At 69.9% G+C, this 56455-nt stretch carries 53 protein-coding genes and 2 riboswitches (1 of these 55 only partly in view); of the genes, 26 read left to right on the plus strand and 27 right to left on the minus strand.

What is annotated here, in order from left to right; genetic code table 11:
• Both QRN27_RS02430 and QRN27_RS02435 read left to right on the plus strand, forming a co-directional pair.
• Nucleotides 1–524: the final stretch of an ABC transporter ATP-binding protein gene (locus QRN27_RS02430; RefSeq protein ID WP_285040586.1), read on the plus strand. It extends 1612 nt beyond the left edge of the window; 524 of the gene's 2136 nt are visible here — the last part of the coding sequence; its start codon lies beyond the left edge, outside the window; the stop codon is at nt 522–524.
• Between the two features lie 48 nt (nt 525–572).
• A complete protein-coding gene (locus tag QRN27_RS02435; RefSeq protein WP_285040587.1) occupies nt 573–1187 on the plus strand; it encodes a hypothetical protein in 615 nt (204 codons plus the stop codon).
• 79 nt (nt 1188–1266) lie between these two features.
• On the opposite strand, the gene QRN27_RS02440 is transcribed toward QRN27_RS02435, so the two are convergent.
• The 4 genes from QRN27_RS02440 to QRN27_RS02455 all read right to left on the minus strand — a co-directional run bounded on the left by QRN27_RS02440 (nt 1267) and on the right by QRN27_RS02455 (nt 6597).
• Complete coding sequence (locus QRN27_RS02440; RefSeq protein WP_056778319.1) at nt 1267–3018, minus strand: dipeptide ABC transporter ATP-binding protein; 1752 nt, start codon at nt 3016–3018, stop codon at nt 1267–1269.
• On the minus strand, nt 3015–3953 hold the full coding sequence (locus QRN27_RS02445) for an ABC transporter permease (protein WP_082455862.1): 939 nt from the start codon (nt 3951–3953) through the stop codon (nt 3015–3017). The genes QRN27_RS02440 and QRN27_RS02445 overlap by 4 nt, the downstream gene beginning before the upstream one ends.
• Before the next feature lie 13 nt (nt 3954–3966).
• Entirely contained in the window at nt 3967–4899 is a 933-nt protein-coding gene (locus tag QRN27_RS02450; RefSeq protein WP_056007318.1) for an ABC transporter permease, read from the minus strand.
• A gap of 75 nt (nt 4900–4974) precedes the next feature.
• Complete coding sequence (locus QRN27_RS02455) at nt 4975–6597, minus strand: peptide ABC transporter substrate-binding protein (protein WP_056007321.1); 1623 nt, start codon at nt 6595–6597, stop codon at nt 4975–4977.
• Between the two features lie 336 nt (nt 6598–6933).
• Between QRN27_RS02455 and QRN27_RS02460 the strand changes: the two genes are divergently transcribed.
• A complete protein-coding gene (locus QRN27_RS02460; RefSeq protein WP_285040588.1) occupies nt 6934–7743 on the plus strand; it encodes a CPBP family intramembrane glutamic endopeptidase in 810 nt (269 codons plus the stop codon).
• An 85-nt stretch (nt 7744–7828) separates the two neighbouring features.
• Here the strand turns inward: QRN27_RS02460 and gcvP are convergent, their stop codons facing one another.
• The 3 genes from gcvP to gcvT are packed head-to-tail and all read right to left on the minus strand — an operon-like array spanning nt 7829 to nt 12252.
• Nucleotides 7829–10750, minus strand: a complete 2922-nt coding sequence (gcvP, locus tag QRN27_RS02465) for an aminomethyl-transferring glycine dehydrogenase (protein WP_285040589.1) — start codon at nt 10748–10750, stop codon at nt 7829–7831.
• Nucleotides 10750–11124, minus strand: a complete 375-nt coding sequence (gene gcvH, locus QRN27_RS02470) for a glycine cleavage system protein GcvH (protein WP_056778330.1) — start codon at nt 11122–11124, stop codon at nt 10750–10752. The genes gcvP and gcvH overlap by 1 nt, the downstream gene beginning before the upstream one ends.
• Before the next feature lie 3 nt (nt 11125–11127).
• Entirely contained in the window at nt 11128–12252 is a 1125-nt protein-coding gene (gene gcvT, locus QRN27_RS02475) for a glycine cleavage system aminomethyltransferase GcvT (RefSeq protein WP_285040590.1), read from the minus strand.
• 56 nt (nt 12253–12308) lie between these two features.
• A riboswitch (glycine riboswitch) is annotated at nt 12309–12411 on the minus strand.
• Between the two features lies 1 nt (nt 12412).
• Nucleotides 12413–12498, minus strand: a riboswitch (glycine riboswitch).
• A gap of 146 nt (nt 12499–12644) precedes the next feature.
• Between gcvT and QRN27_RS02480 the strand changes: the two genes are divergently transcribed.
• The 7 genes from QRN27_RS02480 (at nt 12645) to QRN27_RS02510 (ending at nt 19473) form a co-directional block, all read left to right on the plus strand.
• Nucleotides 12645–13427 (plus strand): NUDIX hydrolase, encoded by a 783-nt coding sequence (locus tag QRN27_RS02480; RefSeq protein WP_285040591.1) that lies wholly within the window; start codon nt 12645–12647, stop codon nt 13425–13427.
• Nucleotides 13424–14731: a quinolinate synthase NadA gene (gene nadA, locus QRN27_RS02485; RefSeq protein ID WP_285040592.1), complete on the plus strand. Its 1308-nt coding sequence runs from the start codon at nt 13424–13426 to the stop codon at nt 14729–14731. Before QRN27_RS02480 ends, nadA begins: the two co-directional genes overlap by 4 nt.
• A 1-nt stretch (nt 14732) precedes the next feature.
• On the plus strand, nt 14733–16364 hold the full coding sequence (gene nadB, locus QRN27_RS02490) for an L-aspartate oxidase (protein ID WP_285040593.1): 1632 nt from the start codon (nt 14733–14735) through the stop codon (nt 16362–16364).
• On the plus strand, nt 16358–17209 hold the full coding sequence (nadC, locus tag QRN27_RS02495) for a carboxylating nicotinate-nucleotide diphosphorylase (protein WP_285040594.1): 852 nt from the start codon (nt 16358–16360) through the stop codon (nt 17207–17209). Before nadB ends, nadC begins: the two co-directional genes overlap by 7 nt.
• Before the next feature lies 1 nt (nt 17210).
• The gene (locus QRN27_RS02500; RefSeq protein ID WP_285040595.1) at nt 17211–18353 is read left to right on the plus strand and encodes a cysteine desulfurase family protein; all 1143 of its coding nucleotides are present in this window, start codon (nt 17211–17213) and stop codon (nt 18351–18353) included.
• Between the two features lie 107 nt (nt 18354–18460).
• A complete protein-coding gene (locus QRN27_RS02505) occupies nt 18461–18676 on the plus strand; it encodes a hypothetical protein (protein ID WP_285040596.1) in 216 nt (71 codons plus the stop codon).
• A gap of 227 nt (nt 18677–18903) precedes the next feature.
• Nucleotides 18904–19473 carry a carboxymuconolactone decarboxylase family protein gene (locus tag QRN27_RS02510; RefSeq protein ID WP_285040597.1) on the plus strand — a complete coding sequence of 190 codons (570 nt, stop codon included), beginning with the start codon at nt 18904–18906 and terminating at the stop codon, nt 19471–19473.
• Between the two features lie 13 nt (nt 19474–19486).
• Here the strand turns inward: QRN27_RS02510 and QRN27_RS02515 are convergent, their stop codons facing one another.
• Nucleotides 19487–21142 (minus strand): ABC-F family ATP-binding cassette domain-containing protein, encoded by a 1656-nt coding sequence (locus QRN27_RS02515; RefSeq protein WP_285040598.1) that lies wholly within the window; start codon nt 21140–21142, stop codon nt 19487–19489.
• 209 nt (nt 21143–21351) lie between these two features.
• Here QRN27_RS02515 and QRN27_RS02520 point away from each other — a divergent pair, with 209 nt between their 5' ends.
• Together QRN27_RS02520 and QRN27_RS02525 are read left to right on the plus strand one after the other, a co-directional pair.
• Nucleotides 21352–22635 carry an ice-binding family protein gene (locus tag QRN27_RS02520; RefSeq protein ID WP_285040599.1) on the plus strand — a complete coding sequence of 428 codons (1284 nt, stop codon included), beginning with the start codon at nt 21352–21354 and terminating at the stop codon, nt 22633–22635.
• A 45-nt stretch (nt 22636–22680) separates the two neighbouring features.
• The gene (locus tag QRN27_RS02525; RefSeq protein ID WP_285040600.1) at nt 22681–23028 is read left to right on the plus strand and encodes a LysR family transcriptional regulator; all 348 of its coding nucleotides are present in this window, start codon (nt 22681–22683) and stop codon (nt 23026–23028) included.
• 42 nt (nt 23029–23070) lie between these two features.
• On the opposite strand, the gene QRN27_RS02530 is transcribed toward QRN27_RS02525, so the two are convergent.
• Nucleotides 23071–24240 carry a hypothetical protein gene (locus tag QRN27_RS02530; RefSeq protein ID WP_285040601.1) on the minus strand — a complete coding sequence of 390 codons (1170 nt, stop codon included), beginning with the start codon at nt 24238–24240 and terminating at the stop codon, nt 23071–23073.
• Nucleotides 24241–24362: 122 nt separating this feature from the next.
• Between QRN27_RS02530 and QRN27_RS02535 the strand changes: the two genes are divergently transcribed.
• Nucleotides 24363–24881 (plus strand): hypothetical protein, encoded by a 519-nt coding sequence (locus QRN27_RS02535; protein ID WP_285040602.1) that lies wholly within the window; start codon nt 24363–24365, stop codon nt 24879–24881.
• A gap of 22 nt (nt 24882–24903) precedes the next feature.
• Here QRN27_RS02535 and ychF read toward each other — a convergent pair whose 3' ends face one another.
• Entirely contained in the window at nt 24904–25977 is a 1074-nt protein-coding gene (gene ychF, locus QRN27_RS02540) for a redox-regulated ATPase YchF (protein ID WP_056778371.1), read from the minus strand.
• Between the two features lie 120 nt (nt 25978–26097).
• On the opposite strand from ychF, the gene QRN27_RS02545 reads away from it, so the two are divergent.
• Together QRN27_RS02545 and QRN27_RS02550 are read left to right on the plus strand one after the other, a co-directional pair.
• A complete protein-coding gene (locus QRN27_RS02545) occupies nt 26098–26679 on the plus strand; it encodes an exonuclease domain-containing protein (protein WP_285040603.1) in 582 nt (193 codons plus the stop codon).
• A 58-nt stretch (nt 26680–26737) separates the two neighbouring features.
• A complete protein-coding gene (locus tag QRN27_RS02550) occupies nt 26738–28117 on the plus strand; it encodes a DNA recombination protein RmuC (RefSeq protein ID WP_285040604.1) in 1380 nt (459 codons plus the stop codon).
• Between the two features lie 78 nt (nt 28118–28195).
• Here the strand turns inward: QRN27_RS02550 and glpX are convergent, their stop codons facing one another.
• Both glpX and QRN27_RS02560 read right to left on the minus strand, forming a co-directional pair.
• Nucleotides 28196–29194 (minus strand): class II fructose-bisphosphatase, encoded by a 999-nt coding sequence (gene glpX, locus QRN27_RS02555; RefSeq protein WP_194669535.1) that lies wholly within the window; start codon nt 29192–29194, stop codon nt 28196–28198.
• 50 nt (nt 29195–29244) lie between these two features.
• Complete coding sequence (locus QRN27_RS02560; RefSeq protein WP_285040605.1) at nt 29245–30240, minus strand: fructose-bisphosphatase class II; 996 nt, start codon at nt 30238–30240, stop codon at nt 29245–29247.
• A 76-nt stretch (nt 30241–30316) separates the two neighbouring features.
• Between QRN27_RS02560 and fbaA the strand changes: the two genes are divergently transcribed.
• Nucleotides 30317–31342, plus strand: a complete 1026-nt coding sequence (gene fbaA / locus QRN27_RS02565) for a class II fructose-bisphosphate aldolase (RefSeq protein WP_056007380.1) — start codon at nt 30317–30319, stop codon at nt 31340–31342.
• Nucleotides 31343–31405: 63 nt separating this feature from the next.
• Here the strand turns inward: fbaA and QRN27_RS02570 are convergent, their stop codons facing one another.
• Nucleotides 31406–32008 (minus strand): DUF6264 family protein, encoded by a 603-nt coding sequence (locus QRN27_RS02570; protein WP_285040606.1) that lies wholly within the window; start codon nt 32006–32008, stop codon nt 31406–31408.
• The gene (locus QRN27_RS02575) at nt 32005–33036 is read right to left on the minus strand and encodes a 4-hydroxy-3-methylbut-2-enyl diphosphate reductase (protein ID WP_056011366.1); all 1032 of its coding nucleotides are present in this window, start codon (nt 33034–33036) and stop codon (nt 32005–32007) included. Before QRN27_RS02575 ends, QRN27_RS02570 begins: the two co-directional genes overlap by 4 nt.
• 134 nt (nt 33037–33170) lie before the next feature.
• Here QRN27_RS02575 and xseA point away from each other — a divergent pair, with 134 nt between their 5' ends.
• From xseA to QRN27_RS02600, 5 genes are all read left to right on the plus strand, one after another.
• Nucleotides 33171–34430, plus strand: coding sequence for an exodeoxyribonuclease VII large subunit (gene xseA, locus QRN27_RS02580; RefSeq protein ID WP_285040607.1), 1260 nt, complete (start codon nt 33171–33173; stop codon nt 34428–34430).
• A gap of 9 nt (nt 34431–34439) precedes the next feature.
• Nucleotides 34440–34676: an exodeoxyribonuclease VII small subunit gene (locus tag QRN27_RS02585; protein WP_056007389.1), complete on the plus strand. Its 237-nt coding sequence runs from the start codon at nt 34440–34442 to the stop codon at nt 34674–34676.
• Entirely contained in the window at nt 34673–35368 is a 696-nt protein-coding gene (locus QRN27_RS02590; RefSeq protein ID WP_056778388.1) for a DUF4245 domain-containing protein, read from the plus strand. Before QRN27_RS02585 ends, QRN27_RS02590 begins: the two co-directional genes overlap by 4 nt.
• A complete protein-coding gene (locus tag QRN27_RS02595) occupies nt 35365–36006 on the plus strand; it encodes a carbonic anhydrase (RefSeq protein ID WP_194669529.1) in 642 nt (213 codons plus the stop codon). The genes QRN27_RS02590 and QRN27_RS02595 overlap by 4 nt, the downstream gene beginning before the upstream one ends.
• A gap of 67 nt (nt 36007–36073) precedes the next feature.
• Entirely contained in the window at nt 36074–37477 is a 1404-nt protein-coding gene (locus tag QRN27_RS02600; protein ID WP_285040608.1) for a class II fumarate hydratase, read from the plus strand.
• A 70-nt stretch (nt 37478–37547) separates the two neighbouring features.
• Here QRN27_RS02600 and QRN27_RS02605 read toward each other — a convergent pair whose 3' ends face one another.
• The 4 genes from QRN27_RS02605 to QRN27_RS02620 form a co-directional block, all read right to left on the minus strand.
• Entirely contained in the window at nt 37548–38138 is a 591-nt protein-coding gene (locus QRN27_RS02605) for a prepilin peptidase (protein WP_285040609.1), read from the minus strand.
• 98 nt (nt 38139–38236) lie between these two features.
• Entirely contained in the window at nt 38237–39592 is a 1356-nt protein-coding gene (phoH2, locus tag QRN27_RS02610) for an RNA 5'-3' helicase PhoH2 (RefSeq protein ID WP_502929464.1), read from the minus strand.
• A gap of 269 nt (nt 39593–39861) precedes the next feature.
• A complete protein-coding gene (locus QRN27_RS02615) occupies nt 39862–41028 on the minus strand; it encodes an aminotransferase class V-fold PLP-dependent enzyme (protein ID WP_285040610.1) in 1167 nt (388 codons plus the stop codon).
• On the minus strand, nt 41025–41807 hold the full coding sequence (locus QRN27_RS02620; RefSeq protein WP_056007401.1) for an isoprenyl transferase: 783 nt from the start codon (nt 41805–41807) through the stop codon (nt 41025–41027). The genes QRN27_RS02615 and QRN27_RS02620 overlap by 4 nt, the downstream gene beginning before the upstream one ends.
• Nucleotides 41808–41880: 73 nt before the next feature.
• On the opposite strand from QRN27_RS02620, the gene trhA reads away from it, so the two are divergent.
• Nucleotides 41881–42597, plus strand: coding sequence for a PAQR family membrane homeostasis protein TrhA (gene trhA, locus QRN27_RS02625; protein WP_285040611.1), 717 nt, complete (start codon nt 41881–41883; stop codon nt 42595–42597).
• A gap of 45 nt (nt 42598–42642) precedes the next feature.
• Here trhA and QRN27_RS02630 read toward each other — a convergent pair whose 3' ends face one another.
• On the minus strand, nt 42643–42963 hold the full coding sequence (locus QRN27_RS02630; protein ID WP_285040612.1) for a hypothetical protein: 321 nt from the start codon (nt 42961–42963) through the stop codon (nt 42643–42645).
• A complete protein-coding gene (mca, locus tag QRN27_RS02635; RefSeq protein ID WP_285040613.1) occupies nt 42960–43835 on the minus strand; it encodes a mycothiol conjugate amidase Mca in 876 nt (291 codons plus the stop codon). Before mca ends, QRN27_RS02630 begins: the two co-directional genes overlap by 4 nt.
• A gap of 167 nt (nt 43836–44002) precedes the next feature.
• Between mca and QRN27_RS02640 the strand changes: the two genes are divergently transcribed.
• A complete protein-coding gene (locus QRN27_RS02640) occupies nt 44003–44482 on the plus strand; it encodes a DUF4307 domain-containing protein (protein ID WP_285040614.1) in 480 nt (159 codons plus the stop codon).
• Between the two features lie 152 nt (nt 44483–44634).
• Nucleotides 44635–45126: a transcription elongation factor GreA gene (greA, locus tag QRN27_RS02645; protein ID WP_285040615.1), complete on the plus strand. Its 492-nt coding sequence runs from the start codon at nt 44635–44637 to the stop codon at nt 45124–45126.
• 92 nt (nt 45127–45218) lie between these two features.
• On the opposite strand, the gene ilvA is transcribed toward greA, so the two are convergent.
• Complete coding sequence (ilvA, locus tag QRN27_RS02650; protein ID WP_285040616.1) at nt 45219–46475, minus strand: threonine ammonia-lyase; 1257 nt, start codon at nt 46473–46475, stop codon at nt 45219–45221.
• Nucleotides 46472–47794, minus strand: a complete 1323-nt coding sequence (locus tag QRN27_RS02655) for an AI-2E family transporter (protein ID WP_285040617.1) — start codon at nt 47792–47794, stop codon at nt 46472–46474. Before QRN27_RS02655 ends, ilvA begins: the two co-directional genes overlap by 4 nt.
• 107 nt (nt 47795–47901) lie before the next feature.
• Between QRN27_RS02655 and QRN27_RS02660 the strand changes: the two genes are divergently transcribed.
• Nucleotides 47902–49176, plus strand: a complete 1275-nt coding sequence (locus tag QRN27_RS02660) for a winged helix-turn-helix domain-containing protein (protein ID WP_285040618.1) — start codon at nt 47902–47904, stop codon at nt 49174–49176.
• 109 nt (nt 49177–49285) lie between these two features.
• Nucleotides 49286–50827, plus strand: coding sequence for a zinc ribbon domain-containing protein (locus QRN27_RS02665; RefSeq protein WP_285040619.1), 1542 nt, complete (start codon nt 49286–49288; stop codon nt 50825–50827).
• A gap of 135 nt (nt 50828–50962) precedes the next feature.
• Here the strand turns inward: QRN27_RS02665 and QRN27_RS02670 are convergent, their stop codons facing one another.
• The 5 genes from QRN27_RS02670 to QRN27_RS02690 form a co-directional block, all read right to left on the minus strand.
• Complete coding sequence (locus QRN27_RS02670; RefSeq protein ID WP_285040620.1) at nt 50963–51847, minus strand: M48 family metalloprotease; 885 nt, start codon at nt 51845–51847, stop codon at nt 50963–50965.
• Nucleotides 51848–51865: 18 nt separating this feature from the next.
• Nucleotides 51866–52432, minus strand: a complete 567-nt coding sequence (locus tag QRN27_RS02675; protein WP_056007430.1) for a LemA family protein — start codon at nt 52430–52432, stop codon at nt 51866–51868.
• A 134-nt stretch (nt 52433–52566) separates the two neighbouring features.
• The gene (locus tag QRN27_RS02680) at nt 52567–53880 is read right to left on the minus strand and encodes a D-arabinono-1,4-lactone oxidase (RefSeq protein WP_502929465.1); all 1314 of its coding nucleotides are present in this window, start codon (nt 53878–53880) and stop codon (nt 52567–52569) included.
• A complete protein-coding gene (locus QRN27_RS02685) occupies nt 53877–55121 on the minus strand; it encodes an alanine racemase (RefSeq protein WP_285040622.1) in 1245 nt (414 codons plus the stop codon). The genes QRN27_RS02680 and QRN27_RS02685 overlap by 4 nt, the downstream gene beginning before the upstream one ends.
• A complete protein-coding gene (locus QRN27_RS02690) occupies nt 55121–56365 on the minus strand; it encodes an MFS transporter (protein WP_285040623.1) in 1245 nt (414 codons plus the stop codon). The genes QRN27_RS02685 and QRN27_RS02690 overlap by 1 nt, the downstream gene beginning before the upstream one ends.
• Nucleotides 56366–56455 lie beyond the last annotated feature (90 nt).

Here is a 56455-nt window from a genome sequence, read left to right on the forward strand (position 1 = left end):
TCGGCATCGCCCGGGCGCTCGTCGTGGAGCCGAAGATCCTCGTCCTCGACGAGCCGGTGTCCGCGCTCGACGTCTCCGTCCAGGCCGGGGTCATCAACCTCCTCGAGGACCTCAAGCAGCGACTCGGGCTGTCCTACCTCTTCGTCGCCCACGACCTGGCCGTCGTCCGCCACATCGCCGACGACGTCGCCGTCATGTACCTCGGACGCATCGTCGAGTACGGGCCGAGCGCGACGATCTTCGCCGACCCCAAACACCCGTACACCCAGGCACTCCTCTCGGCCGTGCCGGTGCCCGACCCGGAGCTCGAACGCAGCCGGCAGCGGATCCTGCTGAACGGCGACCTCCCCTCCCCCAGCGACGACCGCGTGGGCTGCAGCTTCCGGAGCCGCTGCCCGCTGTACCAGCTCCTGCCGGCGGACAAGCAGGCGGTCTGCGAGCGGGACGACCCGCGTGAGCGTCCTGTCGACGGCCGCCTCGTCGCGTGCCACCACGCTGAGAGCGACCGACTCGTCACCGCCTGACCGACGCTGCTGACGACCATGGGTCGGCGGCCTGGAAGGATGGACGACGTGAACGACGCGACGAACGCCCGCAACCGGACCACCCTGAGGAGCACCAGCGGCTACTGGATCCTCGGAGTCACCGCCCTCCTGATGGTCTTCTTCATCATCGACGCCGTCGGCCGCGGCGCCTGGGGGTTCGCCCTCCTGGCGCTGCCCTGGGAGCTCCTCGTCGTCTGGCTGGTGTACCTCGTCCTCGTCCGCCCCTGCATCGTCATCGAACCCGAGCAGCTGACGATCGTGAACGTCGGTCGACTCCACGAGATCCCCTGGTCTCGCCTGGAGGAGGCGACGAGCCGCTACCAGCTCACCGTGCTCCTGCGCGACGGTCGGAAGATCACCAGCTGGGGCGCGCCGAGCGCCGGTCTCGACCGGCCCTCCCTGACCGGCGGTCGCGGACGACGGGACGTCGACCACCAGGAACGCGCCTCGGGCGTCCGCCGACCAGGACGGGCGGGGAACGAGGGGCCCTCGGCCGTCGACCTCATCGACCGGGCGCACGAGCGCTGGGGGAAGATCGACCCGGCCGACACGCGGCTCGCCGCCTCGCGCTGGGACGTCGTCGCCCTCGGGGTCACCGCCGCGCTGGTGGTCTGGGGCGCCGCCTCGGCGCTCCTCGGCTGACCCTCCGGCCCATCCCGGGAACGACGAAGGGCGGTGCAGCGGATCGCTCCGCGGCACCGCCCTTCGGCGTGACGGCTCGTTACAGCGCGAGCTCGATCCCGGCGCCGGGGATGGCGTCGAGGAGTTCGCGCGTGTACTGCTGCTTCGGGTTCTCGAAGACGTCGTCCGTGGTCGACGCCTCGACGATCTTCCCCTTCTGCATGACCGCCACGTTGTCGGCGATCACCCGCACGACCGCGAGGTCGTGGGTGATGAAGAGGTACGTCAGCTGCAGTTCCGACTGGAGGTCGGCGAGCAACTGCAGGATCTGCGCCTGCACGAGCACGTCGAGCGCGGACACGGCCTCGTCGAGGACCACGATCTCCGGCTTCAACGCGAGCGCCCGGGCGATCGCGATGCGCTGACGCTGCCCACCTGAGAGCTCGTTCGGGTAGCGCGTCGCCACCGACTGCGGCAGCGACACCTGGTCGAGGAGCTCCAGGACGCGTGCGCGCCTCGAGGCCTTGTCGCCGACCTTGTGGGTCTGCAGCGGCTCCGAGATCGTGTTCCCGATGTTGCGCAGCGGGTCGAGCGAACCGTAGGGGTCCTGGAAGACCGGCTGCATCGTCCGGCGCAGCGCGAGGAGCCCCTTGCGGTCGAGTCCCTCCATGGCCTTCCCGCCGATGCGGATGCTGCCCGAGGTGGGTGTCTCCAGCTGCAGGAGCAGCTTCGCGACGGTGGACTTCCCCGAACCGGACTCCCCGACGAGCGCCATGGTGGTGCCCTTCGGGATCTGGAACGAGACGCCGTCCACGGCCTTCAGCTCACTCGCCTGGCCCTTCTGTCCGCGGATCTTGTAGACCTTCTCGAGGTCGTCCACGACGATCGCTGGCTCCACCTTCGCGAGGTCGAGCTGCGCCGCCGCACGATGCTCGGCGGCGACGATCAGGTCGATCCCCTCCGAGCCGGCCGGAGCCTCGTGCTCGAGCGTCTCGAGAGGCCCGGTCGCGGACTGGATCCGCCGGGAGGCGAGGCTCGGTGCCGCGGCCACGAGGCGCTGCGTGTACGGGTGCACCGGGTTCTGCAGGATCTCGACCGACGGACCGGCCTCGACGATCTGCCCCTTGTACATGACGATGAGCTTCTCGGCGCGTTCGGCCGCGAGGCCGAGGTCGTGCGTGATGAAGAGCAACGCCGTGCCGCTGTCGCGCGTCAGGCTCTCGAGGTGGTCGAGGATCTTCCGCTGCACGGTCACGTCGAGCGCCGAGGTGGGCTCGTCCGCGATCAGCAGCTTCGGGCTCGAGGAGAGACCGATGCCGATGAGCACGCGCTGCCGCATGCCGCCGGAGAACTGGTGCGGGAACTGCTTCAGGCGACGGTCGGCGTCGGAGAGACCGGCCTGCTGGAGGACCTCGATCGCCTTCGCACGCACGGCCTGCTTGCCCTCGGCGATGCCGTTGGCGCGGATGGCCTCCTCGACCTGGAACCCGATGTTCCAGACCGGGTTGAGGTTCGACATCGGGTCCTGCGGCACGAAGCCGATCAGGCGACCGCGGACGTCCTCGATCTCCTTGCGCGGGAGCTTCGAGAGGTCGCGACCCTCGAAGAGGATCTCACCGCCCGTGATCTTGCCGGTCCCGGGGAGGAGGTTGATGATGGCGTGCGCCGTCGTCGACTTCCCGGATCCCGATTCGCCGACGATCGCGACCGTCTCACCGGGCATCATCGTGAAGCTGGTCTTGCGGATGGCCTGCACGGTGCCGCTCTGCGTGCGGAACCCGACCTCGAGGTCCTTGACCTCGAGGAGCGGCTGCCCGGTGCGTGCACCGGCCTGGGGTGTGGGGGTGCTCAACGGAGTGCCCTCGCCTTCGGGTCGAGTGCATCACGCAGGACCTCGCCGAGCATGATGAAGCTGAGCACGGTGAGCGAGAGCGCGATGGACGGGTAGATGAGCACCTGCGGAGCGGTCCGCAGGTCGCGCTGCGCCTGGGAGATGTCCGCGCCCCACGAGATCGACTCGGATCCGAGTCCGACGCCGAGGAACGAAAGGGTCGCCTCCGCGACGATCGCCGAAGCGAGCGACAGCGTGATGACGACGATCACCGGGGCGATCGAGTTCGGCAGGACGTGGCGCACGAGGATGCGGAACCGCGAGACGCCGAGGGCGATCGAGGCCTGCACGTAGTCGGCGTTCTTGACCCGCAGGATCTCGGCACGCAGGACTCTCGCGACGCTCGGCCAGACGAACAGACCGACCGCGAGCGAGATGGTCCAGACGCTCCGGTAGGCGGCGAGGGCCGACATGACGACGACGGCGGCGAGGATGTACGGGATCGAGAAGAAGATGTCGCCGATGCGGGAGAGCACCGAGTCGACCCAACCGCCGTAGAAGCCCGACAGCGCGCCGAAGCTGATACCGAGCACGCAGACGATCGCCGTGACGATGAGGCCGACCGCGAGCGACGTGTTCGCGCCGAAGATGACCCGCGAGTAGATGTCGCAGCCCTGCTTCGTGAACCCGAGCGGGTGCGCGAGCGACGGGTCACCGAGGCTGTTGTCGAGGTTGCAGCTGCGCGGGTCGACCTGCGAGAACAGGCCGGGCAGGAGCGACACCACGACGACGAGGACGATGAGCACCGCCGAGATCCAGAACATCGGCTGACGGCGCATGTACGCCCAGGCGTCGGTCCAGAGGTTGCTCGGCTTCTCGTCGACCTTGACGGCGTCGATCACCGCGAGCGGCGTCTCCTCCAGCGGGGCGACGAAGTGCGTGGATGAACGCTTCATCTGTGGTTCCTGATCATGACTTGACATAGCGGATCCTCGGGTCGAGCACGGCGTACAGCAGGTCGACCAGCAGGTTGACGAGCAGGTAGACGAGCACCATCACGGTCACGAAGGACACGACGGTGGGTCCTTCGCCACGGATGATCGCCTGGTAGAGCGTCCGGCCGACGCCGGGCACGTTGAAGATGCCCTCCGTGACCGTCGCTCCGACGATGAGCACACCGAAGTCGACCGCCAGGTAGGTGACGACCGGGATGAGCGAGTTGCGGAGGATGTGCACCGGGATGATCCGGCGGCGGCTGAGGCCCTTCGAGGCCGCGGTGCGCACGAAGTCGAGCGACTGGGTCTCGATCACGGCACCGCGGGTCAGGCGGGTGATCTGCGCGAAGCTGATCGTCGCCAACACGAGTGCCGGGAGTAACAGGTCTTGTATCGGCGCACCGGCACCGACCGTGACCCGGAACCAGCCGAGCTGGATGCCGAAGACGAACTGGGCGATGAACGCGACCACGAAGACCGGCAGGGAGATGAGGATGAGGCTCACGACGAGGAACGACGCGTCGAAGATGCCGCCCTTGCGGAGGCCGGAGACGAGGCCGATCGTGATGCCGGCGACCATCTCGAAGAAGACGGCGAGGACGGCGAGACGCAGCGTGACCGGGAAGGTCTGCGCGAGGATCTCGGCGACCGGCTGACCGGAGAACGAGGTACCGAGGTCGCCCGTGAGGATGCCGCCGAGGTACAGCAGATACTGCACGATGAACGGCTTGTCGAGGTTGTACTCCGCGCGGAGCTGCTCGAGGACGGCCGGGCTCGGCGTCCGGTCGCCGAAGAGCGCGAGGATGGGGTCGCCCGGGAGCGCGAACACCATGAAATAGATGAGGAACGTCGTACCGAGCAGGACCGGGATGGCCTGCAGGATGCGGCGGAGGATGTAATTGCCCAAAGCGGGACTCCTGAACTCGTGAAAACTGGGTGGGCCCGGAAGAACCGGACCCACCCAGTTGTGCCGTCTACAAGATTACTTGGTGATCTCGTAGTAGAGAGGCACGGAGTTCCAACCGAACTGGACGTTCTGGACGCCCTCGCCGAATCCACCGCTCACGTTCTGGTACCAGAGCGGGATGGCGGGCAGGTCCTTGAACAGGACCTCCTGAGCTTCCTGGAACTTCTTGTTCGCGGCGTCGAGGTCGGACTCGGCAGCACCTTCGGAGAGGAGCTTGTCGAACTCGGGGCTCGAGTAGTCGCCGTCGTTCGAGGAGGCGCCGGTCGCGTACAGCGGGCCGAGGAAGTTGTACAGACCCGGGTAGTCGGCCTGCCAACCGCTGCGGAACGCGGTCTGGATCTGACGGCTCGTGATGCTCTCACGGAAGTCGCCGAAGACCGCGACCGGAACACCGGAGGACTCGATGCCGAGGGTGTTCTTGATGTTGTTCGTCACGGCGTCGACCCAAGCCTGGTGCGGGCCGTCGGCGTTGTAGGCGATCTGGAAGGAGCCGTCCCACGGGGAGATGGCGTCAGCCTTGGCCCAGAGTTCCTTGGCCTTCTTGTCGTCGTTGGTCAGCACCTCGTTGCCGGGGATGTCCTTCGAGTAGCCGTCGATGACGGGCGAGGTGAAGTCGGTCGCCGGGGTGCGGGTGCCCTCGAAGATGACGTCGGTGATCTGCTTGCGGTTGATCGCGTAGGAGATCGCCTGACGACGCAGCTCGCCTTCCTCGCCGCTGAAGTGCGGGAGGCGGGACGGGATGGTGAAGGACTGGAACACGGCGGCGGGCTGGTTCACAGCGCGGTCGCCCAGGTCGTCCTGGAAGGTGGAGATCGCGGAGTCCGGGATCTGGTCCAGGACGTCGAGGTTGCCACCGAGGAGGTCGGCGTACGCCGCGTCGAAGCTGGCGTAGAAGTTGATCGTCACGCCACCGTTCTGCGGCTTACGACCACCGTTGTACTCGTCGTTGGTGACGAGGGCGATGGACTCGTTGTGCTTCCACGCCTTCTCACCGTCGAGCTTGTACGGGCCGTTGCCGACCGGGTTCTGACCGAAGTCGGCCGTGACCTTGCCGGCCTCGTCGAACGCCGACTTGGGCAGCGGGTAGAACGAGGAGTAGCCGAGGCGCAGCGGGAAGTCCGAGCGAGCCTCGTTGAGCTCGACCGTGAAGGTCGTGTCGTCGACGACGTTGAGGCCGGTGAGGGGCTGGTCGGCGTCGTAGCTGAAGCCCTTGATGTCCTCGAAGAAGTAGCTGTTCTTGCGCGCGTTCGAGAGGAGCGCGGCGTCCTGCCAGGCGTTCACGAACGACTCGGCGTCGACCGGGTCACCGTTGGTGAACTTCTGGTCGGGCTTGATCTTGATCGTGAAGGTGATCGAGTCGTCGGTCTCGATGGACTCGGCGAGGTCGTTGACCGGCTTGCCCTTGGCGTCGTAGTAGACGAGGCCTGCGAAGATCTCGTCGAGGATCTTGCCGCCACCCACCTCGTTGGTGTCGCTGGGGATGAGACCCGACTCGGGCTCGGAGCCGTTGGTCGTGATGATGGCGGATGTGTTGCCGCTGGTGCTCTCGCTGCTGGAACCGCCACCGGAACATCCGGTGAGGACGAGAGCCCCTGCTGCGATGATGGCGGCGGCAGAGCCGAACCGACTGAACTTCACAGTTCCTCCTTGGGGAAAGGGCAAGCGAAACCGGCGCATCGTGTGCGCTGGACCGCTCTTTGAATACTCTGACGATAAGTTGAAGCAGGACGACGAGCAAACTGGGACGCCAAACGTTACACAGCGGTAACCGAATCGGAGGATTGTTGCTCGCGGACGAGTTTCCGTGCACGTATCCCGCCCGCGACGCAAGAGAACGACGCTGATCGCAAAACTCGTGCGAGCGGACTCCGGCCGCGGATACGAATCGTAAGCCCGCCCGCCGATGGCGGCCGAGACGCGGGCGTTCAGGTGGTATGCGGTGCGCACGAAGCGAGGAGCCCGCACAATGGACCGGTGAACGAGCGGAACGCGACCGTGCAACAGCCGGACCTCCCCGAACGGTCGCCGGTCGCGCGCCGCTGGTGGGAGATCGGGATCGTCCTCGCGCTGAGCCTCGGCGCCTCGGCGGTGTACTCCGTCATCTCGCTCATCGCGAAGCTCACCGCGGGGCCGCCGCTCGCCGACCAGTCGGCGGCCATCAACACGACGCAGGCGACCCGGGAGTGGCTCGACTTCAGCTACCAGTTCCTCGGGCTGTTCTTCCAGCTCGCGCCCGTCGCGCTCGTCATCTATCTGCTCTGGCAACCGGGGCGAAGCGGTTTCACCCGCATGGGACTCGACCTCCGCGCACCAGGACGCGACCTGGGACGTGGCGCGCTGCTCGTCGCCGCGATCGGTATCCCCGGTATCGGGGTGTACGCGCTCGGCCGGGCGCTCGGGGTCACGGTCGCGGTGTCGACCTTCCCCGACACCATGTACTGGTGGACGATCCCGATGCTCGTCTTCTCCGCGCTCCGCGCCGGTCTGCAGGAGGAGGTCATCATCATCGGGTACCTGTACACCCGGCTGCGCGAGATCGGATGGGGGTGGTGGACGATCATCCTCTCGACCGCCGTCCTGCGCGGAAGCTACCACCTGTACCAGGGCATCGGACCGTTCTTCGGCAACGTCGCCATGGGGATCGCGTTCGGCTGGTGCTACAAGCGCTGGGGCCGGGTGATGCCGCTCGTCGTCGCGCACACGATCATCGACGTGATCTCCTTCGCCGGATTCCCCCTGGCGGTCGCCTGGTGGCCGGGCATCTTCGCCGCGACCGCGTCCTGACCGACACCCCGCCCGTCCTCCGACGAACGAGGACTCCCCCGCCCACGACGGGGCGAGGGAGTCCTCGTTCGACGGTGCGCTCCGCCTAGGCGAAGGCCTCGGGCGGCGGGCAGGCGCACACGAGGTTGCGGTCGCCGTACGCCTGGTCGATCCGGCGGACCGGCGGCCAGTACTTCGTCCGCACCAGCGTGTGCACGGGGTAGACGGCGAGTTCACGCGAGTACGCGTGGGTCCACTCCCCCTCGATGACCGACTGCGCCGTGTGCGGCGCCCCGACGAGCGGGTTGTCGTCGGCCGGCCACTCGCCCGCGGCGACGGCGTCGGCCTCCGCCTTGATCGCGATCATCGCTTCGACGAAGCGGTCGACCTCGGCGAGGTCCTCGCTCTCCGTCGGCTCGACCATGAGCGTGCCCGCGACGGGGAACGACATCGTCGGAGCGTGGAAGCCGTAGTCGACGAGGCGCTTGGCCACGTCGTCGACCGTGATACCCGTCGTCTCCTTGAGCGGACGGAGGTCGAGGATGCACTCGTGCGCGACCAGGTCGCTGTCGCCCGTGTAGAGGACCGGGTAGTGGTCCCGCAGTCGGGCGGCGATGTAGTTCGCGGCGAGCACCGCGGCCCCCGTCGCCTCGCGAAGGCCCTCGGAGCCCATCATGCGGACGTAGGCCCACGAGATCGGCAGGATGCTCGGGCTCCCGTAGGGCGCCGCCGAGATCGGACCGCCGGCGTGCACGACGGTGCCGCCGCCGAGCAGCGGGTGCTCGTCGCGCTGGGCGAGCGGGTGCCCGGGGAGGAAGGGCGCGAGGTGCGCCTTCGCGGCGACCGGACCCACGCCGGGCCCACCGCCACCGTGCGGGATGCAGAACGTCTTGTGCAGGTTCAGGTGCGAGACGTCGCCACCGAACTCGCCGAAGCGCGCGTACCCGAGCAGGGCGTTGAGGTTCGCACCGTCGACGTACACCTGGCCGCCGGCGTCGTGGACCGCCTGGGTGATCGTCTTCACCTCGTGCTCGTACACGCCGTGGGTCGACGGGTAGGTGATCATGAGGGCCGCGAGGGCCTCGGCGTTCGACGCGATCTTCGCGCGGAGGTCGTCGAGGTCGACGTTGCCCTGCTCGTCGCAGGCGACGACGACCACACGCATGCCGGCGAGGACCGCGGAGGCCGCGTTCGTGCCGTGAGCGCTCGACGGGATCAGGCAGACCGTGCGCTGCTCGTCGCCGTTCGCGCGGTGGTAGCCACGGATCGCGAGCAGACCCGCGAGCTCCCCCTGGCTGCCAGCGTTGGGCTGCAGCGAGACGGAGTCGTAGCCGGTGACCTCGGCCAGCCAGGTCTCGAGCTGGTCGACGAGTTCGAGGGAACCGGCCACGTCCTCGCGCGGCGCGAAGGGGTGGAGTCCGGCGAACTCCGGCCAGGTGACCGCTTCCATCTCCGTCGCCGCGTTGAGCTTCATCGTGCACGAACCGAGCGGGATCATCCCGCGGTCGAGCGCGTAGTCGCGATCCGCGAGCTGCTTGAGGTACCGCATCATGGCGGTCTCGGAGTGGTGCGTGTTGAACACCGGGTGCGTCAGGTAGTCGGTCTCGCGCGCGAGCGCCGCCGGGTACGCCGACACGGCCCCAGGTCCGAAGGCCGAGGCGGACGACGCCTCGTCGAAGACGTATGCCGACGGCTCGCCGGCCGTGGCAGTCCCTGCGGTGGTGAGGACCTCGACGAGAGTCGGGACGACGCTCTCCTGGGCGCTCACCTCGTCGAAGCTCATCGAGACGGTCGTCTCGTCGACGGCCCACAGCAGGATGCCTCGCTCATGAGCACCGGCCACCACCGCCGCGCTGTCCTCGACACGCACCTGCAGGGTGTCGAAGTACTGCTCGGTGAGCACCTCCACCCCCGCGGACTGCAGGAGGTGTGCCGCGCTCGCGGTCGCCGCGTGGACCGACTGCGCGATCCGCTTGAGTCCGGCGGGACCGTGGTAGACGGCGTACATGGCGGCCATGACGGCCAGCAGGACCTGTGCGGTGCAGATGTTGCTCGTCGCCTTCTCGCGGCGGATGTGCTGCTCGCGGGTCTGCAGCGTGAGCCGGTAGGCGGGGTGACCCGCCGCGTCCTGGCTGACACCGACGAGCCGTCCGGGCATCTGACGCTCGAGTCCCTTGCGGACCGCGAGGTACCCGGCGTGCGGGCCGCCGAAGCCCATCGGCACGCCGAAGCGCTGCGTCGTGCCCACTGCGATGTCCGCACCGAGGGAACCGGGCGAGGAGATCAGCGTCAGGGCGAGGAGGTCCGCCGCCACGACGGAGACACCGCCGCCGGCCTTCACCGCCGCGAGGACCGCGGACGGGTCCCAGACGAGTCCGGAGGCTGCGGGGTACTGCACGAAGACGCCGAACGCGGCCGGGAGGTCGGTCGGTGCGGTGCTCGAGAGCGGCAGCTCGACGAGGTCGATGCCGACCGCTTCGGCACGGCTGTGGAGGAGCGCCTTGGTCTGCGGGTAGGCGTCGGTGTCGACGATGAAGGTCGTCTCGGCGAGCTTCGAGGCGCGACGGGCGAGCAGCATCCCTTCGACGACGGCCGTGCTCTCGTCGAGCATCGAGGCGTTCGCCGTGTCGAGGCCGGTGAGGTCGGACACCATCGTCTGGAAGTTGATGAGCGCCTCGAGGCGCCCCTGCGAGATCTCCGGCTGGTACGGCGTGTAAGCGGTGTACCAGGAGGGGTTCTCGAGCACGTTCCGCTTGATGACCGCTGGCGTGATCGTGTCGAAGTATCCGAGGCCGATGAGGCTCCGGTTCACCGTGTTGCGGCCCGCGAGTCCACGGAGTTCCGCCAGCGCGGCGCGCTCGCTCGAGGCGGCGGGGATGCTCGACGACGCCAGTTCCGCTGCCGTGATGGCCGACGGGACGGCTGCCGACAGCAGCTCGTCGACGCTCGCATACCCGACCGCTGCGAGCATGGTCGCCTGGGCGTCGGTGTCGGTCCCGATGTGCCGATCTGCGAACCGGTCCGCCATCACTCGCCCACCAGCTTGCTGTAGTCGTCCCAAGTGAGCAGCGTGTCGGGCAGCGCGTCGTACCGCACCGAGACGAGCCAGCCGGCGCCGAACGGGTCGCTGTTGACGAGCGACGGGTCGTCGACGACGGCGTCGTTCGCCTCGACGACCTCGCCGTCGAGTGGCGCGAACAGCTCACCGACGGACTTCGTGGACTCGATCTCGCCGACGACGGTGCTCGCGGAGAGCGCCGCACCGACGGCCGGCAGGTCGACGAACACGACGTCGCCGAGCTTCTCGGCGGCGTAGTCGGTGATGCCGATGACGGCGAGATCGCCCTCGACCCGGATCCACTCGTGCTCGGCGGTGTACTTGAGGGTGGTCTTGTCGGCCATGGGTTACTTCTCTCTCGAATAGAAGGGGAGCGTGGTGACGGTCGCGGGGATCCGCGTGCCGCGGACGTCGAGGTCGAGCACGGTGCCCGGCTCGGTGTGGTCGGGGTGCACGTAGGCCATCGCGATCGGGTGTCCGAGGGTCGGTGACAGCGCGCCGCTCGTGACCTCGCCGACGACGTCGTCGCCGGCCAGGACGGCGTAGCCGGCGCGACCCGCACGACGTCCCTCGGAGACGAGCCCGACGAGCACGCGTGCGTCGGCGGCCGGGCCTGCCTCGATCGCGTCGCGCCCGACGAAGGAGCCGTGCTTGGCGAGCGCGACCACCCGGCCGAGCCCGGCCTGCACCGGCAGCATGTCCGGGCCGAGCTCGTGGCCGTAGAGCGGCATGCCGGCCTCGAGGCGGAGGGTGTCGCGGCTGGCGAGTCCGGCCGGGACGAGGCCGAGGGGCGTTCCGGCGGCGACGATCGCGTTCCACAGCTCCACGGCGTCAGCGGCGTCGACGTACAGTTCGAAGCCGTCCTCGCCGGTGTACCCGGTGCGCCCGATGAACACGGTGCCGTTCTCGAAGGAGGCGCCCGTCGCGCGGTAGTACTTGACCTCCTCGAGCGAGGGCAGCTCGTCGAGGACGTGCAGTCCCTCGGTCGCCTGCAGGATGGCGCGTGAGGCCGGCCCTTGGACCGCGATGAGGGCGATCTCGTCGCTGCGGTCGACCACGGCGAGCTGTTCGAAGGCGGCTGCACGCTCGGTCAGCGCGGCGACCGCCGCCTCCCGGTTACCGGCGTTCGCCACGACGAGGTACTCGTGCTCGCCATTGCGGTAGACGACGAGGTCGTCGATGATCCCGCCAGCCTCGTTCAGCAGCAGCGAGTACTTGGCCTGCAGCAGCTCGATCGCCGAGAGCCGGCCGGCGAGCGCCTGGTCGAGGAAGGCGGCGGCATCCTCGCCGACGACCTGGATCTCGGCCATGTGCGAGATGTCGAAGATCCCGGCCGCCGTGCGGACGGCGTGGTGCTCGGCGAGGTCGCTCGAGTAGCGCACGGGCATCTGCCAGCCGGCGAAATCGGTGAAACTCGCGCCGGCGGCTTCGTGGACGGCGTACAGCGGGCTGGTTCGTTCGGGGTCGGTCACGAGTTCTCCGGGGTCGCGTGGTGCGCTGCGGACGCCTACCGGCGTCCGTTGGGAACTCCCCCTCTGTCATTGGCCTGAGAGCTTCGCGGGGCCGATGATGCGGGCCCTGCTTTCACCGTCGGCGAGCGCGTCAGGAACGTGCGCTGCTTTCCAGAGTGGCCAGTCCGATGCGGTACAGGACCTGAGAGATTGGCGGGGAGGCTTGCTCCTTCGGTGCCGGCGTACCGGCTCTCCCGCATCGTGTTTGCGGCCCGATGTTCGATTAGAGCGCCAGCATATCGCGAGTCGTCGGTGAAGCGGGGGCATCTGTTCAGGTCCGGTGTACACTAAGTCTCAGGCGAGTAAGTGTCAAGTGAACCATAAGACGCTGCAGCCCCGACCCAGGAGCGACCATGCAGCGCACCACGACGCCCGCAGAGGCCGACGCGACGCCGGTAGAGCTGGCGGTCTCGACGGTGATCTTCACCCTGCGGACCGATGACGGCTTCGGGGCCGACGACCCGGCTCCCGCCATCTGGCTGCCGCTCGTGCGACGGATCCGGGAACCGTACGACGGACGCTGGGCCCTGCCAGGCGGGCCGCTCGGGGCAGCGCAGTCGCTCGCCGACGCCGCGGCGTCCACGCTCGAGGAGACCACGTCACTCCGCCCGCGCTACCTCGAGCAGCTCTACGCCTTCGGCGACCTCGACCGCTCCCCCGCGGAACGCGTTGTCTCGATCGTCTACTGGGCCCTCGTCGGATCCGAGGAGGCGAAACGCACCCACCTCGGGCAGAACGTGCGCTGGTTCCCCGCCGACGCGCTGCCGCCGCTCGCCTTCGACCACCGGGAGATCGTGGAGTACGCGCTCTGGCGGCTCCGCAACAAACTCGAGTACAGCCACATCGCCCACGCCTTCCTCGGCGACACCTTCACCCTGACCGAGCTCCGCGAGGTGCACGAGGCCGTGCTACAGAAGCGACTCGATCCGGCCAACTTCCGTCGCCAGGTGGAGGCGTCCGGCCTGGTGCTCGCGACGGACGAACTCCGGACGGGCGGCCGGCACCGCCCGGCACGCCTGTACCGCTGGACCCAGCCGATCGCCCGGCCGGACACACCGGCTGCGTCCCGTCCGGCGAGCGCCCGCACCTCGAACACCCCCACAACCCCCCGAGCGACGTCCCAGGAGCCAGCATGACGATCACCGCATCCGTCGACGACACCATCCAGCAGATCGCGGAGGGCACGTCGGACGGCGCGACCTGCGCACCGGAGCTCGCGGCGGGTCCGTGGGTCTTCGACCTGCAGCCGCCCAGCTACGGCCCGGGGGCGTCCATGGGTGACGTCATCCCGACCGGCTCACCGCGTCAGGGGCAGTTGCCGGTCGCCTACCGGGACGCCGCCCCCGAGGACCTCCACCGACGCATCGTCGCCGCGAAGGCGACTCTCGGCGACCGCGTCGTCATCCTCGGGCACTTCTACCAGCGCGACGAGGTCGTGCAGCACGCGGACTACATCGGCGACTCCTTCCAGCTGGCGAACGCCGCCAAGGCCCGCACCGAGGCGGAGGCGATCGTCTTCTGCGGCGTGCACTTCATGGCCGAGACCGCCGACCTCCTGTCGGGGCCGGATCAGGCGGTGATCCTGCCGAACCTCGCGGCCGGGTGCTCGATGGCAGACATGGCGGACATCGACCAGGTCGAGGAGGCCTGGGAGGCGCTCGAGGCGCTGTACGGGACCGAGCCGGACGCCGACGGCCGCGTGCCGGTCATCCCGGTCACCTACATGAACTCCTCCGCAGCCCTGAAGGGGTTCTGCGGCCGGCACGGTGGGATCGTCTGCACCTCGAGCAACGCGGAGACCGTGCTCCGGTGGGCGTTCGAGCGCGGCCAGCGGGTGCTGTTCTTCCCCGACCAGCACCTCGGGAGGAACACGGCCAAGAAGCTTGGTGTACCACTGGAGCGCATGCCGATGTGGAACCCGAACCGCCCGCTCGGCGGCAACGAAGCGCCGGCGCTGGCCGAGGCCCAGGTCATCCTGTGGCACGGGTTCTGCTCGGTCCACAAGCGGTTCACCGTGGACCAGATCGACCGGGCGCGCGCCCAGCACCCCGGCGTCCGGGTCATCGTGCACCCCGAGTGCCCGATGCCGGTGGTCGATGCCGCCGACGAGGCGGGTTCGACGGACTACATCCAGAAGGCGATCGCGGCGGCACCGGACGGCACGACCTTCGCCATCGGCACGGAGATCAACATGGTGCAGCGTCTGGCGGCGCAGTACCCGCAGCACACGATCTTCTGCCTCGACGACGTGATCTGCCCGTGTTCGACGATGTACCGCATCCACCCCGGCTACCTCGCCTGGGTGCTGGAGGGACTCGTCAGAGGCGAGGTCCTCAACCGCATCACGGTCTCCGACGACGTCGCCGTGCCCGCGAGGCTGTCGCTCGAGCGCATGCTCGCCGCGAAGCCGCCGGCGACCACCGTGCCGCAGGTCGGCTGACATGGCCAGGGTGCTCGTCGTCGGGAGCGGGATCGCGGGGCTCGTGGCCGCGATCCGTGCGAGCGAGCGTCACGAGGTCGTCGTCGTCACGAAGGACGTGCTCGGCCAGAGCAACACGCGGTACGCCCAGGGCGGGATCGCCGGGGTCATGTTCGAGGACGACCGCGTCGAGGACCACGTCCGCGACACCCTGCTGGCGGGAGCTGGGCTCTGCGACGAGGCCGCGGTGCGCGTGCTCTGCACCGAGGGTCCTGAGCGGATCAGGGAGCTCATCGCCTTCGGGGTGGCGTTCGACCGCGACGGCGAGCAGTTCGCGAAGGGGCTCGAGGCGGCGCACTCCTATCCCCGCGTGCTGCACGCGGGTGGCGACGCGACGGGCGCGGCGATCGAGACGGCCCTCGTCCGGACGCTCGGGGCCCGCGGTGTCCCGGTGCTCGAGCACACCGTGCTCCTCGACCTCGACCTCCGGGACGGCGTCGCCGTCGGCGCCCACCTGTGGTCCGCCGAGCGCGGACACGTCACGCTTCCCGCGGACCACATCGTCCTCGCGACCGGCGGGGTCGGCCAGCTCTACCCGTTCACCACCAACCCGTCGGTCGCGACCGGCGACGGCGCAGCGGTGGCGCTCCGGGCCGGAGCGGTCCTGGCTGACGTCGAGTTCGTCCAGTTCCACCCCACGGCTCTGACCACCCGGGAGCGCTTCCTCGTCTCGGAGGCGGTCCGGGGTGAGGGTGCGGTCCTCCGGGACGCCGCGGGCCAGCGGTTCATGCAGCTGCTGCATCCCGACGCCGAGCTCGCGCCACGGGACGTCGTCGCCCGCGGGATCGCGCAGGCCATGGCGGCGCAGGGTGGCCGTCCGGTCACCCTGGACGCGACCGCGCTCGGGGCCGAGCGGCTGGCCGAACGCTTCCCCGGCATCGACGCGCACGTCCGCGCATCCGGGGTCGACTGGTCGACCACGCCCGTCGAGGTCGCTCCGGCCGCCCACTACTGGATGGGCGGCGTGGCCACCGATCTCGACGGCCGGACGACGGTCCCCGGGCTGTACGCGATCGGCGAGGTGGCCCGGACGGGCGTGCACGGAGCGAACCGGCTCGCGTCGAACTCCCTCCTCGAGGGCGCCGTCTTCGCCGTGCGAGCCGTCGCGGCGATCGACGAGTGCGGAAGCGGCGGCCCGGTCGCCGGTCGCCCGGTGCTCGGCTCCGTGACGATCGACCTCGAATCCACAGCCACCGCCCTGGACGGCACGACATCGGCCGCGCCGCCGTTCAGCCGCCAGGCCCTGCACGACCTCATGTGGCGACATGCCGGACTCGTCCGGAACGCGTCCGGGCTCACCGAGGCTCAGGCGACCCTCGCAGGTTGGACGATGCGGTCAGCAGCTCGACCTGATGAGCCCGACACGCTCTCGGCGGTGGAGGACCGCAACCTGCTGCTCCTCGCCCGCGCCGTCGTCGCCGCGGCGTTGCAGCGCACCGAGTCCCGCGGTGCCCATGCCCGGGACGACCACCCGGCGATCGACGTCGCCGCGGCCCGGCCGATCTCCGTCACCCTCGCTCCGGCGCTGGCACCGCCGCCCTCCAGCCCGCCGCCCCTCCCGCTCCTGAACGGATCCGTGCTCTCGCCATGCTGACCCCCCGACTCATCGACACCGTCGTCTCCACCGCGCTCGACGAGGACGCTCCGTGGGGCGATCTCACGGCCCACGCCCTCATCCCCGCAGATGCCACGGCGTCGGCCTCCCTGAACGCCCGGGAACCCGGCGTGTTCAGCGGCGCGGCGGTGTTCGAGGCCGCCTTCCGCCTCACCGATCCGGGGATCAGCGTCGCGTTCCTCGTCGCCGACGGTGAGCCGTTCTCCGCCGGCGACACCATCGCGATGGTCTCCGGTCCGGCCCGGGCGGTGCTCACCGCTGAGCGGGTCGCGCTGAACTTCGTGCAACGGATGAGCGGGATCGCGACGATGACGGCGGCCTACGTCAGCGCCGTGTCCGACACCCGGGCGCGCATCGTCGACACCCGGAAGACCACGCCCGGCCTCCGCGCCTTCGAACGGCACGCGGTCCGATCCGGTGGTGGCCGCAACCACCGCCACTCGCTGTCCGACGCCGTCATGGTGAAGGACAACCACCTCGCGGTGCTGCTCGAACGCGGCCTCACGGTCACCGAGGCGTTGCTCCGGGCCCGCGAGGAGCTGCCCCACACGACGAGCATCGAGGTCGAGGTCGACCGGCTCGACCAGATCGAGGCCGTGCTGGCCGCCGGTGTCGACACGATCATGCTCGACAACTTCACCCTCGACGAGCTCCGCGAGGGTGTCGCGCTCGTCGCCGGCCGGGCGGTCGTCGAGGCGAGCGGCAACGTGACCCTCGCGACGGTCCGTGACATCGCCGCGACCGGGGTCGACGTGATCTCCTCAGGAGCGCTCACCCACAGCGTCCGGTCACTGGACCTCGGCCTCGACGTGTCGGTGGACTGAGGTGCTGTACCTCGACAACGCTGCGACGACACCCGTCCGGCGTGAGGTGATCGAGGCCATGTGGCCGTACCTGACGAACACCTTCGGCAACCCGTCGAGCCACCACACCGTCGGTGAGGCGGCCGCCGCTGGACTCGACGACGCCCGACGACGGATCGCGACCGTCCTCGGCACCCGGCCCGGCGACATCGTCTTCACCTCCGGCGGGACGGAAGCGGACAACCTCGCCGTGAAAGGCCTCACGCTCGGCTCGATCACGCGCGGCCGACACGTCGTCACCTCGGCCGTCGAGCACGAAGCCGTCGTGGAGTCCTTCGCCTACCTCCGTCGATTGCACGACGTCGAGGTCACGACGCTGCCGGTGGACCGCACGGGCCGCGTGGACGCCGACGAGTTCGCGGCCGCACTCAGGCCGGACACCGTGCTCGCGAGTGTCATGGCCGCAAACAACGAGATCGGCACCGTCCAGGACCTCGCCGCGCTCGGAGCCATCGCGCGAGCCGCACGCGTCCCCCTGCACACCGATGCCGTCCAGGCGGCGGGATGGCTCCCGCTCGGCCTCGATCGGCTGGGGGTCGACGCCCTCAGCCTGTCCGGCCACAAGCTCGGAGCACCCAAGGGCATCGGGCTGCTGGCCGTCCGTGGCGCACTCCCCCTCGAGCCGCTCGTCCATGGTGGCGGTCAGGAGCGGGGTCGCCGCAGCGGGACGGAGAACGTCGCCGCGGCCGTCGGTCTCGCCACCGCCATCGAGCTCGCCGAAGAGGAGCGGGCGGAGGCGAGCGGCCGGGTCACCCTCCTGCGAGACGCTTTCATCGCCCTGGTCCTGCAGCAGGTCCCCGGTGCGCGACTCACCGGCCATCCCGAGCATCGTCTACCCGGTATCGCGTCGTTCGTCTTCCCCGGGACGAGCGGTGAGGCGGTCCTCCTCGAACTCGAACGCCGAGGGGTCGTGTCGTCGAGCGGCTCCGCCTGCGCCGCCGGCAGCGACGAACCGTCCGCCGTCCTGCTCGCCATCGGCGTCGAACCGGCCGTCGCGCAGACGGCCGTCCGGTTCAGCTGCACGACAGCCGTCACCGCGCGGGAACTCGACGATGCGGCGAGCGCCGTGGTCGCCGCCGTCGCCGCCGTCGCTTCGCTCGCGTGACCACGGTCTAGCCCCGTTCGCCTGGGAACACAACCGGTTGTCGTCGGCCAGGCGGTTCGGCAGGGTGGATCTCGTGACCGAGACTCGGGAGCAGAGACGGAGCTGACATGGGATTCCTGGACAACGCCAAGGACGCGGCTGAGGCGACCGGTCGGAAGATCGGCGAGACCGTCGAGGACACGAAGGACCGGATCGGCGACAAGGTCGACGAGGCCAAGGCCGACGCGAAGGTGAAGCAGGCGGAGGCCGACGTCAAGAAGGCCGAGGCCGAGCGTGACTCCACCGAGGCGAAGAACGACTACAAGGAGCAGCTGCGCGACTGACGCGCTCTCCCTCTGAACGACGAGGACCCCGCCTGGCGACTGCCGCGGGGTCCTCGCTCATGCGTGGGGCGCGAGTCGTGGGCCTCCCGGCCACCGTCGGGCCCGGTGCTGTCGACACCGTCGCCGACGTCCAGCGAAAGACGTGCTGACAGCGCCCGTGTCGAGTGCCATCATGAGCGGTAGCCGCGGACGCCCGGCCCGCGACCCGTTCCGACGAGGTGGCCGACATGTCGATCCTCCGCACCATCCCCGAAGCCGATGCCGATGCGACGACGGCCGCGCTGTACGACGACGACATCGCCGACCAGGGCTTCGTCGCAGCACACACGAAGGTCATGGCGTTGAACCCCGAAGCGTACGCCGCTTGGGAGGCGCTGATCGGGGCGATCGCCCGGCCACTCGGCAAGCGGCGCTACGAGCTCGTGACGCTCGCCGCGGCGCGAGGGACACGGTCACGACACTGCCGTCTCGCTCACGGCCGGAAGTCGCTCGGCCTGTTCAGCGAAGACCAGCTCGTGCGCATCGCAGCGGACTATCGCGATGCCGGCCTGAGCCCGGCAGAGGTCGCGATGATGGCTTTCGCGGAACGGGTGGGTCGCGACTCGGACCGGATGACCGACGCCGACAGCCTGACCCTGCGCGAGCACGGCTTCTCGGATCAGGAGATCCTCGACATCGCCCTGGCCGCTGCCGCCCGCAACTATTACAGCCGGGCGCTCCAAGCACTCGCGGTCGAGGTCGACGTTCCCGAGGACATCGGACCCGAACTGCGTGACGCACTCGTTCGGGATCTCTGAGCTCAGCCGAGCACTAGTGCTCCGTGACCTGCCCGGCCTCCACGACCCAACGGCGCTCGATCCGGACGGTGTCGAGCATCCGGCGGTCGTGCGTGACCAGCAGGAGCGTCCCCTCGTAGCTCTCGAGCGCCTCCTCGAGCTGTTCGATGGCGGCGAGGTCGAGGTGGTTCGTCGGTTCGTCGAGGACGAGCAGGTTCACACCGGTGGCCTGCAGCACGGCGAGCCCGGCTCGGGTGCGCTCCCCCGGCGACAGCTCCTCGACCGGGCGGTTCACGTGGTCGGCCTTCAGCCCGAACTTGGCGAGCAGGGTTCTGACTTCCCCGGGCGACAGTTCGGGCACGATCGCCTCGAACCGGTCCGCAAGCGGCTCGGAGCCGACGAGCAGTGAACGTGCCTGGTCGATCTCGCCGATGCGCACACTGGAACCGAGGCTCGCCGTCCCCTCGTCCGGCGTCCGGCGGCCGAGCAGGGTCGCGAGCAGGGTCGACTTCCCGGCACCGTTCGGACCGGTGATGCCGATCCGGTCGCCGACGTTCACCTGGAGCGACAGCGGACCGAGCCGGAAGTCGCCCTGTTGCACCACGGCCTGCGACAGCGTCGCGACCACCGTGCTCGAGCGAGGTGCGCTCCCGATGGTGAACTGCAGCTGCCACTCCTTGCGCGGTTCCTCCACCTCGTCGAGGCGGGCGATGCGGCTCTCCATCTGGCGGACCTTCTGCGCCTGCTTCTCGGAGGACTCCGCCGAGGCCTTCCGGCGGATCTTGTCGTTGTCCGGTGCCTTCTTCATGGCGTTGCGGACGCCCTGGCTCGACCACTCACGCTGCACCCGAGCACGGCCGACGAGGTCCGCCTTCTTGTCCGCGAACTCGTCGTACGCGTCGCGGGCATGCCGTCTGGCGACCTCGCGTTCCTCGAGGTAGGCCTCGTACCCACCGCCGAAGACGCGGTTGCTCTGCTGCGCGAGGTCGAGCTCGAGCACGCGGGTGACGCAGCGGGCGAGGAACTCGCGGTCGTGGCTGACGAGCACGACGCCACCTCGCAGCCCCTGCACGAACCGTTCGAGCCGTTCCAGACCGTCGAGGTCGAGGTCGTTCGTCGGTTCGTCGAGCAGCACGATGTCGAACCGCGACAGCAGGAGCGCGGCGAGTCCGACCCTGGCGGCCTGACCTCCGGACAGCGACGTCATCATGGTGGACGACACGTCGGCGTCGAGGTCCAGTCCGAGGTCGGCGAGCACTGACGGGATCCGCTCCTCGAGGTCGGCTGCGCCGCTCGCCAGCCAGCGGTCGAGAGCGGCGGAGTAGACATCGGCAGGGTCCTCGTCGCCCTTGGCCGGTTCGGCGAGCGCCGCCGCCGCGGCGTCCATCGCCTCGGTCGCTGCGGCACACCCGGTGCGTCGAGCGATGTACGCGGCGACGCTTTCACCGACGACGCGCTCGTGTTCCTGCGGGAGGGACCCGACGAAGGCGTCCGACGGCGACAGGGTGATCGTGCCGGCCTGCGGTTCGAGGGAGCCGCCGAGCAGCTGGAGCAGCGTGGACTTACCGGCCCCGTTCATCCCGACGACGCCGATGACGTCACCCGGCGCGACCGTCAGATCCAGGCTGTCGAACAGGGTGCGGTGGCCATGTCCGCCGGCAAGGCCTTGGGCGACGAGCGTTGCAGTCATGCTGCAATCGTCTCATTCCGGCGGACGAACCCTGACCGTTCATTCCGCGCCAGGCGCGCGCGTGCGCCCGCATAGCACAACATCACGATTGAGTACAATCCACCCCGCTACGGGTCGCGGCACCCCCCATTGGTGTTACACAGGGAGCAGTTGCGGTTGATGTCGCCATCCTCTTGGCTTCGCGCCCCTCCCACACGGAAGGGGCACGCATGCGCCTCGAACTCTCTCCACCCACCCGAAGCGCCAGACCCGGTCGCCTGCGCACTCGCCTCTTCGGTGCAGCGGCAATCGTCACCGTCGGGCTCCTGGCCATCGGTACCGCACCCGCGAACGCCGCGACCACGATCGACGGCCCGATCTTCCTCGGCACGGCTGCCGATTACGGCGTCCTCGCATCCTCGGCCATCACCAACACCGGCGCGACCACGATCAACGGCGACCTCGGGCTGAGCCCGGACAGCTCCGTGACGGGCTTCCCGCCGGGCATCGTCAACGGCACCCAGAACGTGACGAACGAGCCCGCCGCCCTCGCGAAGGACGACCTCCTCACCGCGATGGGCGTCGCCTCCAGCCTCACGCCGGACCCCCAGCAGGTCGGCGATCTCACCGGCCTCGACCTCGACCCCGGCGTCTACGCCGGCGGAGAGATCTCCCTCACCGGGAACGTGACGCTCACCGGCACTGCTGAGTCGGTCTGGGTCTTCCAGGCGGCCAGCACCCTGAAGACCGGCACCAGCTCCTCGGTCACCCTCGTCGGCGGCGCGAGCGCCTGCAACGTGTTCTGGCGCGTCGGCAGCTCGGCCACCCTCGACGGCGGCGGGCCCTTCGTCGGTACGATCCTCGCGGACGCATCGATCTCCACGGGATCCGGCACGGTCGTCGAGGGACGCCTGCTCGCGTCCACCGGCGCGGTGACGCTCATCAACACCGTGATCACCCGGCCTGCCGGCTGTGACGACGGCAGCGGATCTGAAGTGACGACGAGCCCCGAGATCACCTCGGCGCCCCTGCCCGGTGGCACCGTGGGCACGACGTACGACAGCACGGTCACCTCGACCGGTAGCCCGGACGCGACCTACACCGTCACCTCAGGCGCGCTTCCCCCGGGTCTCGTCCTCGACAGCGTGACCGGCACCGTGAGCGGCACCCCGACGACTCCTGGCAGCTACCCCGTCACCGTGACGGCCAGTAACGGCACCGCACCCGACGACACGATCGAATCGACGATCGTGATCCAGCCCTTGGTGCCGCCGGTCGTCGTTCCTCCGGTCGTCACCCCGCCCGTGGTCACCCCGGTGATCCCGCCGGTCTCCCCGCCGGTGAACGCCCAGCCGAACACCCCGACGGTCCCGGTCAGCGACATCGACCGCCTGGCTGAAACGGGTGTGAACGGGACGCTCATCGTGGCCGTCGGTGCATCTCTGCTGCTGCTCGGCATCCTCGTGGCCGTCGGCTCGGTGTTCCTCCGCCGCCGTCGCGCGATGGACAACTGATCCACGCTGGTCTGTGGTCCGACGCCGCCCCCGTAGGCTGAGGGCATGGACCACAAGCAGCTGCGCTCCTTCGTCGCCTCCGCGGAAACGCTCCACTTCGCGAAGGCGGCGAAGGAGCTTGGTGTGCCACGCAGCACCGTCGTCGCCGACGTCCGGAAGCTCGAGGAGATCGTCGGCGCGGAGCTGTTCGCCCGCGACGTCGAATCCACCCAGCTGACCGATGCCGGCTCCGCGTTCCTCATCGACGCCCGGCGTCAGCTCGACGCCTCGGCTGCGGCCGCCGCCAAGTCGGCTCCGGCCCCGGGCGGCAAGGCCAAGGCGAACAAGGGCAAGGGCCGCGCTCCGAAGGTCAAGGGCGAGCCGCTGCCGTACAAGAAGCGCCAGGGTCGCTGAGCCCAAGGCCGTTCGGCAAGCCCCCGCTGCAAGGGAGCTCGGTCAGCGATCGAGCGACTCGGACTCGGTGTGCGCGAGCCGCAGGAGTTCACCACGCCGCTCCGCCTCGCCCCTCGCCGACCGTGCCACGGCCGTGAGCCTGGCGACGGGAAGCGGCGGTTCAGGATCGATCGCGGCGCCGAGTTTCGCGGCGCCGGCGAACCCGTCGAGGTGCACGACGACCGCCTCCCGGTACCCGGCTGCGATCCCGGCGGCGAGGTCACGCAGGCCCGCCACACCGACGGGCCCGTCCTCGACCGCCATCGCGACGAGCACGATCCCCCCGCGGACGCGGGTGCAGACGGCGCCCGACGGGAGCTCACGGAACACGGCCTCGGCGAGCAGCGCCTCGAGTTCTCCGGCCGAAGCCAGACCGTAGGCACGCCGCAGGTCCCCGTACCCGTCGATCGCGACCTCGACGACGGCGAGCCGTTCGCCCGACTCGAGCGTCGTCCGGAGCGCGGTCGCCTCGACTTCGAAGGCCCGGCGGCCCACGGTGCGGATGCCCTCGCGTTCGGAGGCGAGCCGCTCCTTGCGCTCCCATGAGCGGAGCAGGACGAGGCCGACGGCGACCAGGACCACGAAGACGAGGTTCAGGTAGGTCACGAAGGCGGTGCCGAAGATCCGCTCGAACGCCTCCGAATGCGGACCCGCAGCGATATACACCACCAGGCGGACCGCGGTGAACGCCGCGTGCAGGCTGAGGACGATCACGAGCACGAGCGACGCCGAGGCCGTTCGCATCCGACCGCGTCGGGCCTCGAACACCACCAGCAGCGACAGGACGATCAGCGAGCCGAGCCGGGCGATCGTGCCGGCCCACTCGGGATCGTCGGTGGGGTCCAGGACGGCCGAGAGCGCCGTCACGCCGACGACGAGCGTTCCGAGGAGCACCAGGCTGCGTCGTCCGTTGAACAGCCGACAGCCCACCCACAGGGCGGCGATCGCGGCGACCATCGAGGCGTTGGCGATGGCGACGATCCACACGGAGTCACCGTTGAGGGTGGCGGCGAGGTAGCTGACCGCCGAGAGGAGCGTCGTGGCAAACCCGGACATCCAGGCGGCCATGTGGCGGCCGGCGAGGGTGCGCGCGCTGTCGAGCGCGTAGAAGATCCCGCACGCGGCGCAGACGATCACTGCGACGACCAGCATGCTCGCCAGATCGATCGTCACCGCTTGCCTCCTGGAGGCGCCGGTTCGCGTGACGCCTTATCGAGCGTACCGCCCGTTTCGGCCCGCGGCGCGGCAGTGCGCGGCCGTCGCGTCGTGCGCGGTTGACGTGCCACCATCGATCCATGCGTGCATCGCCTGTCCGGCCGGTCGCCGTCCGGGCGACGGCGTTCCGCGGCACGTCCAGATGGCGGCGACGGCCGGTGCGGTTCGTCGGCTACGACGCGCTCCTGCCGGACGGATCCGTCCACTTCGACGTGGATCTCGCCTGGGCCATGCCCGCGCACCCGGCGGATGCCTCCACCCGCGACGCGAACGTCCATGACCGCTGCCCCGAGCTCGGCGGCGGTCCGTGGGTGGACGAGTTCGGGCGAGCCGTCGACGGGCCCGACGACGCCGGACCGCCGCTCAGCGAACGACGCCGGGCGCGCCCGCGACCCAGCGACCTGCCCCGTCGCCGCGCGTCGGCGAAGTCCGGGCGCCGCTGGCGCGCCGGGCTCGGCGTGGCCGCGCTCGCCCTCGGCATCCTGATCGTCGTCGGGCCGCTCCGCGACACCCCCGCGGGCTTTGTCGGGGTGGTCTGCGCCCTCGCTGGGCTTGCAGCCCTCCTGGACTTGATCCCCCACGCCAGACGCTGGTGGTGACCGGCGAACGATCCCGCTGCCGCTACACGTTGAAGCGAAACTCCACGACGTCGCCGTCCTGCATGACGTAGTCCTTGCCCTCCATGCGGGCCTTGCCCTTGGAGCGTGCCTCGGCCACGGAGCCGGTCTCGACGAGGTCGTCGAAGGAGATGACCTCCGCCTTGATGAAGCCCTTCTCGAAGTCCGTGTGGATCACACCGGCAGCCTGCGGCGCCTTCGCGCCCTGCGGGATCGTCCACGCACGCGACTCCTTGGGGCCGGCCGTGAGGTAGGTCTGCAGGCCGAGCGTCGCGAAACCGATGCGGGCGAGCTGGTCGAGGCCGGACTCGGTCTGGCCGGTCGACTCGAGCATCTCGCGGGCGTCGTCCTCATCGAGGTCGACGAGCTCCGACTCGAGCTTCGCGTCGAGGAAGACGGCCTTCGCCGGCGCGACGAGCGCGGCGAGTTCGTCGAGCTTGCCCTGGTCCTGGAGGACGTCCTCGTCGACGTTGAACACGTAGATGAAGGGCTTGGCCGTGAGGAGGCCGAGCTCCTTGATGGGCGCGAGGTCGATCTTCGTCGCCGAGAGCGGGGTGCCGGCGTTCAGCGCGTCCTGCGCCTCCTTGGCGGCCGTGAGCACGGAGGGGTCGAGCTTCTTGCCCTTGACCTCCTTCTCGAACCGGGTGACGGCCTTCTCGAGGGTCTCGAGGTCGGCGAGGATCAGCTCGGTGTTGATCGTCTCCATGTCGGAGGCCGGGTTCACATCGCCGTCGACGTGCACGACGTCGGGGTCGGCGAAGCCGCGGACGACCTGTGCGATGGCGTCGGCCTCACGGATGTTGGCGAGGAACTTGTTGCCGAGCCCCTCCCCCTCGCTCGCGCCCTTGACGATGCCGGCGATGTCGACGAAGGACACCGCGGCGGGCAGGATGCGCTCGCTGCCGAAGATCTCGGCGAGCTTGCCGAGTCGGGCGTCGGGCAGTTCGACCACGCCGACGTTCGGCTCGATCGTCGCGAACGGATAGTTCGCTGCGAGCACGTTGTTGCGCGTGAGCGCGTTGAACAGGGTGGACTTGCCGACGTTGGGCAGGCCGACGATGCCGAGAGTAAGAGCCACGAGGGTCTATCGTACGCGGCCGGGGCGGCCCGTGCGTCGCCGCTCGGATCGGGCCGGTCGATCGGGCGCGATGCGGCGAGCCGACCGGTCGGTGTCGGACCCTGGTGCGAGGGTGAGGACGTGCCACTGGATTTCACCGCTATCGACTTCGAGACCGCGAACTCGTCATCCGCCTCTGCCTGCAGCGTGGGCCTCGTCCGCGTGCGGGACGGCATCGTCGTCGACCGCGCGGGCTGGCTCATCCGGCCCCCGGCCGGGCACGACGCGTTCCTCGAGTGGAACACCCGCATCCACGGGATCGTCGCGTCCGACGTCCTCGGGGCGCCGGGGTGGGCTGACCAGCTCGACGCACTCCTCGACTTCGCTCAGGACGACGCTCTCGTCGCGCACAATGCCGGCTTCGACATGGGCGTGATCCGCGGCGGATGCGCCGCCACCGGACTCGACTGCCCCGAACTCAGCTACCTCTGCAGCCTCAACGTGGCCCGCAAGACCTACCAGCTCGACTCCTACCGGCTCCCCGTCGCCGCGCTCGCGGCCGGGTTCGACGACTTCCAGCACCACGACGCCACCGGCGACGCCGAGGCCTCCGCACACATCATCATCCACGCCGCCGCCCGCCATGGCGCCACGTCGATCGCTGAACTCGCCCAGCTCACGAGCGTGAAGATCGGGCGGATCGGCACGGCCGTCGCCGCCTGACCGCCCGGTCGCCGCGCGGCCTCCGATCGTTGTCGGTGGCCCACGACACACTGAGGGCATGGACAGCGCACTCGCCCTCGGGATCGGCCTCCTCATCGGACTCGTCATCGGCGCGGCCGTCATGGTGATCCTGTTGCAGCGCCGGAACGGCACCGCGACGGTCGACCCCGCGCTGCTGGAAGCGAGGCACGCCGCCCAGCTGGCCGACGTCCGTGGTCAACAGGCCCAGCTCCTCGCCGAGTCCTCAGCGCGGGAGGCCGACATCCGCGCCGCCCTCCGCGCCGAGCTGGCCGCGCTCGACGCCACGGCCGACGGACTCGGGCGCGAACTGCAGGCCCAGCGCGAGCAGTACCGCGAGCTCCTCGAACGCCAACGCGCGGATGCCGAGCGACGCTCGCGCCAGGAGCACGAGGAGAGCCAGGTGCTCCAGGCCCTCGCCCCCGTCCAGCACAGCCTCGAACACATGCAGGCGAAGGTCGCGGAACTCGAACAGCAGCGCAGCCGCCAGCACGGCGAACTCGCCCAGCAGCTGAAGACGGCCTCGGAGTCGGAGGAACGCCTGCGCTCGACGACGGAATCGCTCGCCTCCGCGCTCCGCAACAACGCGACACGCGGCGTCTGGGGCGAGACCCAGCTCCGGAACGTCGTGGAGGCCGCCGGGCTCACCCAGCGCGTCGACTTCGACCTCCAGTCGAGCATCACCTCCGACAACGGCACCGGCCGACCCGACATGGTCGTGCGCCTCCCCGGCGGCAAGTCCATCGCCGTGGACGCGAAAGTCCCGTTCGCGCAGTACCTCGAAGCCAGCACCATCCCGGTGACGGCGACGGGCGAGGAGGCCGCTCGACGCACTGCGCTGCTCGCGCAGCACGTGAAGGCGGTGCGGTCGCACGTGGACGCCCTGTCGGCCAAGGGGTACTGGCGCGGTCTCGAGTCGAGCCCGGAGTTCGTCATCTGCTTCATCCCGAGCGAGTCACTCCTCGCGGCCGCCCTCGAGGCCGACGCGAGTCTGCTCGACTACGCCTTCGGCAAGCGGGTGGCGCTCGCCTCCCCCGTCAACCTCTGGGCGGTCCTCAAGACGGTCGCGTTCACCTGGCAGCAGGACGTCCTCACGGAGGACGCCAAGCGGCTGTTCGACCTCGGCAAGGAGCTGTACCAGCGGCTGTCCACGCTGTCGGACCACGCCGACCGCCTGCGCCGCTCCATCGAGAGCACGGTCACCAACTACAACCAGTTCGCGTCCTCGTTCGAGACCCGGGTGCTCGTCACGGCCCGCAAGCTCGACGCCCTCGACGAGGCGACGGTCATCGGGCAGGTGAGCCAGAGCGACGCGTCGCCGAAACGCCTCACCGCACCTGAGGCACAGCCGTCACCGGAGCCGTCGAATCAGGAACCGAGCGAACTCGAGGCGCGCCTCGCCCACCGGCTGCAGGACTGACCAGGCCTGCCCGGAACGCCGAAGCGCCCGACCCCACCGAGAGGAGGGACCGGGCGCTTCACGCTGCACGAGGAGTGGCTAGAGCCACTTCGCCGCGAGGTGGTCGGCCTCGACGCGGCGGATGGTGCCCGAGCGCGACCGCAGGACGAGGCTCTCCGTGCGGATGATCGGGCCCTTGCGCTGGACGCCGTCGACGAGCTCGCCGTGGGTGACGCCCGTCGCGACGAAGTAGGTGTTGTCGCCCCGCACCAGGTCGTTCGCGCCGAGGACGCGATCGAGGTCGTGACCGGCCGCGAGGGCGCGCTCCCGCTCCGCGTCGTCCTTCGGCATGAGCTTGCCCTGGATGAGCCCGCCGAGCGCCTTCACGGCGCACGCGGTAATGATGCCCTCTGGGGTGCCGCCGATACCGACGCACATGTCGATGCGTGAGTCGTACCGTGCGGCGTTGATGCCGCCCGCGACGTCGCCGTCGAGGAGGAGACGCGTCCCGGCGCCGGCGGCCCGGATCTCCTCGATGAGCTCCGCGTGACGCGGCCGGTCGAGGACGGCGACGCGGATGTCCTCGGGCTGCTTGCCCTTGGCCTTGGCGAGCTCACGGATGTTGTCGCCGATGGACTGGCTGATGTCGACGACGCCGATGCCGTCGGAACCCGTGACGATCTTGTCCATGTAGAACACGGCCGAGGGGTCGAACATGCTGCCGCGGTCGGACACCGCGATGACCGAGAGCGCGTTCTGACGTCCGGCAGCTGTGAGGCTCGTCCCGTCGATCGGGTCGACCGCGATGTCGCAGGACGGGCCGCGACCGTTGCCGACGTGTTCGCCGTTGAACAGCATGGGCGCTTCGTCCTTCTCGCCCTCACCGATCACGACCACGCCGTCGAAGTTGACGGTGCCGAGGAAGGCACGCATCGCGTCGACGGCGGCACCGTCGGCGGCGTTCTTGTCGCCGCGACCGATGAACGGCGCCGCACGGATGGCGGCCGCCTCCGTCGCTCGGACGAGCTCCATGGCGAGGTTGCGGTCGGGCTGCAGATAGTGGGAGCCGGTTTCAGGCTGGGTCACTGGATCCTCCATGGATCGCTCGCCTCGTGGGACACGACGCTTCGGTGGATGAGGGTTTCAGCCTAGCGAACGGGGCTGGGAAGGCCTCGGGGCGTGTCGGGATCGAGGCGCTTCCGTGACCTCGTGAGCGGGCTGCCCGGTCCGACGACGACCGACTCCACCGTGACACCACCGTCCGCGTCGAGCCTCACCCCGGCGAGTTCGGCCCCGGCGGCGAGCGCGGTGGAGGTGACGGCGCTGAGCAGCAACCACGCGTCAGCGGCGCAGAGTTCGTCGAGGGGCACCTCGCGGGCGAGGTCGACGCCGACCTGGACGAGTCGCGTGTGTTCCGCCGGCGACTGCGGGGCGAACCGCGCGGTCATCCAGCCGCCGAGCGCTCGGACCGCGGCGGCCGTCAGGATGCCTTCGGGGGCTCCGCCGATCCCGAGGAGCAGGTCGAGGTCGCCGTCGCCCGCCGCGGCACGGAGGGACAGCGCGACGTCGCCGTCCGCGAAACCGACGAGCTCCGCCCCGGCGGCCCGGACGGCCTGCGCGGCCGCGGCGTTCCGCGGACGGTCCTGGACGGCGACCCGCAGCGTCGAGACCGGGCGTCCGAGGTTGGCGGCGAGCCGGTCGAGCGTCACCGCGATGGGATCCGCGAGGGATAGACCACGACCGGCGTGCGCGGTGACGAGCTTCTCGAGGTAGTAGGCGGGTCCGATGTCGAACATGGCGCCGCGCGGGGCGACCGCGATGACCGCGACGGAGTCGGGCCTGCCGGCGGCCGCGAGCTTGGTGCCGTCCACGGGGTCGACGGCGAGGTCGATCGCAGGGCCGGCGCCCGTGCCGAACCGCTCGCCGACGAAGAGCATGGGCGCCTGGTCCTTCTCGCCCTCCCCCACCACGACGCGGCCGTCGACGGCCAACGGCTCGAGAGCCCGACGGAGCGCGTCGACGGCCACCCCGTCGATCCGCATGCCGTCGCCGCCACCCACGAGACCCGCGACCGCGGCCGCCGCCGCCCGCGTCGCGTCGAGGAAGCCGTCGAGGAGGTCGGTGTCCGGAGTGTGCTCGGTCATGTCCTCATCGTGCCCTATGCCGCCTGGCCCGATTCACTAGACTTCTAGGCGAATCGTCCCCACGCAAGGAGAAGACATGCCCGTCGCCACCCCGGAACAGTACGCAGCGATGCTCGACAAGGCGAAGTCGAACGGGTTCGCGTACCCCGCGTTCAACGTCTCGAGCAGCCAGACCATCAACTCCGTCCTCCAGGGCCTCACCGAGGCCGGTTCCGACGGCATCATCCAGGTGACCACGGGCGGCGCCGACTACTTCGCCGGCCACACGGTCAAGAACCGCGCTGCGGGCGCCATCGCCTTCGCCAAGTTCGCCACCGAGGTCGCCAAGAACTACCCGGTCACCGTCGCGCTCCACACCGACCACTGCCCGAAGGACGCGCTCGACGGCTTCGTCATGCCGCTCATCGCCGCCTCCGAGGAAGAGGTCAAGGCCGGCCGCAACCCGATCTTCCAGTCCCACATGTGGGACGGCTCGGCGGTGCCGCTCACCGAGAACCTCGAGATCGCGACCGAGATGCTCAAGCGCACCAAGGCCATCAACGCCATCCTCGAGGTCGAGATCGGCGTCGTCGGCGGCGAGGAGGACGGTGTCAGCCACGACATCAACGAGCACCTGTACACGACGCTCGACGACGCGATCGCGACCGTCGAGGCGCTCGGGCTCGGCGAGCAGGGCCGCTACATGGCCGCCCTCACCTTCGGCAACGTCCACGGCGTCTACAAGCCCGGCAACGTCAAGCTCCAGCCCGAGCTGCTGAAGACCATCCAGGACGGTCTCACCGCGAAGTACGGCCACGGCCCGAAGCCCCTCGACCTCGTCTTCCACGGCGGATCGGGTTCGACCGACGCCGAGATCGCCGAGGCCGTCGCGAACGGCGTCGTCAAGATGAACATCGACACCGACACGCAGTACGCGTTCACCCGCTCGATCGCCGGCTACATGCTCTCCAACTACGAGGGTGTGCTGAAGGTCGACGGCGAGGTCGGCAACAAGAAGCTCTACGACCCGCGCGCCTGGGGCAAGGTCGCTGAGTCGGCCATGGCCGCCCGCGTCGCCGAGGCGACCAAGCAGCTCGGTTCGTACGGCACCAGCACCTCCTAGCAGTCGCACCACGCAGAACGGGCCCGGCATCGCTGCCGGGCCCGTTCTGCGTGTGGTGCGCGGCTACGGCTGCTGCGAGCGGACGTACTCCATGAAGGCGGGGTCGGCGCCCATGGCGACGGCGATGCAGATCACGACGACGATGTTCGCGGCGACGCCCGCGACGAGCGGGATCCAGAACGTCAGTCGTCCTGCGCGCAGCGAGCGCCCCGAGAGGATGATCGCCCCGACCCACAGTGCGATCTGGAGCCCGAGCGCCAGGACGCCCATGGCACTCGCCAGGCCGTCGGAGGAGTAGCCGGAGACACCCATCTGCACGAGCGCCGGACGGATCAGACCAGGGAGGTCGAGCAGCCCCGGCATCATCACGATGAGGCCGACGAGGCCGAGACCGAGCAGGATCGAGGTCGCGAGCCGGTCGCCGGTCACCGGGCGTCGAGCGGTCTGTCCGGCCGATGGAGCCGGAGTCGTCACTGGCGCCGCGTCGGTCGTGTGACGGGTCTGTTCACGCAGCGTCGGCTGCGCCGGTCCGTGATCAGCCGGGACGACGGGCGCCACACCGAGCTCTTCGGCTCGCTGCGCGTCGATCGGCTCGGCGATGCTCGCGCGTTGTTCCTCGGGGGTCGCGTACTCGCCGAACTGCGGACGGGGGCGGGGTTCGCTCATGTTCTGCGCCCTCCCAGGGCGCGCGGATCGGTCGTGCCCGCAAGGTCTTTGCGGAGCTCCTTCGGCAGGGAGAACATGAGGTCCTCCTCGGCCGTCTTGACTTCCTGCACGGTGCCGTAGCCGGCGCCCGCGAGCTCTTCGAGCACTTCGTCCACGAGGACCTCCGGCACGGAGGCACCGCTCGTCACGCCGACCGTGCCGACGCCCTCGAGCCAGGCCTGCTGGATCTCGTGCGCGTAGTCGACGCGGTAGGCGGCCTTCGCGCCGTACTCGAGCGCCACCTCGACGAGGCGGACCGAGTTCGAGGAGTTCGCCGATCCGACGACGATCACGAGGTCGGCGTCCTGTGCGACCTTCTTGATGGCCACCTGGCGGTTCTGGGTCGCGTAACAGATGTCGTCGCTCGGCGGATCCTGCAGCTTCGGGAAGCGCTCACGCAGGCGGCGGACCGTCTCCATGGTCTCGTCCACCGACAGCGTCGTCTGCGACAACCAGACGACCTTCTCGGGGTCGGCGACGACGAGTCCGTCCACGGCCTCCGGGCTCGTCACGAGGGTGACGTGGTCGGGTGCCTCGCCGGCGGTACCCTCGACCTCTTCGTGCCCTTCGTGTCCGATGAGCAGGATCTCGTAGTCGTCGCGAGCGAAGCGCACGGCCTCCCGGTGCACCTTGGTGACGAGCGGGCAGGTCGCGTCGATCGCGAGCAGGCCGCGCTCGGCCGCGGCGTCGACGACGGCGGGCGAGACCCCGTGCGCGCTGAACACGATGTGCGCGCCGGAGGGGACCTCGTCGACCTCCTCGACGAAGACCGCACCCTGGGCCTCGAGCTGGTCGACGACGTGCACGTTGTGGACGATCTGCTTCCGGACGTACACGGGCGCACCGTAGTGCTCGAGCGCTTTCTCGACGGCGATCACGGCTCGGTCGACGCCCGCGCAGTAGCCGCGCGGGGCGGCGAGCAGCACCCGCTTCTCGCCGGCGACGGGCAGGTCGACGAGGCGTCCGGCGACGCGTCGGAGCCTCGGCATGCCGAGGCCGATGGCTGGGGCGTCGCGGAGATCGGTCACGAGTGGATTCTACGCGGCAGCGCTCGGGAGTCGGCCGTGAGCGGACCGCCGCCGCCCGGCCGCGTCGCGTCGGTGCCCGCGGCTAGGCTGGAGGGATGAGCGATGCACCGGCCACGATGGAAGCCCCCTGGCCGGTCGCGCTCCTCGGAACGAAGCTCCGCGACTACATCGACCGCCTTGGCACGGTCTGGGTCGAGGGAGAGCTGACGCAATGGGGCGCCTCCGGCGGCAACGTCTACGGCAAGCTGAAGGACCTCGAGGTCGACGCGACCGTCGGGTTCACCATCTGGTCGTCCGTTCGGGCGAAGATCCCGGCCGACCTCAAGCAGGGCGACCACGTTGTCGCGCTCGTCAAGCCGAACTACTGGCTCAAGGGCGGCACCCTCACCATGCAGGTGATGGCGATGAAGCACGTCGGCATCGGCGACCTCCTGGAGCGCCTGGAGCGGCTCCGGCGACAGCTCGCCGACGAAGGGCTCTTCGACGCCTCCCGGAAGCGCGCGCTCCCCTTCCTGCCGCAGTGCATCGGCCTCGTCACCGGCAAGGACTCCGACGCCGAGAAGGACGTCCTCCGGAACGCCGAGCTGCGCTGGCCGTCCGTCCGGTTCCGCGTCGTCCACGCCGCGGTCCAGGGCGACCGCACGCCGGCCGAGGTCGTGAGCGCCCTGCAGACCCTCGACGCCGATACCGAGGTCGACGTGATCATCGTCGCGCGCGGTGGCGGCGACTTCCAGAACCTCCTCGGCTTCAGCGACGAGCGCGTCGTCCGCGCGGCAGCGGCTTGCAGCACCCCGCTCGTGAGCGCGATCGGCCACGAGGCCGACCGCCCCCTGCTCGACGACGTGGCCGACCTCCGGGCCTCCACGCCCACGGACGCCGCCAAACGGGTCGTCCCCGATGTCGCGGAGGAGTTCGCCCGGGTGCAGCAGGCGCGCACGCGGCTCTCGTCCCGCGTGACGTCGATGATCGGTCACGAGATCGACCGACTCGCCACCCTCCGGACCCGTCCGGCCCTCGCCGACCCGTCGTGGATCGTCGACTCCCGAGCCGACGAGCTCACGCGCACCGTCGCGCGCGGCGCAGAGCTCGTCGATCGCGCCGTCGAGCGCGCCCAGCGGGAGGTCACGGAGCTCCGCGCCCACCTCCGCGCCCTGTCGCCGCAGCGCACGCTCGACCGCGGGTACGCGATCGTCCAGCGCGCCGACCCGCAGGGTGACGTGCCCGGCGGCGCGGTCATCCGTGCCGACGGCGACGCCCCGGCGGGCACCGAACTCCTCATCACCCTCGCCTCCGGCGCGATCGGCGCCGCCAGCACCGGCCCGGCCACGGCTGCCGTCGTGACCGACGACGAATAGGATGGAAGCATGCCAACCCCCTCCGATGTCCAGGAGCTCAGCTATGAGCAGGCACGCGACGAACTCGTGCGTGTCGTGTCCGAGCTGGAACAGGGCTCGGCCTCGCTCGAGGACTCCCTCCGGCTCTGGGAACGCGGCGAACAGCTCGCCCAGCGCTGCGAGGAATGGCTGATCGGCGCGAAGGCCCGGCTGGACGCCGCCCGCGCGGCACAGCTCGGATCCGCACCGACGGACGCGCCACGGTGAAGGACACCAAGCCTCCACGCGTCGTCGCCGAGCTCGGCCGCCCGGAGACACCGCAGGAGACCGCCGACCGCAAGGCCGAGAACTCCCGGCTCTACCGGTCCCGCAAGACCGTCAACAACCTCGTCCTGTCGCTCCTGGCCACGGTCGGGCTCGTCGTCGTGATCGTGCTCGCCGTCCCGCGCGGTGAAGCGCCGGAGCGTCCGACCGTCGACTACGCGCAGCTCGCCGGCCAGGCACAGCCCGACCTCCCCGTCCCGCTGCTCACCCCGGAGCTCGGCGACGACTGGGGCAGCAACTACGCGGAGGTGCGCACGGGCAGCTCGCCCGTCGCCGGCACCCCCGACATCCGCTCCTGGAACGTCGGCCTGATCTCCCCCGACGACGAGTTCGTCGGGCTCGTGCAGGGCGTCGACGCGAACGACACCTGGCTGGTGGCCGAACTGGACGACGCCCGCCCGACCGGTACCGTCACGATCGACGGCGTCGACTGGGTCGAATACGCGAACGGCAGCGGTGCCGAGGACGGCAACGTCGGCTACGCCCTCTCGACCGTCGCCGGGCGCAGCACCATCGCCGTGTTCGGCACCGCGAAGCCCGAGTACGTCCTCGACGTCGCACGCTCCGTGCGCGCCGGGGTCACCGCCAACCTTGACGCCCCATCGGGCGCCCCTGCAGAAACGGACTCCGAATGACCCAGAAGCGCCCCGGTGCCGTCTGGCGCGAGATGCAGCGCGGCAACGCGCGGTTCGTCGCCGGCCAGCCAGCCCACCCCCGCCAGGACGTCGAGCGTCGGGCGACCCTCGCGCACTCGCAGGCTCCGGAGGCCGTCATCTTCGGGTGCTCGGACTCCCGGCTCGCCGCTGAGATCATCTTCGACAAGGGCCTCGGCGACCTCTTCGTGGTCCGCAACGCCGGGCAGATCGTCTCCGACTCGGTGCTCGGCACCCTCGAGTACGCCGTCGGCGTCCTGCAGGTCCCGCTCATCCTCGTGCTCGCGCACGACGAGTGCGGCGCGGTCCGCGCGGCGATCGACTCGCAGATCGAGGACGCCGTCCCGCTCCCGCCCTACATCGACCAGCTCATCCAGCAGATCGTCCCCGCCGTGAGCGCGGTCGCCGGCCCCGCACCGATCGACGCCGCCTCGGTCGACACCTCCGAGGTCGGACGACGCCACCTCCGCCGCACCGTCATGGAGGTCGTCTCGCGCTCCGAGCTCATCAGCGACGCCGTGGCCGCCGGAACCGTCGCGATCATCGGCGCGAACTACAAGCTCCTCGAGGGCACCGCCGTGGCCGACATCGTGATCGGCGACGTCACCGTCCCCGAATGACCTCCACCGCGCCGGCCGACCGGTCGAGCGCAGCACCACCGCAATCGCACGAAGGAGAACGAACAGCGTGGTAGACACCTCAGCAACCGAGTACCGCATCGAGCACGACACCATGGGTGAGGTGCGGGTCCCCGCGAACGCCCTCTACGGTGCGCAGACGCAGCGGGCCGTCGAGAACTTCCCGATCTCGGGCAGCGGACTCGAGTCGGCGCAGATCGCCTCGCTGGCACGGATCAAGAAGTCCGCGGCACTCGCCAACGCGAAGCTCGGCGTCCTCGACCAGGGCATCGCCGACGCGATCGCCGCAGCGGCCGACGAGGTCATCACCGGCGCCCACGACGCACAGTTCCCCGTGGACACCTACCAGACCGGCAGTGGCACCTCGTCGAACATGAACATGAACGAGGTCCTGGCGACGCTCGCGAGCGCGCGTCTCGGCAGCCCCGTGCACCCCAACGACCACGTCAACGCCTCGCAGTCCTCCAACGACGTGTTCCCGACCTCGGTGCACATCGCGGTGACGAGCGCGCTCATCGACGATCTGATCCCCGCGCTCGACCACCTCGCCGTCTCGCTCGAGCGCAAGGCCGAGCTCTGGAAGACCGCCGTGAAGCCCGGCCGGACGCACCTCATGGACGCCACCCCGGTGACGCTCGGGCAGGAGTTCGGCGGCTACGCCCGCCAGATGCGCCTCGGGATCGAGCGTGTCCGCACGGCACTCCCCCGGGTCGCCGAGGTTCCCCTCGGTGGCACCGCGACGGGCACCGGCATCAACACGCCGAAGGGCTTCCCGCAGCTCGTGATCGAGCTGCTGGCGCAGGAGACCGAGCTGCCCATCACCGAGGCGCAGGACCACTTCGAGGCCCAGGGTGCCCGCGACGGGCTCGTCGACGCCTCCGGTGCCCTCCGCGTGATCGCCGTGAGCCTCACGAAGATCTGCAACGACCTCCGCTGGATGGGTTCCGGACCGAACACCGGCCTCGGCGAACTGCACATCCCCGACCTCCAGCCGGGCTCCTCGATCATGCCCGGCAAGGTCAACCCCGTCATCCCCGAAGCCGTCCTCATGGTCGGCGCCCGGGTCATCGGGAACGACGCGACCATCGCCTGGGCCGGTGCCTCCGGCTCCTTCGAGCTCAACGTCGCGATCCCCGTGATGGGGACGGCGCTCCTCGAGAGCATCCGACTCCTGTCGAACGCCACGCGGGTCCTCGCCGACAAGACCGTCGACGGGCTCGAGGCGAACCTCGACCGCGCGGCAGCCCTCGCCGGCTCCTCGCCGTCGATCGTGACCCCGCTCAACAAGATCATCGGGTACGAGTCGGCGGCGAAGATCGCGAAGCACTCGGTCGCGAAGGGCCTGACCGTCCGTGAGGCCGTCGTCGACCTCGGCTTCGTCGAGCGCGGCGAGATCACCGAGGAGCAGTTGGACACCGCCCTCGACGTGCTCTCGATGACGCACCCCGGCTGAGCCTGGACGCTTCACCCAGACGCATCGTGTCGGCCCCGGATCCCCTCGGATCCGGGGCCGTTCCGTCGCCCTAGCCGGTGATGACGGCCAGGGCGACCGCGCTCCAGCAGCCGAGCAGGAGGAAGGGACCGAACGGGATCCTCGTCCTCCAGCCTGCCGTACCGCCGGCGGACCGCGTGGCGACCACGACGATCGCGCCGACCACCCCGGCCGAGCAGATCGACACCACGGCGAACGGCAGCACCGCCGCCACGCCGAAGCACCCGACCGTCACGCCGAGCAGGGCACCGAGCTTCACGTCGCCCATGCCGAGGCCGCCGAAGGCCGCGCACGCGTACAACGACCCGCCGACGAGCAGACCGGCGAGGAGCGGTTCGGCGGGCATCCGCCCGACGACGATCGCGTCGAGGACACCGAGCGGAACGGCGAGCGCGAGCGCCGGCAGCACGATCCGGTTCGGTAGCCGATGCTCCGCGAGGTCGACGCGGACGAGCGGCGGCGTGATGCAGGCGAGCCACACCAGCAGGACGGACACCGGGCGGAGGTACAGCCCTCCGGTCACGACCGTGCCGGCGACGAGCGCCGCGCCCATCGGCACCATCCACACGGCCGGAGACAGGCTGCGGCGCACGCGAGGACGGCTGCTCGGACGGGTCGGCATGTCGTCAGGATAGGTCGACCACCCCGACCGCCGCGGGCGTTCTCCACAGCCCCGGGTGGAGCCGAGGTCCACCGACCCCGACTCCGCCCGGGCTGGGGCTAGGCGAGCTCGTTGCCCTCGAGCATCTCCGTGACCAGCGCCGCGATCGCGGAACGCTCGGAGCGCGTCAGCGTCACGTGGGCGAACAGGGGGTGTCCCTTGAGCGTCTCGATCACCGACGCGACCCCGTCGTGACGGCCGACCCGGAGGTTGTCGCGCTGCGCGACGTCGTGCGTGAGCACCACCCGGGAGTTCTGACCGATCCGACTGAGCACCGTCAGCAGGACGTTGCGTTCGAGCGACTGCGCCTCGTCGACGATCACGAACGCGTCGTGCAGCGATCGGCCACGGATGTGGGTCAGCGGGAGCACCTCGAGGATGCCGCGCTCCACCACCTCGTCCAGGACGTTCTGCGACACGACGGCGCCGAGGGTGTCGAAGATGGCCTGTCCCCAGGGGTTCATCTTCTCGCCCTGGTCGCCGGGCAGGTACCCGAGCTCCTGACCGCCGACCGCGTAGAGCGGGCGGAACACCATGATCTTCTTGTGCGCCTGGCGCTCGAGGACCGCTTCGAGACCCGCGCAGAGGGCGAGCGCGGACTTCCCCGTCCCTGCTCGACCTCCCAGCGACAGGATCCCGATCTCGGGGTCGAGCAACAGGTCGATCGCAAGGCGTTGCTCGGCCGAGCGACCGTGCAGGCCGAAGACGTCACGGTCGCCCCGGACGAGCTTGTAGCTCCGCTTGCCGGTCACCCGCCCGAGCGCCGACCCGCGATCCGAGTGGATGACGAGTCCGGTGTTGACGGGCATGTCCTCGACGAGCGGGGTGGTCCCCTCCTCGCGCTCGTAGAGGACGCTCATGTCGTCAGCGCCGAGGGTGATCTCCGACATCCCCGTCCAACCGGAGTCGACCGCCAACTCGGCACGGTACTCCTCAGCCTGCAGGCCGATGGACGCCGCCTTGACCCGGAGCGGCAGGTCCTTGGAGACGACCGTGACGGCCAGGCCGTCGTTGGCGAGGTTCAGGGCCACCGCGAGGATGCGCGAGTCGTTGTCGCCCAGCTGGAGCCCCGACGGCAGGGCCGCCATGCTCGAGTGGTTGAGCTCGACGCGCAGCGAGCCGCCGTCACCGACGGGGATCGGGAAGTCGAGTCGCTCGTGCTCGATCCGCAGCTCGTCGAGGATGCGGAGCGCCTGACGCGCGAAGTACCCGATCTCCGGGTCGTTGCGTTTGCCCTCGAGCTCGCTGATGACCACGACCGGGATGACGACGGCGTGCTCGGCGAAGCGGAAGAGCGCCTTCGGGTCCGACAGCAGCACGGAGGTGTCGAGCACGTAGGTGATCTCGGCCTGCGCCTGACCACCTCCGCTCGCCGTGCGGTCTGCGGGTCGTCGGCGTGTGTCCGTCGACGCGATCCGCGTCTCGGTGTCGGCTGACGTGTTCTGGATGTCTCGCGAGGCCACAACCACTCCCACCCCGAGCAACTGATGCTCGGATCACTGTGCGAAACGGCCGCCTGCAGGGTTTCGAGCCGAACTTGTGTGGCCGTCTCGACCGGGCTCCATGCCCGATGAGATGAACGTACGTCCGGCCACCGACATCGATGCGACGACACGCCCCGTGTCCTGTTACAGGAAGGTGAACAGATGGGGGTCGCCGCAGGAACCAGCGGTGGAGCTGAGGATCAGTAGCTCGCTGCAGTCGCGAACGATACGAGTGCCCCGCGGAGCAGCTCCAGCGTCTCCCTCGTGGTGCCGGCGTGCACGCTGAGCCGCACGGTCGTACCACGGGTGGTCGCGGTGACGCCGTGGTTCGCCAGCGAGGTCGAGAGGGTCTCGAGGACCTCCTCCTCGGGCTCCAATGCGACGATCCCGGCCCGTTCATGCTCGTCGCGCGAGGTGAGCACGGGGATGCCGAACTCGTCGGCCAGGTCGATGACCTCGCTCACGAGCCCCGCGATCGCACGCTGGACCGCCGACGTCCCCACGGCCAGGGTCGCCTCCAGGGACGCGGCGAAGCGTGCAGCCGCGAACGGGTCGGCGCGGGTGATCGAGTACGCGTTCGCGGTCCGGCTCGGTTCGGGCGTCGCGGCGTACGGCCAGGGTTCGTCCGTTCCGGTGACCCCGGAGAGGACAGGCTGGAGCCGGTCCAGGGCACGGTCGCTCAGGGCGAGGAACCCGGTGCCCCAGCCGGCGCGCATCCACTTCTGTCCGCCGCTGGCGACGACGTCGGCCGCTTCGAACGGTGCGTCGACCACGCCGAAGCCCTGGATCGCGTCCACGATCAGCAGACGGTCCCCGATCACCTCGCGGATCGCGTGCAGATCGGCCAGGAACCCCGTCCGGTAGTCGACGAGGCTGACGGCGATCGCGGTCACGTCGTCGTCGAGCTGCGAGCGGATGCGGTCCGCGGTCACGTGGCCGCGATCGGTCTCCAACCAGCGCGGGGTGAGGACGCGCCGGTGCTGCGACGCCCGTTCCGCCGCCAACGGGAGCGAGGGGTACTCGACCGCGGAGAGGAGGACGACCCCGCTCAATCCGAACATCGTGTGGACGAGGCCCTGCGAGGTGTTCGGCTGGGCCACGATCTGATCGGGCCGGAACCCCGTGAGCGCACCGACGGCGGCACGCATCCGTGCGTCCAGCGCGTCGACGTCGGCGAGCCCACCGAACGCCGCACGACCGAGGGCTTCGTTCCACCGGGCAGCCTCCGCCTCCGCCCTCCGGGACAGCGGCCCGACGCTGCCGTAGTTGAGGTAGCCGGTGTCCTCACCGAAGTCGGCCTGGAAGGCGGACAGACGGTCGTCGGCGTTCCCCTGGTCTGCGGTCTGCTCGTCGGAGTTGCGGCTCATCCGCCGAACCGCCGCTGCCGCCTGGAGAAGTCGCGGAGGGCCCGCAGGAAGTCGACCTCTCGGAGGTCGGGACCGAGCGCCTCCACGAAGTAGAACTCACTGTGCGCGCTCTGCCACAGCATGAAGTCGCTCATCCGCTGCTCCCCGCTCGTGCGGATCACGAGGTCCGGGTCCGGCTGGCCACCCGTGTAGAGGTGCTCACCGATGAGGTCCGGGGTGAGCAGGGCGGCGAGGTCCTCGAGACTCCTGCCTTCGAGATGATGCTTGGCGACGATCGCGCGCATGGCGTCGACGATCTCCGTGCGTCCGCCGTACCCGACGGCGAGGTTGATGTGCATCCCCGCGCGATCGGCCGTGCGCTCCTCGGCGCTCTCCAGCGCGGTACGCAGCGACTCGGGGAGGCCGGCGCTCGACCCGACATGCTTCACCCGCCAGTCGCGGTAGTGCGACAGCCCCTCGGCCAGATCGGCGATGATGTCGACGAGGTCGTCCAGTTCGTCCGGGGCCCGGTTCACGAGGTTGTCACTCGAGAGCAGGTACAGGGTGACGACGCCGATGCCGAGGTCGTCGCACCAGGTGAGGAACTCCCGCATCTTCGCCGCGCCCGCACGGTGGCCGTGGGCCGCCGTCTCGTAACCGAGCTGCTTGGCCCACCGCCGGTTGCCGTCGATGATCATCGCGACATGGTGCGGCAGTGTCTGCGGACTGAACGTCTTCCGCAGGCGTCTCGCGTAGAGGCCGTACAGGAAGCCGTCCACCGGTGCGGAATGCCTCGTCATCACCCTGTAACGCTAGTGCAGTTTCCTCCGCTGCTCCCAGGAGGAGTTCCGCACCACCCCGTATCCTGAGCACATGACGACCGAAGAGCCCGAGCTGCCGAACCTGCCCTTGCTCGAGGTCGCCACCGTCGACGCCGCCACACCGGACGAGGTCAAACCGAGCTGGCGCGGCTGGCTCCACGCCGGAATCTTCCCCATCTCCATCATCGCCGGGATCGTGCTCGTGACGCTGGCGCAGGGTGCTGCGGCGAAGTGGAGTTCGACGGTGTTCGTGCTCACGTCGATGCTGCTGTTCGGCAACTCGGCGTTGTACCACCGGTTCTCCTGGCGGCCCCGCGTAAAGCTGCTCCTCAAGCGGATCGACCACGCCAACATCTTCCTGCTGATCGCCGGCACCTACACTCCGCTCGCGGTCCTCGCCCTCCCGCCGGAGCAGGGCACGCTCCTGCTCATCCTCGTCTGGGGTGGCGCGCTCCTCGGCATCGGGTTCCGCGTGTTCTGGATCGGTGCTCCGCGCTGGCTCTACGTCCCGCTCTACCTCGCGCTCGGGTGGGGCGCCGTCGCCTACCTGGGCGAGATCGCCCGTGGCAATTTCGCGACGATGGTGCTGATCGCGACCGGCGGCCTGTTCTACACGGTCGGGGCGATCATGTACGCCATGAAGCGGCCGAACCCCTGGCCCGGGCGCTTCGGGTTCCACGAACTGTTCCACCTGTGCACGGTGCTCGCGTTCCTGTGCCACTGGACCGGCGTCCTGCTGATCGCGATCGACCCGGTGTACCACCGCTGACCATCGCCGCGGCGGGTGTGCTCCCGGCGGCGCGACCTCGTCGGCTCAGCGCCGCGGGTCGTCCGGCTTGCGTAGTGGATCGGTCGACTCGCCGCCGGGGGCGACCGGACCGTCGGTGCCGTCGGCGCGTGCCGCGTCCCGCTCGGCGACCTCCGCCTGGAGGCGCTCGTCGATCTCGGCGCGGTAGTTCACCCGGCGCACTCGGCGCACCATGTCGATGACGAGGAAGACCACGATGCCGGCGATGGCGAAGGTGATGACGAAGCCCCAGGGGCCCGGCGTCACCTGGTTCTCGTCGAACTGCGGTGAGGGTGACGGCGACGGGGTGACCGCCAGGACGAGTTCGGTGAGCAGGTGGTGCATCATGCGGTTCCTTCACTGGTGTCGACGCCGTCGAACAGGTCCGACTCCGGGGTGGCCGACGCGACGTGCGAGGTGACCAGCTGGTAGTCCTCGAACGGCCACGCGACGCGCAGGACGTCGTTCGGCCAGAAGAAGAACGGTGAGTCTGGTGGTACCTGGCTGCCGTGGGCGCGGAGCGCGTCGTCGCGCGCCTCGAAGAAGTCGCCGACACGCACGTGCGTCGTCGCGAGGTCCGGCCGACCGGCCATCCACTCGCGCATCTCCGCGAGTCGCTCGACGGCCGGGTCGTCCGGGTGGTGCTCGACGAGATAGGCGTACACCGCCTCGAGCCTGGCCGGACTGAACGAGCGGTCGTAGTAGAGCTTGTCCACGCGCCAGGGTTCGCCGGCCTCCGGGTAGCGCTCGGCATCCGCCGCGGCGTCGAACGCGGCGACGCTCACCTCGTGGCTCCGGATGTGGTCGGGGTGCGGGTACCCGCCGTTCTCGTCGTAGGTGACGATGACCTGCGGTCGGAAGGACCGGACGATCCGCACGAGCACCCCGGTCGAGACCTCGAGCGGGATGTCGGCGAAGCTCGCCGGCGGGACCGTGCCGTCGTCGCGGGCCATGCCGCTGTCCTGGTACCCGAGCCAGCGGTGCTCGATGTCGAGGATCTCCTGAGCCGCGGCCATCTCGAGGCGGCGGTAGCCGGAGAGGTCGCGCTCGATCATCGCGACGCCGGCGAGTCCGGGGTTCTGGAGGTCGCCGCGTTCGCCACCCGTGCAGCTGACGACCATGACCTCGGCGCCGAGGCTGCGGTAGTACGCGAGGGTCGCGGCCCCCTTGCTGGACTCGTCGTCGGGGTGGGCGTGCACCGCGAGCAGTCTCATGGTCATGGTGCTCCGCCTTCCGGCTGGTCTGCGCGAGGAACGACCTCGCGACTCGTGACGTGGCGACGCGGTCGGGACGCCGCATCCAGGAAGAGGCAATACGCTTGAGGTGTCGACCTCGAGCCGTCTCGCGCTCCTGGTCAAGCTTAACCGTTCGAACCGGAGCCCGTGACGTGACCACCTCCCCTCGGAACGCCGCCCCACACGCGACCGACTCCCAGGACACCGCGACGCCGTCGGCGGTCCTCCCGGACGCCATCGCGGCCCGGTACGGACGCACGTCCCGGAACCGGGCTCGGGACCGCCGCCTGATCTGGTCCGCAGCGGCCGCGTTCGCCGTGGTCTTCGTCGCCTGGGTCGTCTGGGCCGGCCTCGACGGCAGTCGCCCGAGCATCGAGTCCCGCAACACCGCGCACGAGATCGTCGATGACACCCTCGTGAGCGTCTCGTTCGAGGTCACCGGCCCGCAGGACACCCCGATGGCCTGCTCGGTGCAGGCGCTCAACGAGCAGTTCGCGGTGGTGGGGTGGAAGGTCGTCGAGCTGCCGCCGTCGGAGCAGCGCACCCGGAACCTCACCGAACTCGTCCGCACGACTGAGCTCAGCAACACGGGCGTCGTCGACACCTGCTGGGTGGTCGAGGACGGTTCCTGACCCGGAGCACCCCGGGCCGCGCCGCACTCCTGCGGCGATCGTGCGATACTCGATGGACGTACTTCACACGCCCCGGCATTCCGCCGGGGCGTCTGGCATATGACGGGCGTTTCGCCCGTCGTGTGCGACCCACCATGCAAAGGAGTTCCATCGTGTCCGAGCAGATCCAGGAGACGTTCCTCACCCAGCAGGCCTTCGACCGGCTGCAGGCAGAACTCGAACACCTCAGCACCACGGGCCGCGAGGAGATCGCCAAGCGCATCGAAGCGGCTCGCGAGGAGGGCGACCTCAAGGAGAACGGCGGCTACCACGCCGCCAAGGACGAGCAGGGCAAGCAGGAGGCGCGCATCCGTACGCTCACGCAGATGCTGCGCGACGCCAAGGTGAGCGAGGCTCCCGAGTCGAACGGCGTCGTCGAGTCCGGCACCGTCATCACCGCGGTCGTCGCGGGCGGCGAAGAGCGCTTCCTGCTCGGCAGCCGCGAGATCGCGGGGAACACCGACCTCGACGTCTACAGCGAGGGCAGCCCGCTCGGTGCGGCCATCCTCGGGCTGAAGATCGGCGAGACCACCACCTACGAGGCGCCCAACGGCAAGGAGATCACCGTGTCGATCACCGCGGTGGAGACCTACACCGGTTCCTGACCCCGGCAGCCGTGCCGCGGCCTCCCGAAGCTGACGAAGGGCCCCACCGATGCGGTGGGGCCCTTCGTCGTCGAGTGCGGCGTCGTCCTGACTCAGTCGTCGACGATCTGCGGGTCGTACCCCGCCTCACGGAGGGTCTGCACCACCAGATCGCGGTGGTCGGGGCCGCGCGTCTCGATGCTGAGCTCGAGTTCGACGTCACTGATCTGGAGTCCGTGCCCGTGCCGGGTGTGGAGCACCTCGATGACATTGGCGTTCGCCTGCGCCACGAGCTCCGCCGTCCGGGCGAGCTGTCCGGGACGGTCGGGCAGCGGGATGCGCAGCGTGAGGTAGCGGTCCGAGGCGGCGAGCCCGTGGCTCACGACGCGCTGCAGCAGGAGCGGGTCGATGTTCCCGCCCGAGAGGATCGTGACCGTCGTCCCGGTCGGCTCGATCTTGCCGGCCAGGATCGCGGCGACACCCGCCGCCCCGGCCGGCTCGACGACGAGTTTCGCGCGTTCGAGGAGGACGACGATCGCGCGAGCCAGGTCGTCCTCGGAGACGGTGACGACCTCGTCGACGAGCGCACTGATCATCTCGAAGTTCAACTCGCCGGGACGGGCCACGGCGATGCCGTCGGCGATCGTCGGCTGCACCGTGATCGTCGTCGGCGTTCCCGCTTCCAGGGACACCGGGTACGCGGCGGCGTTGGCCGCCTGCACGCCGATCACGCGGATGGTGCGGCCCTCGAGTGCCGCCCGCTGCTTCATGACCCCGGCCACCCCGGAGATGAGGCCGCCTCCGCCGATCGGGACGATGACCGTCTCGACGTCGGGCACCTCCTCGAGGATCTCGAGGCCGAGCGTGCCCTGCCCCGTGATGACGTCGGGGTGGTCGAACGGCGGGATGAGGATCGCGCCCGTCTCCGCGGCGAATTCGGCGGCCGCGATGAGCGGCTCGGCGACCGTGTGGCCGCGCAGAATGACGTGGGCTCCGTAGTCGCGCGTGGCGGCGAGCTTGGGCAGCGGGACGCCGACCGGCATGAAGATGGTCGCGGCGATGCCGAGCTCGCGCGCGGCGAACGCGACCCCCTGCGCGTGGTTGCCGGCGGAGGCCGCCACCACGCCCCGAGCGCGTTCCTCCGGCGTCAGGCTCGACATCCGGTTGTACGCACCACGGATCTTGTAGGAGCCGGTGCGCTGGAGGTTCTCGCACTTCAAGTGCACCGGGACGCCGAGGACGTCGGCCAGATAGCGGGAGCTCTCCATCGGGGTGCGTTGGACGGTGCCGGCGAGGGTGTCCCTGGCGCGCTCGAACGCGGCGAGCGACGGGCCGGGGATTACAGGTGCGGTGGTCGTTGAATCGGTCATGGTGTGCGGGGTCCTGGACTTTCTGGGGACGGGGTCGCTGGGAGGTCGTCGCTGGGGTGCTGGGGCTCCTGATCGCCTGGGCGATCCATGGGCTCGTGGGACGAGCGGGAGCCCGGACGGATTCGCCGGGGGCTCGGGACGGTCTGCCAGATCGCGCCGTCGGCGGCCGGTTGCGGCGGAGCGGTACCGCCGGTCCGCCAGGTGCCGCTGGCGATGGTGTGGACCATCACGTTGATCACGGCCACCACGGGCACCGCGAACAGGGCACCGGGGATGCCTGCGACGAGCGTGCCGCCGGCCACCGCGAGCACCACGGCCAGGGGGTGCACCTTCACAGCGGTCCCCATGATGAGTGGCTGGAGGACATGCCCCTCGAGCTGCTGCACGAGGAGGACGACGCCCAGCATCAGCAGGGCGATCAACGGCCCGTTGTAGACGAGCGCGAGGAAGACGGCGACGGCCCCGGTGACGACGGCCCCGACGATCGGCACGAACGAACCAAGGAAGACGAGGACGGCGACCGGGATGGCGAGGGGGACCCCGAGGATGAACGCGCCGAGTCCGATGCCGACCGCGTCGATCGAGGCCACGAGGATCTGGGTGCGGACGTAGTTGCCGAGCGTCCGCCAGCCGGCCCGGCCCGCGCTGTCGACGGCGGGACGTGCCCGCTGCGGGAAGACGCGCACCGTCCAGCGCCAGATCGTCCGACCGTCGATGAGCATGAACAGCAGGCAGAAGAGGGTGAGGAAGACGCCCGTCGCGACGTGACCCAGCGTCGAACCGATCGACAGCGCGCCGGAGAGGAGCACCTGGCTGTCCTGTTGCAGGGAGTCGAAGGCCTGGGCGATGAAGTCGTTGAGCTGCGCCTCGGTCACGTGCAATGGGCTGGCGAGCAGGAACGCCTTGAAGTCGCCGTAAGCGGTCATCGTGCGGGCCTGCACGGAGGCGAACTGCGAGGTGATCTGCGAGATGGCGAGGAAGATCAGTCCGCTGACCACGGCGAGCGTGCCGACCATCGCGAGCGCGATGGCGAGGCCCTTCGGCCAGCGGTGCCGCACCAGGACGTCGACGACGGGCTTCAGCAGCGCCGAGACGAGGACGGCGATGAGCAGCGGGATGACGATGAGGCGGAGCTGCACGACGAGGAACACGAGCAGTGCGACGACCGCGGCCACGAGGAGGATCCGCCAGGACCACGCTGCGGCCACGCGCATCCCTCGCGGAACACTGCTCGAGCCGCTCGGATCGGGTTCGCGCACAGGCGAGGCCGCTTCGGGAAGGAAGCGTCCCCACCAGGTCTTCGGAGTGTCGTCCGCCATTGCTCAAGTGTAGGGCTGGCACATGCCGGTGTGAGCATGCGGACGACGGGCTCCGGGCCTTCGCCGTGGGCGGCTCGGGTGTCGGCGGCCGGTGCTACCGTCGGGCCGTGCCCGCTTCCCTCTCCCCCGCTCTCGCCCGCCGGATCGCGCTCGGTGCGCAGGGCCTCGGCGGCCCCCCGCGGACGTCCCCGGCCGGGACCCGCACGCTCCGCTCCACGATCGACCGACTCGGCCTCCTGCAGATCGACTCCGTCAACGTCTTCGAGCGCAGTCACTACCTCCCGCTCTTCGCACGGCTGGGCGGATACGACAAGGCTCTCCTCGACCGCCTGACCCTCGCCGCCGACTCGCCCTACCTGGAGTACTGGGCGCACGAGGCGGCGTTCATCCCGCGCGAGTCGTGGCCGTTGTTCCGTTGGCGGATGGAGGCGAACCGCGCGAAGCATGCGGGCGACGACACCACCTGGGCGAGCCAGAACACGCAGATGCTGGACTGGGTACGGGCACTGCTGCGCGTCGAGGGGCCGCTCAAGGCAAGCGAGATCGAGCACGATGCGAACGTCCGACGCGGACCCTGGTGGGGATGGTCCGACGTGAAGCGGGCGTTGGAGGTGCTGTTCCTCTACGGCGAGGTGGTCACGGCCGGCCGCGACCGGTTCGAGCGCCGGTACGCACTCGCCGAGCAGGTGCTGCCGCAGCATCTCCTCGACGCGGACGTCGCCCGGCCCGACGCGATCCGTGCGCTCGTCGAACAGGCCGCCGCGGCGCAGGGCGTCGCGACCCTCGCCGACCTGGCGGACTACTTCCGGATCAAGCCGCAGACCGCGGTCCGCCTGGCGGTCGACGAGCTCGTGGACGCCGGCGTCCTCGAGCCGGTCTCCGTCGCCGGTTGGGACCGACGCGGCGGGCCGCAGGAGGCCTGGATCCACCGCGACGCCCGACGACCGCGACGCATCGAGGGGGCGTCGCTCCTCAGCCCGTTCGACCCGGTCGTCTGGTTCCGCGAACGCGCGCTGCGGATGTTCGGACTCCACTACCGGATCGAGATCTACACGCCGGAGCCCAAGCGCGTCTACGGGTACTACGTCCTGCCGGTCCTCATCGACGGCGAGATCGTCGCGCGCGTCGATCTGAAGAGCGACCGCCAGGCGGGGGTCCTCCGTGTCCAGTCCGCGTGGTTCGAGCGTGGGCATGAGGATGACGTCGCCCGGGGGCTCCGTCCCATCGCCGACGACGCGATCGCGGGGCGCCTCGCGGAGTTGCTCGAGCAGACGGCCCACTGGCAGGGACTCGACGCCGTGGTCGTCGTCGATCGAGGGACGCTCGCGGCTCCCCTGGCCCACGCGGTAGGCACCGCGCTCGTCTCCCGTCCACCCGCGTAGGCATGGGCACTACTCCCCATGCCCAGGGGGCGCAATCACTCTCAGGGGATGCACACCGACTGCTAAGTTGATGAGCACCTTCATGGTCCGAAACGAGGGGAACCCGCCCATGAGCAACGACGACACCACACCCGCACAACCCGGCCGACCGAACCCGGACGAGCAGCCGAACCAGCCGTACCAGGGGCAGCAGCAGCAGTCCCCGTATCAGCAGGGTCAGCAGCCGTCCGACAACCCGTACCAGTCGGGCCAGCAGCAGACGCCGAACCCCTACCAGCAGGGCCAGCAGACGCCGCACAACCCCTACCAGTCGGGCCAGCAGCAGACGCCGAACCAGGCACCTCCGGCTCCGTACGGCCAGCAGCCGACCGGCGGCCAGAACCCGTACCAGCAGGGCCAGCAGCCGAACGGCCAGCAGACCGGCGCACAGAACCCGTACCAGCAGGGCCAGCAAGGCCAGCAGCCGAACGGCCAGTACGCGACGGCGCAGAACCCCTACGCGACGGGTGCCCCCAAGCAGCCGATGGATCCGAAGCAGAAGAAGCGGATCATCATGTGGTCCTCGATCGCCGGTGGAGCGCTCGTCCTCATCGCGGCGGCCGCCATCACGATCGGTGTCCTGAACACCACGGCCTTCGGACCGCAGGCGAAGGTCGAGGAGTACCTCAAGGCCATCGCCTCGGGCGACGCCAAGCTCGCCAACAGCCTCGTGGCACCCGACCCGTCCATCGTCGGCAGCACGGACGACGCCACGGACGAGCCCACGGCCGAGCCTGAAGCCACCCCAGACCCCGACGAGTCGGCAGCCCCCGACGACGATGCGGACGCGGATGCCGCAGCCCCCACCGCGGTGAAGCCGACGGCCCTGCTCACGAACGAGGTCCTTAAGGCCGCGGACGAGCGCATCAAGGACCCGAAGGTTGGCCGCGTCTACAACCGCAACGGCGAGGCTCGCGTGCAGGTCACGTACGAGCTCGGCGGCAAGAAGTACGAGGACACGGTCACGCTCGAGAGCGAAGGCAAGCAGTTCCTGTTCTTCGACCAGTGGAAGCTCGCGAGCTCGCTCGTCGGCAGCATCAGCGTGTACACCGGTCTCGGCGGCACCGCGTTCAGCGTCAACGGCGTCAACTTCGACGGCGCTGCCGACGAGAGCCTGTTCGCCTACCCGGCCGTCTACACGATCGCGCCGCCGGAGAGCAAGTTCCTGCAGGGCGACGCGCAGACGGTCACGCTGACCTCGTACACCGCCGGTGAGGGTTCGGCCTTCATCGACATCGACGTGACCGCCACGGAGGCCCTCACGACCGAGGTGACCAAGCAGGTCGTCGCCATGATCGAGAAGTGCCTCGGCGCCACCACGCTCGACACCGAGTGCGGCGTCATGCCCGACTGGCAGCAGAAGCAGTTCTCGAGCGTCGGTCCGGTCACGTGGACGCTCACCTCTCCCCCGACCGTCGAGGTCGATGAGAGCGGTTCGTACTTCTACACCTCGGACGGCCGCATCGACGGCTCGTTCGACGCCTCCTGGTACGGCAGCGCCGTCACCGGACAGCAGGTGTGGGACACGTACCTGAACTTCCCGGGCAAGATCACGATCGACGCCGATGACAAGGTCACGGTGACGTTCGACTCCGACGAGCAGACCGAATAACGGTCCTCGCCTGAACGCCGAATGGGGCGGCACCTCCGGGTGCCGCCCCATTCGTGTGTCCGGGGTCGGAAGTGCGACCGGCCCAGGCCAACCCCGCGGGATCAGACCATGCCCGCGGCAACCCTTCCCTGCCCGCTAGAACCCGTCGCCGATGGTGCTGAGTCGCTTGATGCGCTCGACGAGGGGCGGGTGCGTGCTGAAGAGCCGAGCGACGGCCCCGGGCTTCAACGGGTCGGAGATCCACAGGTGCGCCATGGACGAGTTCTGCTTCGCCATGGGTCGACCGTAGGCGGCCAACTTGCCGAGCGCGCTCGCAAGGGCCTCAGGATGGCGGGTGGTGAGCGCGCCCGTCGCATCCGCGAGGTACTCGCGCTGCCGCGAGATCGACAGCTGGACGAGCGTGGCCAGCAGTGGCGCCACGAGCATGGCGACGATCCCGATGATGAGCATGACGGGGTTGCCGCCGTTGTTGTTGTTGCGGTTGCCGCCGCCCCAGATCGTCATCCGGAGGAGCATGTCCGAGAGGAACCCGATCGCGACCACGAGACCGAACACGACCATCGAGACGCGGATGTCGTAGTTGCGGACGTGGCCGAGTTCGTGCGCCATGACGCCCTCAAGCTCTGCGTCGTTGAGGATCTCGAGGAGGCCGGTGGTCGCAGCCACCATGGCGTGCTCCGGATCGCGTCCCGTCGCGAAGGCGTTCGGTGCAGGATCGACGATGAGGTAGACCTCGGGCATCGGCGTGCCGGTGGTGATCGCGAGGTTCTCCACGATGCGGTACAGCCGCGGATGGTCGGCGAGCTCGATGCGTTGCGCGCCCGTCATCGCGATCGCCTGGCGTCCGGCGAAGAAGTACTGGATGCAGGCGTAGACGACGGCGACGACCAGGACGACGATCGTGATCGTGAGGTTCTGGTACAGGTATCCGGCCAGCCACCCGAGCCCGCCGATGATCGCCAGGAAGACGATGAAGATCAGGACGGTGTTGCGCTTGTTCCGCGCGATCGCTCGGTACACCGGACGGCGCTCAGGCGATCAGAACTGGACGCGCGGCGGTTCGGCGATCGCCGCGTTGTCGGTGACCTCGAAGAAGTCGCTCTCGGAGAAGCCGAGGCCCTTCGCGAAGAGGTTGTTCGGGAACACCTTGATCTTCGTGTTGAGTTCCCGGACACCACCGTTGTAGAAGCGGCGAGACGCCTGGATCTTGTCCTCGGTGTCGACGATCTCCGACTGCAACTGCAGGAAGTTCTGGCTCGCCTGCAACTGCGGGTAGGCCTCCGCGACGGCGAAGATGCTCTTGAGCGCCTGCTGCATGTGCGTCTCCGCCTCGCTCACCGCGGCCGGCCCCTGCGCCGTCAACGTCTCCGCACGGGCCTTCGTGACGTTCTCGAACACCGCCTTCTCGTGGGCGGCGTAGCCCTTCACCGCCTCGATCAGGTTCGGGATGAGGTCGGCACGGCGCTTCAGCTGCACCGTGATGTCGCTCCAAGCCTCCTCGACGCGGACGTTCAGCGTCACGAGCGAGTTGTACGTCACCCAGAAGTAGATGCCGACGATGACGACCAGGGCAACGACGATGAGGACTGGGATCAGCCATTCCATGAGGATGGGCTCCTTGCGAATCGATGGAGAGCGGGTCTGTCCATTCTATCCGCGAGGCGATGCAACCCTTGGGGACTTCGCAGGAAGCACGCAGCCGCCGTGCAGACACGTCGCCTCCGGGCACCGTTCCGGCGTCAGTCGCCGAGCACGCGCGCGAGGTACGGGTTGCCGAACACCCGGCCCGGGTCGAGACGGTCGCGAAGGGCGAGGAAGTCGTCGAAGCGTGGGTACGCACCCCGGAGGGAGGGGGCGTCGCGGCCGTGCAGCTTGCCCCAGTGGGGGCGGCCCCCGAGCTCCGTCATGATCGCCTCGACGGCCCGGAAGTACTCCCCCGGATCCTCTCGGAAGAACCGGTGGACGGCGACATAGCCGGTCGCCCGGCCCGAGGCCGTGGACAGCCAGAGTTCGTCGGATGCCGCGACCCGCACCTCGATCGGGAACGAGATCCGCCACCCGCGTTCCTCGATGAGGGCTCGAACCCTCGCGAAGGCGGTCGGCAGCTGCTCGAGCGGGACGGCGTACTCCATCTCGACGAACCGCACGGTCCTGCTGGTCGTGAACACCGCCGTCGACCGGTCGACGAACTCCCGATCACCGACCAGCCGGTCGGCGAGCCGGTTCACGCGCGGGACGATGGCGGGCGCCACGGTGCCGACGTTGCAGAGCACGCGGTACACCCCGTTCGCGAGCAGGGTGTCGTCGACCCACCGTTCGACCGGACGGAGCGAGTGCACCGCGGCGTCGCCCGGGAGCCGCACGTTCGTCTTCGTCAGGGCGGTCCCGGTGTGCGGGAACCAGTAGAACTCGAAGTGGTCGACGGCAGCGGCCCGGGCGAGCAACTCCGACAGCAGCCCGTCCAGCGGCTCGGGTCGCTCGACCGCATGCAGGACGAAGGCCGGGACGCACTGCAGAGTGACCTCGACCAGGATGCCGAGCGCACCGAGACCGAGCGCCAGCGCAGGCAGGAGCGCGGTCTCCTGCTGCTCGTCGGCGGTCAGCAGCTCACCGTCGGCGGTCACCATCACCACGCCGACGACCTGCGTCGCGATCCCGCCGAACGCCGCCCCCGTCCCGTGCGTGCCCGTGGAGATCGCGCCGGCGATGGACTGCCGGTCGATGTCGCCGAGGTTGGGCATCGCGAGCCCGTAGGGTTCGAGCAGTCGCGGGACGTCGTGGAGACGGGTCCCCGCCAGCAGGGTCACACGGCGGCGCTCCCGATCGACCCGGACCACACCGGACAGGGCGTCGAGTTCGAGGAGCACCCCCGGGGCCACGGCGATCCCGGTGAAACTGTGGCCGGCGCCGACCGCCTTGATCGGCAGGCCGGCACCGGCTGCCGCACGGACGAGGCGCTGCACCTCGACGATCGACGCCGGGCGTTCGACGCGCACCGGCCGCACCCGTTCGGTGCGCGCCCAGTTCGTCCACACACTCGGACCGCGCATCAGATGAACCCCCGCCCTTCACCGCGGTACGTCGGGAGGACGTCCTCCACCCCGTCGTCACCGATCACGTGGAACGCGTCGACCCGCTCGCTGAGCTCGCCCGACTTGGTGTGCCGCAACCAGACGCGGTCGCCGAGTCGCAGTCCCGCCGCCGCCGCACCGGCGACCGGGGTCTGGACCTCCCCCGCCATCTCGCGCGGGAGCATCCGCAGCCCCTCCGGCCAGGCGATCATCGGAAGCCGGTCCAGCCCGGGCGGCCCGGACGCGACCCAGCCGCCACCGAGGATGGTCGCGAGCTCAGCCGACGGCTTGCGGACCACGGACAGGCCGAAGGCAGCGGCGGGAGCCGGCGTGAAGGCGCGGTAGTGGTCGAAGAGGTGTCCGCCGAAGACGCCGCTACCGGCGGCGATCTCCGTCACGGCGTCATCGGACGCGGTCAGTTCGAGCGACCCGGTCCCACCGCCGTTCACGAACTCGAGGTCCGTCACCGCGCGCACCTCGGCGACGACGGCGGCACGCCGCTCCCGGAGTTCCGCCCACGATCGCCGTTGGATCGCGCGGAGCGCAGCCGACCAGGCGGGCCGTCCGGCCAGGTCGTCGCCCTGCCCGGCGATCTGCGCCTCGTAGGCCATGACGCCCACCAACCGGAATCCCGGCCGTCGCTCGACGACCTCGGCGAGCGCCCGGACCGCGTCGGGGGTGCGGAGCGGCGAGCGGCGGACCCCGATGTGACCGAGCGCCGGTGTGCGGAAAGAGGCGTCCAGTTCGATGCAGACTCGGATCTCGGCGCGCCGCCCCGGTGGCACGACGCTGTCGACGAGGTCGAGGTGCTCGACCGAGTCGATCATGAGGGTGACCCTCCGAGCCGCCCGTTCGTCGGCGCCGAGCCGGTCGATCGCGCCGCGTTCCGCGGTCGGGTACCCGACCACGACGTCGTCGACGGTCTCCGCGAGCCAGAGCGCCTCCGCCAGGGAGTACGCGAGGACGCCCTCGTAGCCGGGCTGGCGGAGGAGGGCGTCGATGACGCCGCGCACGCGGATCGACTTGCTGGCGATACGGATGGGTTTGCCTGCGGCCCGCCGGAGCAGGTCGTGGGTGTTGTAGCGGAGCGCGCCGAGGTGCAGGACGGCGGCCGGCGAGTCGACGTGGGAGACCGCGCGTTCGATACCGCCCCAGTATCGCCTCGGGTCGAGCCACGGCATCGGGTCGGTCACACGACCGCCCGCGGTCAGTTCGATGGACATCAGCGCACTCCTCTGACTCGGGTGACGGCGATCGCCCCGGCGACGGCACACGCCGCCGAGACGAGGTACAGCCCGGCGAATCCGCCGAGCCACGCGACGAGACCGGCCCCGATGAGCGGTGCGACGGCCTGCGGCACGGCCTGCGCGATGTTCATGATGCCGAGGTCCTTGCCGTGCGACGCGGGGTCCGGGAGCACCTGCGTGGCGAGCGCCTGGTCGACCGACATGAAGCAGCCGTAGCCGAGTCCGATCAACGCGGACGACACGAAGCCCATCGGGAGCGACGGCCAGATCGCGAGCAGGAGCGCGGCGAGGGCCTGCGACACGGACGCGGCGACGACGAAGGCCCGGCGGCGACCGAGCCGGTCGGAGAGGCGGCCGAGCAGGATCGAGGACGCGACCACGAACACGGTGTAGACGATCGTGACGAGCAGGAGGTCGGTCTCCGCGTCCGCGTCGCCGAGCCCGTACAGCAGGAAGTAGAAGAGCAGGGAGGTGCTGAACGCGTTGCCGAGGTTGACGAGGACACGGCTGAGCATCGTCCAGGCGAAGTCCGGGTGCCGACGCGGTGAGACCCAGAGACTCTCCACGAGCGTCCGCGGGGTGAGGGGCGCGGGCCGCTCACCCGCCGGGATCGGGTCGGGCAGACGGAGGAAGGGCACGACGAGCGCGACGAGGATCACCGCGAGCGCGAGGTAGCCGACGAACGGCTGGGTGTCGAGGAGGAGCAGCAGGGCGATGCCGAGGATGACGCCGACGGCCTGGGGTGCGGAGATCCATCCGGAGACGAACCCGCGTCGCTCCACGGGGACCTGGTCGGAGATGGTCGCGGTGAGAGCCGCACCGAGCACACAGAAGCCGACGATCGCGAGGCACCAGCAGACGCCGATGCCGACGACATCGGTCTGCAGGCCGAGCAGCACGAGCCCGAGGGCGAACAGCAGCGTCCCGGCGGCGATCCACGGTCGCCGCCGGCCGTACCGCGACCTGGTGCGGTCGGAGAGGGCACCCGTCAGCGGGTAGACGACGATCGAGCAGAGCCCGGCGGCCCCCGCGACCAGTCCGAAGGCCACGACGCTGTCGACCCAGTGCTCGGGGGCGAGCCGGGCGTCGATCTGGGCGGGGAGCAGGAGCTGCAAGGGCGCGAGTTGGGCCATCCAGACGCCCAACCAGGCGACGGCGAACGCGGCCACCCAGCGACCGCTGACGCGTCGGCCGACCGTGGCGGTATCCGTGTCGCTCATCGCCGCCCTGCTTCGACCAGGTGCTCGAGACCGGGTGTCCGCATGACGGAAAGACTCGGTGGCTCGTGCACCGCGGAGATCCTCGCCATG

The sequence above is a fragment of the Plantibacter sp. LMC-P-059a genome (genome assembly GCF_030209505.1).
Classification (GTDB): domain Bacteria; phylum Actinomycetota; class Actinomycetes; order Actinomycetales; family Microbacteriaceae; genus Plantibacter.

Excerpts from the sequence above, each read along its gene's own strand:
- QRN27_RS02520 (WP_285040599.1), top strand. The coding sequence starts at position 21,352 with ATGCGCCTCGAACTCTCTCCACCCACCCGAAGCGCCAGACCCGGTCGC.
- nadC (WP_285040594.1), top strand. The coding sequence starts at position 16,358 with ATGCTGACCCCCCGACTCATCGACACCGTCGTCTCCACCGCGCTCGAC.
- gcvH (WP_056778330.1), bottom strand. The coding sequence starts at position 11,124 with ATGGCCGACAAGACCACCCTCAAGTACACCGCCGAGCACGAGTGGATC.
- nadB (WP_285040593.1), top strand. The coding sequence starts at position 14,733 with ATGGCCAGGGTGCTCGTCGTCGGGAGCGGGATCGCGGGGCTCGTGGCC.
- QRN27_RS02675 (WP_056007430.1), bottom strand. The coding sequence starts at position 52,432 with ATGGAATGGCTGATCCCAGTCCTCATCGTCGTTGCCCTGGTCGTCATC.
- QRN27_RS02685 (WP_285040622.1), bottom strand. The coding sequence starts at position 55,121 with ATGTCCATCGAACTGACCGCGGGCGGTCGTGTGACCGACCCGATGCCG.
- xseA (WP_285040607.1), top strand. The coding sequence starts at position 33,171 with ATGAGCGATGCACCGGCCACGATGGAAGCCCCCTGGCCGGTCGCGCTC.
- ilvA (WP_285040616.1), bottom strand. The coding sequence starts at position 46,475 with ATGACCGATTCAACGACCACCGCACCTGTAATCCCCGGCCCGTCGCTC.
- QRN27_RS02480 (WP_285040591.1), top strand. The coding sequence starts at position 12,645 with ATGCAGCGCACCACGACGCCCGCAGAGGCCGACGCGACGCCGGTAGAG.
- QRN27_RS02535 (WP_285040602.1), top strand. The coding sequence starts at position 24,363 with ATGCGTGCATCGCCTGTCCGGCCGGTCGCCGTCCGGGCGACGGCGTTC.
- QRN27_RS02605 (WP_285040609.1), bottom strand. The coding sequence starts at position 38,138 with ATGCCGACCCGTCCGAGCAGCCGTCCTCGCGTGCGCCGCAGCCTGTCT.
- QRN27_RS02690 (WP_285040623.1), bottom strand. The coding sequence starts at position 56,365 with ATGAGCGACACGGATACCGCCACGGTCGGCCGACGCGTCAGCGGTCGC.
- QRN27_RS02515 (WP_285040598.1), bottom strand. The coding sequence starts at position 21,142 with ATGACTGCAACGCTCGTCGCCCAAGGCCTTGCCGGCGGACATGGCCAC.
- QRN27_RS02550 (WP_285040604.1), top strand. The coding sequence starts at position 26,738 with ATGGACAGCGCACTCGCCCTCGGGATCGGCCTCCTCATCGGACTCGTC.
- gcvP (WP_285040589.1), bottom strand. The coding sequence starts at position 10,750 with ATGGCGGACCGGTTCGCAGATCGGCACATCGGGACCGACACCGACGCC.
- trhA (WP_285040611.1), top strand. The coding sequence starts at position 41,881 with ATGACGACCGAAGAGCCCGAGCTGCCGAACCTGCCCTTGCTCGAGGTC.
- QRN27_RS02630 (WP_285040612.1), bottom strand. The coding sequence starts at position 42,963 with ATGATGCACCACCTGCTCACCGAACTCGTCCTGGCGGTCACCCCGTCG.
- QRN27_RS02595 (WP_194669529.1), top strand. The coding sequence starts at position 35,365 with ATGACCCAGAAGCGCCCCGGTGCCGTCTGGCGCGAGATGCAGCGCGGC.
- QRN27_RS02505 (WP_285040596.1), top strand. The coding sequence starts at position 18,461 with ATGGGATTCCTGGACAACGCCAAGGACGCGGCTGAGGCGACCGGTCGG.
- QRN27_RS02510 (WP_285040597.1), top strand. The coding sequence starts at position 18,904 with ATGTCGATCCTCCGCACCATCCCCGAAGCCGATGCCGATGCGACGACG.
- glpX (WP_194669535.1), bottom strand. The coding sequence starts at position 29,194 with ATGGAGGATCCAGTGACCCAGCCTGAAACCGGCTCCCACTATCTGCAG.
- QRN27_RS02620 (WP_056007401.1), bottom strand. The coding sequence starts at position 41,807 with ATGACGAGGCATTCCGCACCGGTGGACGGCTTCCTGTACGGCCTCTAC.
- QRN27_RS02445 (WP_082455862.1), bottom strand. The coding sequence starts at position 3,953 with ATGAAGCGTTCATCCACGCACTTCGTCGCCCCGCTGGAGGAGACGCCG.
- QRN27_RS02665 (WP_285040619.1), top strand. The coding sequence starts at position 49,286 with ATGAGCAACGACGACACCACACCCGCACAACCCGGCCGACCGAACCCG.
- QRN27_RS02570 (WP_285040606.1), bottom strand. The coding sequence starts at position 32,008 with ATGAGCGAACCCCGCCCCCGTCCGCAGTTCGGCGAGTACGCGACCCCC.
- QRN27_RS02575 (WP_056011366.1), bottom strand. The coding sequence starts at position 33,036 with ATGCCGAGGCTCCGACGCGTCGCCGGACGCCTCGTCGACCTGCCCGTC.
- fbaA (WP_056007380.1), top strand. The coding sequence starts at position 30,317 with ATGCCCGTCGCCACCCCGGAACAGTACGCAGCGATGCTCGACAAGGCG.
- QRN27_RS02655 (WP_285040617.1), bottom strand. The coding sequence starts at position 47,794 with ATGGCGGACGACACTCCGAAGACCTGGTGGGGACGCTTCCTTCCCGAA.
- QRN27_RS02525 (WP_285040600.1), top strand. The coding sequence starts at position 22,681 with ATGGACCACAAGCAGCTGCGCTCCTTCGTCGCCTCCGCGGAAACGCTC.
- mca (WP_285040613.1), bottom strand. The coding sequence starts at position 43,835 with ATGACCATGAGACTGCTCGCGGTGCACGCCCACCCCGACGACGAGTCC.
- QRN27_RS02615 (WP_285040610.1), bottom strand. The coding sequence starts at position 41,028 with ATGAGCCGCAACTCCGACGAGCAGACCGCAGACCAGGGGAACGCCGAC.
- QRN27_RS02560 (WP_285040605.1), bottom strand. The coding sequence starts at position 30,240 with ATGACCGAGCACACTCCGGACACCGACCTCCTCGACGGCTTCCTCGAC.
- nadA (WP_285040592.1), top strand. The coding sequence starts at position 13,424 with ATGACGATCACCGCATCCGTCGACGACACCATCCAGCAGATCGCGGAG.
- QRN27_RS02585 (WP_056007389.1), top strand. The coding sequence starts at position 34,440 with ATGCCAACCCCCTCCGATGTCCAGGAGCTCAGCTATGAGCAGGCACGC.